This is a genomic window from Enterobacter sp. RHBSTW-00318 (assembly GCF_014101375.1).
GTDB lineage: Bacteria > Pseudomonadota > Gammaproteobacteria > Enterobacterales > Enterobacteriaceae > Enterobacter > Enterobacter ludwigii.
Genome location: NZ_JABXQH010000001.1, coordinates 339,505 through 396,801 on the forward strand (window position 1 = coordinate 339,505; position 57,297 = coordinate 396,801).

At 55.4% G+C, this 57,297-nt stretch carries 54 protein-coding genes and 1 pseudogene (2 of these 55 cut by a window edge); 29 read left to right on the top strand and 26 right to left on the bottom strand.

What is annotated here, in order from left to right; all coding sequences use genetic code 11:
- The 19 genes from HV157_RS01750 to HV157_RS01840 all read left to right on the top strand — a co-directional run.
- On the top strand, positions 1 to 767 hold the 3' portion of the coding sequence (locus HV157_RS01750; protein ID WP_001325019.1) for an ABC transporter ATP-binding protein. It extends 25 nt beyond the left edge of the window; the window shows 767 of its 792 coding nt (coding positions 26-792); its start codon lies off the left edge, out of view; it ends in the stop codon at positions 765 to 767.
- Between the two features lies 1 nt (position 768).
- Positions 769 to 1,707, top strand: a complete 939-nt coding sequence (locus HV157_RS01755; protein ID WP_000449980.1) for an MlaD family protein — start codon at positions 769 to 771, stop codon at positions 1,705 to 1,707.
- Entirely contained in the window at positions 1,707 to 2,348 is a 642-nt protein-coding gene (locus HV157_RS01760; protein WP_000948259.1) for an ABC-type transport auxiliary lipoprotein family protein, read from the top strand. The genes HV157_RS01755 and HV157_RS01760 overlap by 1 nt, the downstream gene beginning before the upstream one ends.
- A 206-nt stretch (positions 2,349 to 2,554) precedes the next feature.
- Positions 2,555 to 3,252, top strand: a protein-coding gene (locus HV157_RS01765; RefSeq protein WP_223335778.1) for an IS1 family transposase whose coding sequence is annotated in 2 segments (ribosomal slippage) — positions 2,555 to 2,804 and positions 2,804 to 3,252 — 699 coding nt in all. Because the reading frame shifts where the segments join, the coding sequence is not laid out codon by codon here.
- A 297-nt stretch (positions 3,253 to 3,549) separates the two neighbouring features.
- Positions 3,550 to 3,831, top strand: a complete 282-nt coding sequence (locus HV157_RS01770; RefSeq protein ID WP_000127020.1) for a helix-turn-helix domain-containing protein — start codon at positions 3,550 to 3,552, stop codon at positions 3,829 to 3,831.
- A 35-nt stretch (positions 3,832 to 3,866) separates the two neighbouring features.
- Positions 3,867 to 4,436 (top strand): Hsp20/alpha crystallin family protein, encoded by a 570-nt coding sequence (locus tag HV157_RS01775; protein WP_000350432.1) that lies wholly within the window; start codon positions 3,867 to 3,869, stop codon positions 4,434 to 4,436.
- A gap of 97 nt (positions 4,437 to 4,533) precedes the next feature.
- Complete coding sequence (clpK, locus tag HV157_RS01780; protein WP_000101609.1) at positions 4,534 to 7,383, top strand: heat shock survival AAA family ATPase ClpK; 2,850 nt, start codon at positions 4,534 to 4,536, stop codon at positions 7,381 to 7,383.
- Between the two features lie 16 nt (positions 7,384 to 7,399).
- The gene (gene cls, locus HV157_RS01785) at positions 7,400 to 8,830 is read left to right on the top strand and encodes a cardiolipin synthase (RefSeq protein WP_023205563.1); all 1,431 of its coding nucleotides are present in this window, start codon (positions 7,400 to 7,402) and stop codon (positions 8,828 to 8,830) included.
- A 27-nt stretch (positions 8,831 to 8,857) separates the two neighbouring features.
- A complete protein-coding gene (gene ftsH, locus HV157_RS01790) occupies positions 8,858 to 10,687 on the top strand; it encodes an ATP-dependent zinc metalloprotease FtsH (protein WP_021567664.1) in 1,830 nt (609 codons plus the stop codon).
- Between the two features lie 78 nt (positions 10,688 to 10,765).
- Positions 10,766 to 11,224, top strand: a complete 459-nt coding sequence (hsp20-GI, locus tag HV157_RS01795; protein WP_023205562.1) for a small heat shock protein sHSP20-GI — start codon at positions 10,766 to 10,768, stop codon at positions 11,222 to 11,224.
- Positions 11,225 to 11,245: 21 nt separating this feature from the next.
- Positions 11,246 to 12,154, top strand: coding sequence for a heat resistance protein YfdX1 (yfdX1, locus tag HV157_RS01800; protein WP_021567662.1), 909 nt, complete (start codon positions 11,246 to 11,248; stop codon positions 12,152 to 12,154).
- A 102-nt stretch (positions 12,155 to 12,256) separates the two neighbouring features.
- A complete protein-coding gene (yfdX2, locus tag HV157_RS01805) occupies positions 12,257 to 13,144 on the top strand; it encodes a heat resistance protein YfdX2 (protein ID WP_016239829.1) in 888 nt (295 codons plus the stop codon).
- 96 nt (positions 13,145 to 13,240) lie between these two features.
- Entirely contained in the window at positions 13,241 to 13,852 is a 612-nt protein-coding gene (gene hdeD-GI, locus HV157_RS01810; RefSeq protein ID WP_001090783.1) for a heat resistance membrane protein HdeD-GI, read from the top strand.
- Between the two features lie 79 nt (positions 13,853 to 13,931).
- A complete protein-coding gene (locus tag HV157_RS01815; protein ID WP_001723515.1) occupies positions 13,932 to 15,077 on the top strand; it encodes a hypothetical protein in 1,146 nt (381 codons plus the stop codon).
- A complete protein-coding gene (trx-GI, locus tag HV157_RS01820; protein WP_000786816.1) occupies positions 15,067 to 15,507 on the top strand; it encodes a heat resistance system thioredoxin Trx-GI in 441 nt (146 codons plus the stop codon). Before HV157_RS01815 ends, trx-GI begins: the two co-directional genes overlap by 11 nt.
- A 3-nt stretch (positions 15,508 to 15,510) precedes the next feature.
- A complete protein-coding gene (kefB-GI, locus tag HV157_RS01825; protein WP_016156527.1) occupies positions 15,511 to 17,226 on the top strand; it encodes a heat resistance system K+/H+ antiporter KefB-GI in 1,716 nt (571 codons plus the stop codon).
- On the top strand, positions 17,223 to 17,720 hold the full coding sequence (psiE-GI, locus tag HV157_RS01830) for a heat resistance protein PsiE-GI (protein WP_016239752.1): 498 nt from the start codon (positions 17,223 to 17,225) through the stop codon (positions 17,718 to 17,720). Before kefB-GI ends, psiE-GI begins: the two co-directional genes overlap by 4 nt.
- A complete protein-coding gene (locus HV157_RS01835; RefSeq protein WP_001721693.1) occupies positions 17,698 to 18,663 on the top strand; it encodes a zinc metalloprotease HtpX in 966 nt (321 codons plus the stop codon). The genes psiE-GI and HV157_RS01835 overlap by 23 nt, the downstream gene beginning before the upstream one ends.
- A gap of 24 nt (positions 18,664 to 18,687) precedes the next feature.
- Positions 18,688 to 19,839, top strand: a complete 1,152-nt coding sequence (locus HV157_RS01840) for a trypsin-like peptidase domain-containing protein (protein ID WP_016156528.1) — start codon at positions 18,688 to 18,690, stop codon at positions 19,837 to 19,839.
- 224 nt (positions 19,840 to 20,063) lie between these two features.
- Here the strand turns inward: HV157_RS01840 and HV157_RS01845 are convergent.
- Positions 20,064 to 20,453 (bottom strand): annotated as a pseudogene (locus tag HV157_RS01845) (transposase); the annotation flags it as partial.
- 230 nt (positions 20,454 to 20,683) lie between these two features.
- Here HV157_RS01845 and HV157_RS01850 point away from each other — a divergent pair.
- Both HV157_RS01850 and HV157_RS01855 read left to right on the top strand, forming a co-directional pair.
- Entirely contained in the window at positions 20,684 to 21,679 is a 996-nt protein-coding gene (locus HV157_RS01850; protein ID WP_001515743.1) for an IS110 family transposase, read from the top strand.
- 298 nt (positions 21,680 to 21,977) lie between these two features.
- Positions 21,978 to 23,216, top strand: coding sequence for an IS110-like element ISEsa2 family transposase (locus HV157_RS01855; RefSeq protein ID WP_000219087.1), 1,239 nt, complete (start codon positions 21,978 to 21,980; stop codon positions 23,214 to 23,216).
- Positions 23,217 to 23,319: 103 nt separating this feature from the next.
- On the opposite strand, the gene HV157_RS01860 is transcribed toward HV157_RS01855, so the two are convergent.
- From HV157_RS01860 to HV157_RS01880, 5 genes are all read right to left on the bottom strand, one after another.
- A complete protein-coding gene (locus HV157_RS01860; RefSeq protein WP_015386429.1) occupies positions 23,320 to 24,528 on the bottom strand; it encodes an IS256 family transposase in 1,209 nt (402 codons plus the stop codon).
- A gap of 58 nt (positions 24,529 to 24,586) precedes the next feature.
- Positions 24,587 to 25,774 (bottom strand): hypothetical protein, encoded by a 1,188-nt coding sequence (locus tag HV157_RS01865; protein ID WP_249420783.1) that lies wholly within the window; start codon positions 25,772 to 25,774, stop codon positions 24,587 to 24,589.
- A gap of 3 nt (positions 25,775 to 25,777) precedes the next feature.
- Positions 25,778 to 27,442: a site-specific integrase gene (locus HV157_RS01870; RefSeq protein WP_115258508.1), complete on the bottom strand. Its 1,665-nt coding sequence runs from the start codon at positions 27,440 to 27,442 to the stop codon at positions 25,778 to 25,780.
- Complete coding sequence (locus tag HV157_RS01875; RefSeq protein WP_233100389.1) at positions 27,405 to 28,484, bottom strand: site-specific integrase; 1,080 nt, start codon at positions 28,482 to 28,484, stop codon at positions 27,405 to 27,407. The genes HV157_RS01870 and HV157_RS01875 overlap by 38 nt, the downstream gene beginning before the upstream one ends.
- A 716-nt stretch (positions 28,485 to 29,200) precedes the next feature.
- Positions 29,201 to 30,820: a mechanosensitive ion channel domain-containing protein gene (locus tag HV157_RS01880; RefSeq protein ID WP_182268584.1), complete on the bottom strand. Its 1,620-nt coding sequence runs from the start codon at positions 30,818 to 30,820 to the stop codon at positions 29,201 to 29,203.
- A 226-nt stretch (positions 30,821 to 31,046) separates the two neighbouring features.
- Between HV157_RS01880 and HV157_RS01885 the strand changes: the two genes are divergently transcribed.
- Positions 31,047 to 31,409, top strand: a complete 363-nt coding sequence (locus HV157_RS01885; RefSeq protein WP_182268583.1) for a DUF4406 domain-containing protein — start codon at positions 31,047 to 31,049, stop codon at positions 31,407 to 31,409.
- Between the two features lie 60 nt (positions 31,410 to 31,469).
- On the opposite strand, the gene HV157_RS01890 is transcribed toward HV157_RS01885, so the two are convergent.
- The gene (locus tag HV157_RS01890) at positions 31,470 to 32,243 is read right to left on the bottom strand and encodes a DeoR/GlpR family DNA-binding transcription regulator (RefSeq protein WP_182268582.1); all 774 of its coding nucleotides are present in this window, start codon (positions 32,241 to 32,243) and stop codon (positions 31,470 to 31,472) included.
- An 86-nt stretch (positions 32,244 to 32,329) separates the two neighbouring features.
- Between HV157_RS01890 and HV157_RS01895 the strand changes: the two genes are divergently transcribed.
- Positions 32,330 to 32,914, top strand: a complete 585-nt coding sequence (locus HV157_RS01895) for an NUDIX domain-containing protein (protein ID WP_182268581.1) — start codon at positions 32,330 to 32,332, stop codon at positions 32,912 to 32,914.
- A gap of 82 nt (positions 32,915 to 32,996) precedes the next feature.
- Complete coding sequence (tam, locus tag HV157_RS01900) at positions 32,997 to 33,755, top strand: trans-aconitate 2-methyltransferase (protein ID WP_020884139.1); 759 nt, start codon at positions 32,997 to 32,999, stop codon at positions 33,753 to 33,755.
- A 6-nt stretch (positions 33,756 to 33,761) separates the two neighbouring features.
- Here tam and HV157_RS01905 read toward each other — a convergent pair whose 3' ends face one another.
- The 5 genes from HV157_RS01905 to HV157_RS01925 all read right to left on the bottom strand — a co-directional run bounded on the left by HV157_RS01905 (position 33,762) and on the right by HV157_RS01925 (position 38,751).
- Positions 33,762 to 34,952, bottom strand: a complete 1,191-nt coding sequence (locus HV157_RS01905) for a cytochrome c biogenesis protein/redoxin (RefSeq protein ID WP_182268580.1) — start codon at positions 34,950 to 34,952, stop codon at positions 33,762 to 33,764.
- 137 nt (positions 34,953 to 35,089) lie between these two features.
- Positions 35,090 to 36,388, bottom strand: coding sequence for an ATP-binding protein (locus HV157_RS01910; protein WP_025204192.1), 1,299 nt, complete (start codon positions 36,386 to 36,388; stop codon positions 35,090 to 35,092).
- Positions 36,385 to 37,125 (bottom strand): response regulator, encoded by a 741-nt coding sequence (locus tag HV157_RS01915; protein WP_025204193.1) that lies wholly within the window; start codon positions 37,123 to 37,125, stop codon positions 36,385 to 36,387. Before HV157_RS01915 ends, HV157_RS01910 begins: the two co-directional genes overlap by 4 nt.
- A gap of 44 nt (positions 37,126 to 37,169) precedes the next feature.
- Positions 37,170 to 38,165: an alpha/beta hydrolase gene (locus HV157_RS01920; protein ID WP_040017481.1), complete on the bottom strand. Its 996-nt coding sequence runs from the start codon at positions 38,163 to 38,165 to the stop codon at positions 37,170 to 37,172.
- A gap of 145 nt (positions 38,166 to 38,310) precedes the next feature.
- Positions 38,311 to 38,751 (bottom strand): GNAT family N-acetyltransferase, encoded by a 441-nt coding sequence (locus HV157_RS01925; RefSeq protein WP_047356495.1) that lies wholly within the window; start codon positions 38,749 to 38,751, stop codon positions 38,311 to 38,313.
- Positions 38,752 to 38,894: 143 nt separating this feature from the next.
- Between HV157_RS01925 and HV157_RS01930 the strand changes: the two genes are divergently transcribed.
- Positions 38,895 to 39,443 (top strand): GNAT family N-acetyltransferase, encoded by a 549-nt coding sequence (locus tag HV157_RS01930; protein WP_182268579.1) that lies wholly within the window; start codon positions 38,895 to 38,897, stop codon positions 39,441 to 39,443.
- Here HV157_RS01930 and HV157_RS01935 read toward each other — a convergent pair.
- From HV157_RS01935 to sad, 9 genes are all read right to left on the bottom strand, one after another.
- Positions 39,431 to 40,345, bottom strand: a complete 915-nt coding sequence (locus tag HV157_RS01935; protein ID WP_032681009.1) for a bestrophin family protein — start codon at positions 40,343 to 40,345, stop codon at positions 39,431 to 39,433. The genes HV157_RS01930 and HV157_RS01935 overlap by 13 nt on opposite strands.
- Positions 40,346 to 40,547: 202 nt before the next feature.
- On the bottom strand, positions 40,548 to 41,999 hold the full coding sequence (locus HV157_RS01940; protein ID WP_160890618.1) for a tagaturonate reductase: 1,452 nt from the start codon (positions 41,997 to 41,999) through the stop codon (positions 40,548 to 40,550).
- 117 nt (positions 42,000 to 42,116) lie between these two features.
- On the bottom strand, positions 42,117 to 42,644 hold the full coding sequence (locus HV157_RS01945) for a GNAT family N-acetyltransferase (RefSeq protein ID WP_047744651.1): 528 nt from the start codon (positions 42,642 to 42,644) through the stop codon (positions 42,117 to 42,119).
- 82 nt (positions 42,645 to 42,726) lie between these two features.
- Entirely contained in the window at positions 42,727 to 43,692 is a 966-nt protein-coding gene (locus tag HV157_RS01950; RefSeq protein ID WP_063156410.1) for a sensor domain-containing diguanylate cyclase, read from the bottom strand.
- Positions 43,693 to 43,801: 109 nt separating this feature from the next.
- Positions 43,802 to 45,247 carry a GGDEF domain-containing protein gene (locus tag HV157_RS01955; RefSeq protein ID WP_182268578.1) on the bottom strand — a complete coding sequence of 482 codons (1,446 nt, stop codon included), beginning with the start codon at positions 45,245 to 45,247 and terminating at the stop codon, positions 43,802 to 43,804.
- Positions 45,248 to 45,360: 113 nt separating this feature from the next.
- On the bottom strand, positions 45,361 to 45,717 hold the full coding sequence (locus tag HV157_RS01960) for a DUF4186 domain-containing protein (protein ID WP_014170055.1): 357 nt from the start codon (positions 45,715 to 45,717) through the stop codon (positions 45,361 to 45,363).
- Positions 45,717 to 46,643 (bottom strand): glutaminase B, encoded by a 927-nt coding sequence (gene glsB, locus HV157_RS01965; protein WP_025204200.1) that lies wholly within the window; start codon positions 46,641 to 46,643, stop codon positions 45,717 to 45,719. The genes HV157_RS01960 and glsB overlap by 1 nt, the downstream gene beginning before the upstream one ends.
- Before the next feature lie 62 nt (positions 46,644 to 46,705).
- Positions 46,706 to 48,295 carry a methyl-accepting chemotaxis protein gene (locus HV157_RS01970; protein ID WP_182268577.1) on the bottom strand — a complete coding sequence of 530 codons (1,590 nt, stop codon included), beginning with the start codon at positions 48,293 to 48,295 and terminating at the stop codon, positions 46,706 to 46,708.
- Between the two features lie 116 nt (positions 48,296 to 48,411).
- Positions 48,412 to 49,800, bottom strand: a complete 1,389-nt coding sequence (sad, locus tag HV157_RS01975; RefSeq protein ID WP_182268576.1) for a succinate-semialdehyde dehydrogenase — start codon at positions 49,798 to 49,800, stop codon at positions 48,412 to 48,414.
- Between the two features lie 99 nt (positions 49,801 to 49,899).
- Between sad and HV157_RS01980 the strand changes: the two genes are divergently transcribed.
- Positions 49,900 to 50,778, top strand: coding sequence for a LysR family transcriptional regulator (locus HV157_RS01980; RefSeq protein ID WP_044868275.1), 879 nt, complete (start codon positions 49,900 to 49,902; stop codon positions 50,776 to 50,778).
- On the opposite strand, the gene HV157_RS01985 is transcribed toward HV157_RS01980, so the two are convergent.
- Both HV157_RS01985 and HV157_RS01990 read right to left on the bottom strand, forming a co-directional pair.
- A complete protein-coding gene (locus HV157_RS01985; protein WP_014170050.1) occupies positions 50,732 to 51,214 on the bottom strand; it encodes a GNAT family N-acetyltransferase in 483 nt (160 codons plus the stop codon). The two genes, HV157_RS01980 and HV157_RS01985, sit on opposite strands and share 47 nt — an antisense overlap.
- Before the next feature lie 61 nt (positions 51,215 to 51,275).
- Positions 51,276 to 52,187, bottom strand: coding sequence for a LysR family transcriptional regulator (locus HV157_RS01990; RefSeq protein WP_232937356.1), 912 nt, complete (start codon positions 52,185 to 52,187; stop codon positions 51,276 to 51,278).
- Positions 52,188 to 52,279: 92 nt separating this feature from the next.
- On the opposite strand from HV157_RS01990, the gene HV157_RS01995 reads away from it, so the two are divergent.
- Positions 52,280 to 53,242 carry an NmrA/HSCARG family protein gene (locus HV157_RS01995; RefSeq protein WP_182268575.1) on the top strand — a complete coding sequence of 321 codons (963 nt, stop codon included), beginning with the start codon at positions 52,280 to 52,282 and terminating at the stop codon, positions 53,240 to 53,242.
- A 51-nt stretch (positions 53,243 to 53,293) separates the two neighbouring features.
- Here HV157_RS01995 and HV157_RS02000 read toward each other — a convergent pair whose 3' ends face one another.
- On the bottom strand, positions 53,294 to 54,094 hold the full coding sequence (locus HV157_RS02000; RefSeq protein ID WP_078774039.1) for a PhzF family phenazine biosynthesis protein: 801 nt from the start codon (positions 54,092 to 54,094) through the stop codon (positions 53,294 to 53,296).
- 27 nt (positions 54,095 to 54,121) lie between these two features.
- Entirely contained in the window at positions 54,122 to 54,910 is a 789-nt protein-coding gene (locus HV157_RS02005; RefSeq protein WP_020884156.1) for a PhzF family phenazine biosynthesis protein, read from the bottom strand.
- A 177-nt stretch (positions 54,911 to 55,087) separates the two neighbouring features.
- On the opposite strand from HV157_RS02005, the gene HV157_RS02010 reads away from it, so the two are divergent.
- Positions 55,088 to 56,284, top strand: a complete 1,197-nt coding sequence (locus tag HV157_RS02010; RefSeq protein ID WP_020884157.1) for a sugar transporter — start codon at positions 55,088 to 55,090, stop codon at positions 56,282 to 56,284.
- A gap of 58 nt (positions 56,285 to 56,342) precedes the next feature.
- Here HV157_RS02010 and HV157_RS02015 read toward each other — a convergent pair whose 3' ends face one another.
- A complete protein-coding gene (locus HV157_RS02015) occupies positions 56,343 to 57,008 on the bottom strand; it encodes a MarC family NAAT transporter (RefSeq protein ID WP_182378385.1) in 666 nt (221 codons plus the stop codon).
- A 256-nt stretch (positions 57,009 to 57,264) separates the two neighbouring features.
- Here HV157_RS02015 and marR point away from each other — a divergent pair, with 256 nt between their 5' ends.
- Positions 57,265 to 57,297, top strand: partial view of a multiple antibiotic resistance transcriptional regulator MarR gene (gene marR, locus HV157_RS02020; protein ID WP_020884159.1) — the beginning only. Its footprint extends 402 nt past the window's final position; only the first 33 of its 435 coding nucleotides appear in the window; its start codon is at positions 57,265 to 57,267; its stop codon lies off the right edge, out of view.

Below are 57,297 nucleotides of genomic sequence, written 5' to 3' on the forward strand. Positions count from 1 at the left end.
TTCGCGATCTGGTTAACTGCTTTGGCGTACAGTGCGTGCATCAAGGGTTGAATCTTGATGTTAAGCGCGGCGAAGTTCTTGGCGTGGTTGGTGGCTCGGGTACCGGTAAATCTGTTCTGTTACGCAGTATTGTTGGGTTACGTCGTCCGACTGACGGGAAAATTCATGTTTTTGGCAAGGATTTAATGGCACTGTCAGGTCAATCCCGCGCCATGGTCGAGCGCCGATTCGGCGTATTATTTCAACGAGGCGCACTGTTCAGTTCTCTAACCGTGACCGAGAACGTGGCATTACCATTAATAGAAAACGCCGGATTACCCCGGTCTGAGGCTGAGCGATTGGCTCAGGTTAAACTGGCACTGGCTGGGCTACCGCCGGGCACTGGCAGTAAGTATCCAGCATCTCTGTCGGGTGGTATGGTCAAGCGTGTTGCGCTAGCCCGTGCCTTAGCACTGGACCCGGATATTCTGTTTCTTGATGAACCGACTGCGGGTCTTGATCCCATTGGTGCGGCGGCGTTTGACAGTTTGATCCGCACCCTGCGGGATGCCCTCAATCTAACGGTATTCTTGGTGACCCACGATCTGGATACGCTGTATACACTGTGTGATCGTGTGGCGGTGCTTTCGCAGAAAAAAGTGCTGGTGGTTGATACTCTGGATAAAGTTGCAGCGACTGATGATGGCTGGATTCAGGCGTATTTTCATGGCCCACGTGGCCGGGCTGCTTATCAGGCAGCGGCAATTAACAGTGGAGAGAGGTTGTAATATGGAAACCCGTGCTCATCATGTCGTTATTGGTTTGTTCACTCTTATTGTGGTGAGTGCCGCGCTGCTGTTTTGCCTATGGCTGACAAATTCCGGTTCTGATCGCCAGTTCAGATTGTACGATATCGTTTTCAATGAGCCTGTGAGTGGCCTGTCACAGGGTAGCACCGTTCAGTACAGCGGGATTCGAGTCGGTGAGGTGACGCAATTACGCCTGGACCGAGACAATCCGAATAAGGTTTGGGCACGTATTCGCGTTTCTGCATCTACTCCGATACGCGAAGATACCCAAGCTCGTCTCACCGTCGCGGGTATTACCGGCACCTCAAATATTCAATTCAGCAGTGGCAGCCAGACCAGCCCGTTGCTGGAGGGCAAAGATGACGAGGTTCCTATCATTATTGCTACCCCTTCGCCGATGAGCCAGTTACTGGCTAACGGTGAGAATTTCATGACCAATGCGAATGAAGTGTTGGTGCGTTTGAACCAGTTGCTGGCACCGGATAACCAGCAGCGCCTAGTAACGACACTGGATAATCTCGCGCTGGTCACCCAAACTGTGGCTGATCAACGTGGTGATCTCCGTACCCTGTTGCAGCAGTTGGCGCAGGCCAGTAAACAGGCTAATGAGACACTGACTCAAACCAATCGCCTGCTGCGTAATGCTAACGGCTTAATGGATGGGCAGGGGAAACAACTGGTCAGTGATGCCGCCAAAACCATGGCATCGTTGCAAAATACCAGTACCATCCTCAATAAATTGGTGAGTGAAAATAAAACCTCACTCAATAACGGGATGCAAGGGATGAATGAGCTGGGGCCGGCAGTAGATGAGCTGCGCAGAACATTAGCGACATTACGTGCCGCCGTTTCTCGTTTGGAAGAAAACCCAGCGGCCTTGTTGCGCGGCCGTGAAAGAACACAGGAGTTTACGCCTTAATGCTCTCTTTTAATGTGATGCGCTATGCAGGCCGCCGCGTGTGGCTATTGATGATATCCGGGGGGGCGATACTGCTCTCTGCCTGCACCATTTTACCTTCGGCCCCTGTATCACAAGTTTATCTTCTGCCGGTGCCACCTGCAGTCAGTGTGCCACACGCGCAGACAGTAAACTGGTCATTACGGGTTTCACAACCGGCGACGAACCAGTTTCTTAATAGCTCACGCATAGCGGTGCAGCCTCAGGGCCAGGAGATTGCGGTTTATAAAAACTCCCGTTGGAGTGATTCGGCGCCGATTTTGGTGCGCAATCGTCTTATTCAGGCGTTCCGTAGCGATGGGCGAATCCGTGCAGTCAGTAGCGACGATGATAGCTTGCAGGCTGATGTGGAGTTGAGTGGTGATCTGTCCGCGTTCCAAGGGGTATACCATGTTGGTAGCAGCGAAGTGCTGATCCGTTTTGATGCTCGGCTGGTAAGAATTTCAGATCGTAGGATTATTGCGACTCGCCAGTTTGACATTCGCCAACCGATAAAAGGTAACGAGATGAACGAGGTGGTTCAGGCCTTTGGCCTGGCCAGTGACCAGTTAGCCACTCAAGTGCTCAACTGGACGATGCAGCAATCCCCTGCGCAGGGTTGATATCTAAACCAGCACCGGTTGGTTTTATCTGAGGCGAGTTGGCAGTAGCTAACTCGCCTTTTTTATCGTCTAGTTTAATGATTCAAGGCGAATAATTGCGTCTAAGGGGAAAATATTCTCTTTATTGTTTTGTGATTAGTATCTCATTGAGGGTGATGCTGCCAACTTACTGATTTAGTGTATGATGGTGTTTTTGAGGTGCTCCAGTGGCTTCTGTTTCTATCAGCTGTCCCTCCTGTTCAGCTACTGACGGGGTGGTGCGTAACGGCAAAAGCACCGCCGGACATCAGCGCTATCTCTGCTCTCACTGCCGTAAAACATGGCAACTGCAGTTCACTTACACCGCTTCTCAACCCGGTACGCACCAGAAAATCATTGATATGGCCATGAATGGCGTTGGATGCCGGGCAACCGCCCGCATTATGGGCGTTGGCCTCAACACGATTTTCCGCCATTTAAAAAACTCAGGCCGCAGTCGGTAACCTCGCGCATACAGCCGGGCAGTGACGTCATCGTCTGCGCGGAAATGGACGAACAGTGGGGATACGTCGGGGCTAAATCGCGCCAGCGCTGGCTGTTTTACGCGTATGACAGGCTCCGGAAGACGGTTGTGGCGCACGTATTCGGTGAACGCACTCTGGCCACACTGGAGCGTCTTCTGAGCCTGCTGTCGGCCTTTGAGGTCGTGGTATGGATGACGGATGGCTGGCCGCTGTATGAATCCCGCCTGAAGGGAAAGCTGCACGTTATCAGCAAGCGTTACACTCAGCGCATTGAGCGACATAACCTGAATCTGAGACAACATCTGGCAAGGCTGGGACGGAAGTCACTGTCGTTCTCAAAATCGGTGGAGCTGCATGACAAGGTCATCGGGCATTATCTGAACATAAAACACTATCATTAAGTTGGAGTCATTACCGCGCACGAGCAAGGGGCTGCGGGCGCTCGGTTACAACGTGAGGATCGGTGTTTGATCTGCGGCCGTGGGCGGCGCCCGCAAGGTCCCGATCAACCCACCGTCCCCTGCGCCGGACCGGCCCGCCCTGGCATACCGTCCTTGAAGATTTGAGTCACATCAATCGGCCAGCAGATCGCTGGATGTTGACTCTTGACTTTTGGCATATTAGGCGCAATATCTTGCAAAGTCTTGCAAGAACTTCCTCAGGCGAGGCCGCGTGACGACGGAACTTGTGGGGGTGGTATGACAGCGCGCCAGCAGGCGATCTTCACACTCGACGAGTTGGCTACCTACTTAAAGGTCGGCAAGCGGACGCTCTACCGGCTCGCCGCGCACGGGGAGATTCCGGCCTTCAAGGTCGGCGGGACGTGGCGGTTTCGTCAAAGTGAAATCGATCGATGGATCAATGATCAGATCCAAGCAGGCAGAAAGAAGGAGGTGATACGTACAGATGAGCAGCCGAAGTCAGCGAAACATCCCGTGTTGCCTGGGCGCGCTATCCATAGCCGCAGGCAAACGGAGTGAGCGAGAGTCTTCAATTTTTGTTCTGGAGGTGTGACATGGACATTGATTTCAAGAAGTTGGCTCCCTGGAACTGGTTCAAGAAGGAGCAGGAAGAACAACAGAGCACTGCCTCGCTGCCGGTGCAGCGCAATGACCTGCCGGTAGCGGGTGGGCCCGTCAGTCCCATCCTGCAATTGCACCGCGAGATCGACCGCCTCTTCGACGACACGTTTCGAGGCTTCGGCTTTCCGGCGCTGGCCATGCCACGCTGGCCGTCGGACTGGCCGGGCCTGCTGAAGCCGGCGCTGGACATCCAGGAGACCGACAAGCAGTACAAGATTTCTTTGGAGGTTCCCGGCGTCGAGGAAAAAGACATCCATATCACGCTCGACAACGACGTGCTGCTGGTTCGCGGTGAAAAGCGTCAGGAGCAGGAAAGCAAAGACGGCGGTTTCCACCGGGTGGAGCGCTCCTACGGCAGCTTTCAGCGCGCTCTGAACCTGCCGACCGATGCCAACCAGGACACGATCAAGGCCGCTTTCAAGAACGGCGTACTCACGATCACAATGGAAAAGCGCGAGGCCAGTGCGCCCAAGCAGGGCCGCTCGATCCCGATCAACGGCTGACGCCGATCGGCTTGTTCTCTACAGAAAAACCAAGTGAATGGCGAGGCGCCGTGACCTTCGGCGCCTCGTCAAATCAGTCCTCTCAAGGAGCATGAGCATGGCCAGAAAACAATGCCAGGTCTGCGGCCAGCCCGCCACGGTGCGGGTGGAAGCCAATCTCAATGGTCGCCACAGCACCATGCTGTTGTGTGACGATCACTATCGCCAACTGGCGCGCCAGCAAAAGCGCACCGTCTCGCCGCTGGAAGCCTTGTTTGGCTCGCGCAGCGGCTTGTTCGAAGACTTCCTCGGCAGCGACTTCTTCCGCATCGGTGACGATTCGCCGTCCATGGCGGCCGATACCGACGAGGTGGTCGATGCCTCGTTCGGCGAACCCGCCCCGGCCGGTACGGGCACTGCGCGCCGTCGCGGCAGTGGGCTCGCCAGCCGTATCAGCGAACAGTCCGAGGCCCTATTGCAGGAGGCCGCCCGACACGCTGCAGAGTTCGGGCGCGCCGAAGTCGATACCGAACACCTGCTGCTGGCGCTATCCGACAGCGACGTGGTGAAGACCATCCTGGGACAGTTCAAGATCAAGGTCGATGACCTCAAGCGACAGATCGAATCCGAAGCCAAGCGCGGCGAGAAGCCGTTCGAGGGCGAAGTCGGCGTGTCGCCCCGGGTCAAGGACGCGCTCAGCCGCGCTTTCGTGGCCTCCAACGAACTCGGCCACTCTTATGTCGGGCCGGAGCATTTCCTGATCGGGCTCGCTGAGGAAGGCGAAGGTTTGGCGGCCAACCTGCTGCGCCGTTACGGCCTCACGCCGCAAGCGCTGCGCCAGCAGGTAAGCAAGGTGGTCGGCAAAGGGGCCGAGGATGGCCGCGCCGAGACGCCGACCAACACGCCCGAGCTGGATAAATACTCGCGCGACCTCACCAAGATGGCGCGCGAGGGCAAACTCGATCCAGTCATCGGCCGTGCGCAGGAGATCGAGACCACCATCGAGGTGCTGGCCCGGCGCAAGAAAAACAACCCGGTGTTGATCGGTGAGCCCGGCGTCGGCAAGACCGCCATTGTCGAAGGGCTGGCGCAGCGCATGGTCGCCGGTGAAGTGCCCGAGACGCTGCGCGACAAGCGTCTGGTCGAGCTCAACATCAACGCCATGGTGGCAGGCGCCAAGTATCGCGGCGAGTTCGAGGAGCGCGTGCAGAAGGTGCTCAAGGAAGTGACCGAGCACCAGGGCGAGATGATTCTCTTCATCGATGAAGTGCACACCATCGTCGGTGCAGGCCAGGGTGGCGGCGAAGGCGGGCTGGACGTGGCCAACGTGTTCAAGCCGATGATGGCGCGCGGCGAACTGAACCTGATCGGCGCCACCACGCTCAACGAGTATCAGAAGTACATCGAGAAGGACGCCGCGCTGGAGCGTCGTTTCCAGCCGGTGATGGTGCCCGAGCCGACGGTAGCGCAGACCATGATGATCCTGCGCGGCCTGCGCGACACCTTCGAGGCGCACCACAAGGTCAGCATCACCGAGGATGCGATCATCGCCGCCGCCGAGTTGTCGGACCGCTACATCACCGCGCGCTTTTTGCCTGACAAGGCCATCGACCTGCTTGACCAGGCGGCCGCACGCGTGAAGCTGTCGGCCACGGCTCGCCCGGTGGCGGTGCAGGAGCTGGAGTCCGAACTGCACCAGTTGCGGCGTGAGCAGGACTACATGGCCTCGCGCAAGCAGTACGACAAGGCCGCCGAGCTGGGCAAGCGCATCGAGGCCAAGGAGACTGAACTCAAGCAGCTCGTCGAGGAATGGGAACGCGAGCGCGCCTCGGGCAGCGCCGAAGTCAAGGCCGAGCATGTCGCGCAGATCGTCTCGCGCCTGACCGGCATTCCGGTCAACGAGCTGACGGTGGAAGAACGCGAGAAGCTGCTGCATCTGGAGCAGCGGCTGCATGAGCGCCTGGTGGGCCAGGACGAAGCGGTGCGCGCGGTGGCCGATGCCGTGCGGTTGTCGCGCGCGGGCCTGCGCGAAGGCGACAAGCCGGTGGCGACTTTCCTGTTCCTTGGGCCGACCGGCGTGGGCAAGACCGAGCTCGCCAAGGCGCTGGCCGAGTCCATCTATGGCGATGAAGGTGCGCTGCTGCGCATCGACATGTCCGAGTACGGGGAACGCCATGCCGTGGCACGCCTGGTGGGCGCGCCTCCGGGTTATGTGGGCTATGACGAGGGCGGCCAGCTCACCGAGAAGGTGCGTCGCAAGCCCTACAGCGTGTTGCTGCTCGATGAGATCGAAAAAGCGCACCCCGACGTCTACAACATCCTGCTGCAGGTGTTCGACGACGGGCGGCTCACCGACGGCAAGGGCCGGGTGGTGGATTTCACCAATACCATCATCATCGCCACCTCGAACCTGGGCTCGGACATCATCCAGCGTCGGCTGAAGGCCGGTGGCGCCGCCGGCGAGGAATACGAGAAGACCAAGTCCGAGGTGATGGACGTGCTGCGCGGACACTTCCGCCCCGAGTTCATCAACCGCATCGACGAGATCATCGTCTTCCATGCGCTGGGCAAGGAGGAGATCCGCCATATCGTCGGCCTGCAGCTTGATCGTGTGGCCCGCAACGCCGCCAGCCAGGGCGTGACGCTGACCTTCGATCAGACCTTGATCGACCACTTCGCGGAGGAAGGCTACAAGCCCGAGTTCGGCGCGCGTGAGCTCAAGCGGCTGATCCGCAGCGAGCTGGAAACCGCGCTGGCGCGCGAGATGCTGGGTGGCGGTATCGGCAAGGGTGATCACGCCAACGCCCGCTGGGACGACAAGGCCGAACGGGTGGTCTTCGAGCGCCAGGAGCCACCCGCGAAGTCGGCTGAGCCTGAAAAGCCCGATGCCGCGGACGTGGCCGAGGCACCGCCTGGCGACGCGAGCAAGCCTGCGCGCAAGAAGAAGTCAGCGGATGGCGAATCTTGAGCGATGGGAGGCTGTCGTGTCCGACCCCAATGGGCTGACATGGGCAGCCACCCTCGTGTCGCTGGCGGTCGCTATCCCCACAGCGGGGCATGCGGTCATCTACAAGCGTGACCCTCGATCGGCCACGCTGTGGGTACTGCTGATCGCCTTGCTGCCGCTGGGCGGTTCGCTGCTGTATGGGCTGTTCGGCATCAACCGTTACCAGCGGCGGGCGCGGCGGCTCTTCCCGGGGGCAGATCCTGCTGTTCGGCAGGATCTCTCGCCCACGATACCCGAGGCTGTATCGCCGCCACTTGCCGGTCTGGCCCACCTGGTGGGACGCGCCACCGGCCAGTCGCTGACCGGCGGCAACCGCATCGAGCCGCTTGTCGATGGCGAGCAGGCCTACCCGGCCATGCTCGCCGCCATCGAATCGGCGCGGTACAGCGTCGCCTTGACCTCGTACATCTTCGACAGCCAAGGTATCGGGGCGCAGTTCGTCGATGCGCTGCGCCGGGCTCATGAGCGCGGCGTGCAAGTGCGGGTGCTGATCGACGACGTGTATGCCCGCTGGACGCCCCGCAGCGCCTACCGCGCCTTGCAGCGCGCCGGCGTTCCGGCGGCGACGTTCAACCCGACATTGATTCCCGCGCGCCTGCATGCCGCGCATCTGCGCAATCACCGCAAGCTGCTGGTGATCGATGGCGAGACGGGTTTCACCGGCGGATTGAACATCTTCAGCCCGTACTGGCGGCCCGATGCGCCGGACCAGGCCTGTCACGATTTGCACTTTCGTCTGCGCGGGCCGGTGATTGCGCATCTGATGCGGTGCTTCACCGATGATTGGTGCGATACCACGGGCGAGCGGCTCAGCAAGGGTTACTGGGGCGAACCGCCCGTAACGGCTGATGAGCAAGGAACCTCTTGGGCGCGCGGCATCGAGGCCGGTCCCGATGAGGCCCTGGACCGGATGCGCTGGACCTTCATGGGCGCTTTGAGCGCCGCGAAGCATTCGGTGCGCATCTGGACACCTTACTTCGTCCCCGATCAGCCGATGATCGCGGCGCTAAGCACGGCCGCGTTGCGCGGCGTGCGTATCGACGTGCTGACGCCCGCAAACGGCGACCATCCCACGGTGCAATGGGCCGCGCGCGCCCACTACTGGCAGGTGCTGGAGCACGGTGTGCGCATCTTCGAACGGCCTGGCCCGTTCGACCACAGCAAGCTGATGCTGGTAGACGGAGCGTGGTGCTGCCTGGGTTCGGCCAATTGGGATGCACGCAGTTTGCGCCTCAACTTCGAGTTCAATGTGGAGGTGTACGACACCGCGTTGTCTACGCGGCTGTCATCCCTTTTTGATGCCGCTCGTGATGCGTCGGGCGAGATATCGGCGAAGGCGTTGCGCGCCCGCCCGCTGGCCATCCGCTTGCGCGACGGGGTGGCCCGTCTGTTCACCCCCATTCTCTAGCGACACGACTTGCGAGGAACATTGCCCATGGAAAAGAAAGATCAATGGAACATAGGCTACTGGATCGTCGCCGGCCTGTTGCTGCTGACGCTGCAGAACTACTGGCAGGCGGCCAAGACCGTCGAGCCCGTGCCCTACAGCGAATTCGAGAAGGCGCTGGCCGAGGGGCGCGTCGCCGAAGTGCTGGTGTCGGACCGCACGGTCACCGGGCACCTGAAATCGCCGGACAGCCGGGGCAAGACCACCATCGTGGCCACCCGTGTCGAACCCGACCTGGCCGAGCGGCTGTCCAAGTACGACGTGCCCTATGCGCGGGTGGTGGAAAGCACCTGGCTGCGTGATGTGCTCTCCTGGATTCTGCCGGCGGTGGCCTTCTTCGGCGTCTGGTTCTTCCTGTTCCGCCGCTTCGCCGAGAAGCAGGGCATGGGTGGCTTCCTGAGCATCGGCAAGAGCCGTGCCAAGGTATTCATGGAGAAGAACACTGGCGTGACCTTTGCCGATGTCGCTGGCGTCGATGAAGCCAAGGCGGAGTTGGTTGAGATCGTCGATTTCCTCAAGAATCCGCAGGAGTATGGACGGCTCGGGGCGCGCATTCCCAAGGGCGTGTTGCTGGTCGGCCCACCGGGCACCGGCAAGACATTGCTGGCCAAGGCTGTTGCCGGCGAGGCGGCGGTGCCCTTCTTCTCCATCTCCGGATCAGAGTTTGTCGAGATGTTCGTCGGCGTGGGTGCAGCGCGCGTGCGCGACCTGTTCGAGCAGGCCCGCGGGCAGGCGCCGGCCATCATCTTCATCGACGAGCTCGATGCGCTGGGCCGCGCGCGCGGCGTCGGCGGCCCCATCGGCGGCCACGACGAGCGCGAGCAGACCCTCAACCAGCTGCTCACGGAGATGGACGGCTTCGACAGCTCGGTCGGGCTGATCATCCTCGCCGCCACCAACCGCCCCGAAATCCTCGACCAGGCGCTGCTGCGCGCCGGTCGCTTCGACCGTCAGGTGCTGGTGGACCGGCCCGACAAGAAGGGACGGCTGGACATCCTGAAAGTCCACGTCAAGAAGGTGACGCTGGCTCAGGATATCGATCTCGAACAGGTGGCTGCGCTGACCACGGGCTTTTCGGGTGCAGACCTCGCGAACCTGGTCAACGAGGCCGCGCTGGCCGCGACCCGGCGCAAAGCGTCCGCCGTGGAGTTGCAGGATTTCACCGCCGCCATCGAGCGCATCGTGGCGGGCCTGGAGAAGAAGAACCGCGTGCTCAATCCCAAGGAGCGGGAAACCGTGGCCTATCACGAGATGGGCCATGCGCTGGTGGCGCTGGCGCTGCCCGGCACCGACCCCGTGCACAAGATCTCGATCATCCCGCGCGGCATCGGCGCGCTGGGCTACACGCTGCAACGCCCCACCGAAGACCGCTTCCTGATGACGCGCGCCGATCTGGAACACAAGATCGCCGTGCTGCTGGGCGGTCGTGCGGCCGAGAAGCTCGTGTTCGGCGAGCTGTCCACCGGGGCTGCCGATGACCTCGCACGGGCCACCGACATTGCCCGCGACATGATCACCCGCTTTGGCATGGACGAAGGACTGGGCTACATCGCCTTCGAGGCGCAGCGGCCACGCTTTCTCGATACACCGGAACTGGCCCACGGCGGCTGCCGGGTGGCCGAATCGACCCAGGCGCGCATCGATCAGGCCATCCGCGACATCGTGATGGGCGTGTTCGAGCGCGCCTACCGGATCCTCGACACCAACCGCGCGGTGCTGGAGCGTTGTGCGCGCGAACTGCTGGCGCGGGAAACGCTCGACGAGAACGACATCCTTCAATTGACCCAAGGACTTGTTCTAGATAGAAACGAAAAGTAGTAGGCGCTATTCAGAGTGAGCCGGCGGCTCTGTTCGGTGCGTCATCCAATTCGCCGGCATTGTTCAAGGAGAACCGATATGTCTGCATTGACTCCGTGGGACCCCTTCCGGGAACTGGATGAATTGCAAAACCGCCTGGCGACGATGTTGGGACGGACACCCCAGCGACAGGGCGCCCGTACCGGCAACGAAGCCCTGACCACGGCGGACTGGGCACCAATGGTGGACATCAGCGAGGATGAGAACGCATTCCTCCTCAAGCTGGATCTGCCGGAGGTCCCCAAGGATGCCGTGCGCGTCAGCGCGGAAAACGGCGTGCTCACCATCAGCGGCGAGCGCAAACTGGAAAAAGAGGAGCAGGGCAAGAAATTCCACCGCATCGAACGTGCGTATGGCCGCTTTGTGCGCAGCTTTGTCTTACCTGACAACGTTGATCCGACCAAGGTGACGGCTTCGATGAAAGACGGCGTGCTGGAAGTGCGGCTTGTCAAGGCCGAGCAAGCCAAGCCGAAGCAGATTGAAATTTCAGTCAATTAACTTCAATTGGAGTCCAACATCATGAATATCAAACAGCCCCAATACATCCGTTCCGCACTTGCCCTGGCGGTCTGCATCGGACTGAGTGGACCGGTTTTGGCCCAATCGGCGGCAAGTCCAAGCGCTGCAGCGCCCTCTGTCGCACCCAAGGCGGCGCAGCCACAAGTAGACGACAAGGCCGCCCAGGAAGCCGAAAAAAAGCGTTCCGAGCTCACTCAGGACGCCATCACGGCGCTCACCAAGACCCAGGAGGCTTTGACCCTCCTTGATGCAAATAAGACCAAGGAGGCGCTCGCTGCGCTGGAACTGGCCACCGGAAAGCTGGAACTGGTATTGGCACGCGACGCCAAACTTGCTTTGGCGCCGGTCGATGTACGCGTCATCACCCATGATATCCACGCCAACGTGGAATCGGTAAAGAAAGCGGTCAAGTTGTCTCGGGAGTTGTTGGGTGATGGCGAGGTGCAAAAGGCCCGGCCCATCGTTGCCAATCTGGCCAGCGAAATCGTGATCGAAACCGACAACCTGCCCATGGCAACGTACCCGGCAGCGATCAAGTCGGCTGCACGGCTCGTCGACAGCGGCAAGATCGACGAAGCCAAAGCAGAGCTCGCCCGAGCACTGAACACGCTGGTGGTCACCCAAGTTGTACTCCCTCTGCCCGTGCTACGGGCCGAAGCCGCGATAGCAAAAGCTGAAAAGCTGGCCGAGACTGACAAGCGCGATGCCAAGCAGAACGAGGAGCTCAGCACCTTGCTGTCGTCCGTGCGCACGGAGATCGAGCTGGCGCAAATCCTGGGTTATGGCAAGAAGGAGGACTTCAAACCCATCTTCGATCAGGTGAAGTCCATTGAGCAAAAGTCGGCTGGTGGCAAAAGCGGCAATGGATGGTTCGACGAGTTGAAGACGCGCATCCAAAAGCTGTTTTGAGGTGATGAAGGGGCCGACTGCTCCATCGGTCAGTCTCGCGATATTCGCAGTCGGCCCCAATAGATTCCCCTATTTTCACTATCTCATACGAGGCATATCACCATGAATGAGCAAACATCGAATCCCAACGCGATCAACGAAGGCACGAACGAACAAGCCGCGGTAAGCAGCCTTCCTGCCAGACCAGAGCCCAAGCCTGAAGTCGTCACGGAGGTACAGCCTGAGGTTCAGAAGGAAACGGACTCGCAGGCGGCAGACAAACGTAAACAAGTCCTCGATGAGGCCGTCTCGGCCTTGGCGCTGACCAAATCAGCGCTGGCGGCCCTGGACGAAAAAGAATCCGCGCGAGCACTGGCAACGCTGGCCGAAGTGACGGGAAAGCTGGAGCTGATCGTTGCACGCGAACCCACGCTCGCCCTGGCCCCCGTTGATGTGCGCACCATCGTGCACGACTTGTTCGCCAACACGGAAACCGTTGAGGCGATGACTGACGAGGCGCTGGATGCCCTCAAACATGGCGAGGTGCAACGCGCTCGTCGCGTGTTGGCTTTGCTGGCCAGTGAAATCGTGATCACGGTCACCAACATCCCTTTGGCGTCCTATCCCGCAGCCGTGAAGGCAGTCGTGCCGCTGATCGATCAGGGCAAGATCGAAGAAGCCAAAGCCGCGCTGCAGTCAGCGCTCAGCACGCTGGTCGAGGAGCGCAGCGTGCTTCCGCTGCCCGTCCTGCGTGCGAAGCTGCTCCTGAAGCGCGCCGAGCCTCTGGTAGAAGATGGTCAGCGCAGCGAAGCATCCAATGAGCGCCTGGAGACATTGTTGAACGAAGCCCGGCAGCAGTTGGAAATGGCAGAACTGCTGGGCTATGGAAAAAGGAAGGACTTTGAGCCCCTGTACGCTGAACTCAAGAAAATCAAGGAAAAGACGGGAGGGGGAGGCGGCGGAAAAGGCTGGCTCGATGAAATCAAGGCAAAGCTGTCCAGGTTGTTCTGAAACCGCTGGATAGGGCGTAAGAGGGGCGCGTCGCGCCCCTCTCTTGGCTCAGGAGTGTTTGCTTTTTCACCCCATTAGATCTTTAGGAGATATAGCATGAATACAGACACCATCACCGATTCCAGTGCGGATGACCCCACCAAAGCACTGTGTTCGCTTAGCCAAAATTGGTGGCTTTTTGTGCTGCGCGGTGTCTTGGCATTGATTTTTGCAGCCCTCGCGTTCTGGATGCCACAATCGGCTCTGTTGGCCATGACCATCATGTTCGGCGCATTTTCCTTGGTCAATGGCGCGTTCAACTTGTTTGCAGCGGTGCGCCATATCCAGAAAAAAGAGCGCTGGGGCTGGTTGTTGTTCAGCGGCATTGTCGGCATACTTACGGGCGTCGTCGTCCTGGTTGCTCCTTGGGTCGCCACGATAGTCTTGGCTTCTTTTTTATGGGCTAGCGTGGGCTTCTGGGCGATTTTCACCGGAGTGCTGGAGATATCCGCCGCCGTTCGGCTGCGTCGGGAAATCAAGGGTGAAATCTGGCTTGCCCTCAGTGGACTGCTCTCGATTATCCTTGGTGCTATCGTCTTGTGGATATTTTTTACCCGTCCGGTCGAGTCATTCGTGGCCGCAGGCTGGCTGTTGGGTTTCCATGCGGCAGTCTATGGCGTCACGCTTTTGTTCTTGAGTTGGCGTCTTCGCAAAACGCGCCTGGGGTAAGAGCGTGCCAAACCAAAATCTATGGATATGAGCATCCTCGATTCATGCCTCCATAGAAATGACATCGAAGGAGTCATACATGCAGATACAATATAGCTATCGAGCTATCGACAAAGAGTTTCATGAACCTTGGCAGAGAGCTTTGGGAAATGTGATCGAGCACGCCCTCAAGCCATTGCTCGACAAACACACTAAAGATTCAGCGCGACTTCAAATCGTCCTTGATCGCGACAAGATCAAGCGGCAATTTCTGGCCAGTGGCTATATGCACCTGCCCGGCAAAAAGATTGTCAGTGTTACTGCATCACATGACGAGCTGACGCCCCTCGCGCAGATGCTCGCAAAGTCGTTGTTCCGTCAGGCCAAGAAGCATTTTGACCGACTGCATGCTCAGGATCAAATCAAGCGCAAAGCACGACGCGAGCGCTTGCGCGAGCTCAAGGTGCGGATTGCCGCAAAACCCGCATCAGCCGCCCATGAGGCCGAGGTGATCCGAATGCCTCTACTGTCGAAACTTGAGGCTGTCGCAAGGCGTGAGCTGGCTTATCTGCGGGCCGTCGGCGATTTACCGCGCGATTATCCGACGCTGCGCGACGTGGTGGATGAAGCGATTGTCCGAGCTAAGGTGGAATGGCAATCCGTGCCGGGGGAAAAAGAGGCTTACACCGGTCTTTTGAAGCATCTGTTCGCCGTCCTGGATAACGAAGTGGCAAGCAGCCGGCAATTTGGCGAATTCGTTTCTCTGGACGCGCCGGTCGAACCGGATGCCCAAGACGTGGCCGAGGCCATGGTGGAAGAGGAAATCTTCGAATTTTATCAGCACGATGACACACTCAAGCTGGCCGATATTTTCGCTGGCAGTCAGCATCCCGATGTCGCAACGATCGCGGAACAGGAGGAGCTGATTGATCGGACGAGCGAGTTCGCTTTTGCATTTGACCTGCTGAAGGACATGCCGCGTTTGTGGCGGCGCATTTTTCTGCTTATCCGTGTGGACGGGCTGAATGCCAGCTGCGTCTCTGAAATCCTGCTGATTCCTAGTAAGGAAGATGCTGTCCGAAGGTGGCTCATGCAGGCCGAAGCATTCATCGCTGCTCATCTGGAAGAGGCCGGAGTAAGCAAAAACGGGAACGATTGGCTCCAAGGCGTTGATTGGTTGGCATTGTCTGTGACCCGAAGCGAGGCAGCCTCACTGTGGTCCAAGGAGGCGAACCATGAAGAATGATCTTCACCTCGTCTGCCCGCACTGCCAGTCCATCAACCGCGTACCGACTGCGAAGCTATCGGAACATCCCAACTGTGGCCGCTGCCAGCAGCCCTTGTTCACGGGCGAGCCCATCGAGTTGACCACGGCGACGTTCTCGCGCCACGTGGAGCGCAGCGATCTGCCGCTGCTGGTCGATTTCTGGGCGCCATGGTGCGGGCCGTGCAAGATGATGGCGCCACAGTTCCAGCAAGCGGCGCACCAGCTCGAACCGAGGATCCGGCTGGCGAAGGTGAATACCGAGGCTGAGCCCCACCTGGCCACGCAGTTCGGTATCCGCAGCATCCCGACGCTCGCCCTGTTCCAGGGTGGGCGGGAGATCGCCCGTCAGGCCGGCGTGATGGGCGCGCAGGACATCGTGCGCTGGACGTCGACGCAAGTGGGACGCTGACCGATGCAGGGCTTGCTCGGCACTACACTAATCCTGCTGGCGGCTTGCAGCCTGGCGGCGATGGCGACGGCGGCGTTCAGAGTGCCCGCCTTGCTGGGGTATCTCTCTGTCGGCGTTGTACTGGGCCCCTCAGTCATCGGCGTGATCGCGCCGGGGGAGACGCTGAGCTTTCTGTCCGAGCTGGGCGTGGCGCTGCTGTTGTTCATGGTCGGACTGGAATTCTCCCTCGGAGACTTCTGGCTCGCCCGCAGGACGGTGCTGATGGCGGGCGCTCTGCAGATGATCGCCGTGGCCCCGCCGCTGATCCTGCTATTGATGTGGCTGGGGCAGCCCGGCCAGAGCGCCGCGCTGCTCGGCACTGCGGCGGCCATGTCGTCCACGGCGCTGGTCAGCCGACAACTGGCCGACCAAGGTGAGCTCACCACCCGCCACGGACGCAGTGCCATCGCCGTGCTGGTCTTTCAGGACCTGGCCAGCGTGCCCCTGCTGGCCTTGCTGGCGATCTGGGCGCGCGGCGAGTCGCCGAAGATCGAGCATGTGCTGCTCGAAGTATTCGGTGTGCTGCTGCTGTTCGCGGCAGCGGCCCTCGCCTCGCGCCGTCTGTTGCATGGCCTGCTGGGCTGGGTGGCACGGCGGGGCCACGAGGAATCGTTCGTGCTCGTCTCCTTGTGCGTGGTGGTGGCTGCCGCCGCCGCTGCGCACGCGGTCGGCGTATCCGCCGCCCTGGGGGCCTTCCTCGCCGGGATGGTGCTGGGCGAGAGCGACTTCCGGCACCACATGGAAAGCCACCTCAGGCCGTTTCGCGATGTGTTGTCGGGCGTGTTCTTCGTGACCATCGGCCTGCAACTGGACGCAGCACAGATTCTTTCGGCACCGCTGGCGGTGCTGGCGTGGCTGGTGGTGCTGGTACCGGTCAAGATCCTGCTCAATACGCTGGCCTTGCGGGCGACGCGCCTGTCCGCCCTCGATGCCTGGCGCACGGGCATAGCGTTGGGGCACGGCGGCGAGTTCGCCCTGCTGTTGTTGGGCACGGTCTTGCAGCAGCATCTGATCCCCGCGACCGTCGTCCAACCCATGCTGGTCGCGCTGGTGCTCAGCATGGCCCTGGCACCGCTACTGATCCGCCATCACGATGTACTTGCCCGGTTCTTGAGCCGCACAGGCGGCGTCATTCAGCCACCCCAGGCTGAAGAAGTCGAGATCGCCGCGCAGACGACGCGATATCGAGACCATGTCATCATTTGCGGCGCGGGCGAGCTTGGCCTGACAGTCAGCGAGATTCTTCGCCACGCCGGCGTGGCGCATCTGCTGCTGGAGGCGGACGCGCAGAAGGTCGAGGCCGCGCGTGCCGCCGGCGCGCCGGTGTTCCATGCCGATGCCAGTCGGCCCGATACCTTGCTGGCTGCCGGCTTGACGCATGCACACTTGGTGGTGCTGACGTTCGCCCATGCCCAGCAAGCGTTGCGCATCGCCCAGGCGATTGCCGAGCACCGTCCGGCGCTGACATTGTGGGTGTCATGCAGAAGTACGACCGCGGCCGATGCATTTCGCGCCATGCCCAACGTGCGCGTGTATCAGCAATCCTTTGCCGCAGCTATTGGGCTGGCGGAACAGGTGATGTCGACGCTTGGCATGTCGACCGAGCTGATTGAAGGACACATCAGCGCAATGCGCCGCCGTCTCGACAGCAGCCGTTTACCAGGGAGTTCATCGTCATGAAATCAACACGCCTTAACCCATTTCAGGTCTTACGTGACCAATTGGCCATCATGAGTTTTTACGAGCGCTTCGAGCAGGTCGTCGCGCTCGTGCTGTCGGCGGTGATCGCCGTCATCATCGTGGTGTCGCTGTTCCAGCTCATCTCCATCGTCTTCACGCTGCTGGTTCTAGATGCCTTCAATCCCCTGGACCACGAGGTATTCCAGAGCGTGTTCGGCATGATCATGACGCTCTTGATCGCGATGGAGTTCAAGCATTCCATCGTGCGCGTGGCGCAGCGTCGGGACAGCATCATCCAGGTCAAGACGGTGGTCCTGATCGCGCTGATCGCACTCTCCCGCAAGTTCGTGATCCTCGACTCCAACGCGAGCCCCGCAAAGATAGCCGCGCTGGCTAGCGCCACGCTGGCTCTGGGTGCGACCTACTGGCTGCTGCGCAAGCGCGGCGACCGCGCCGCCGAGACCTCTGAGCATGACCCGTCATCATCCCAGTGATCCGCGCACGGCGCTCTTGCAACACCGCTGGCTCAACCGCCTGCAGACCGGGCTGTTGGTCCTGACCCTGGTCGGGATCGCAGCCGCAGCAGGGAGACTGCCGTTTGGGGAAGGCTGCCTGTGGCTCGCGCTGTTTGCCATTGCAGGTGCGTTGCTGCTGGAACCGGTAGCCGCGTCGGCGCTGAGCTTGCGCCTGTACCGCGTACGGGCCTTGCACCCGCAAGAAGCCCACAAGATGTGGGCCCTGTTGCGCGAGCTGCCCGCCCGTGCCGGTTTGCCCGCCACGCCGGTGCCGCACTATGTGCCCAGTGCCGTCGTCAACGCCTTCGCTACCGGATCGAAGCAGGAGGCATCGATCGCCCTCACCGATGGCCTGCTGCGCAGCCTGAGCCCACGCGAGCTGGCGGGTGTGCTCGTGCACGAGGTCGCGCACATCGCTAATGAGGATCTGCGTGTCATGGGGCTGGCGGATTCCGACAGTCGCCTCACGAGCCTACTGGCCCTTATGGGACAGATCGCGATCCTGCTCAGCCTGCCCGCGCAGCTGGTTGGCGCGGCGGAGGTCTATTGGCCTGGTCTATTGTTATTGGCCGTATCGCCCCAGCTGGCCCTGCTCGCACAGCTCGGCTTGTCTCGCGTGCGTGAGTTCGACGCTGACCGCCTTGCGGCGGAACTGACTGGCGACCCGCAGGGGCTGGCGTCCGTGCTGGCAAAAATCGAGCGGGTCAGCCGCTCCTGGCGTGCCTGGCTATGGCCGGGATGGGGCAATCCCGAGCCCTCCTGCTTGCGCACGCGTCCGGCAACGCAAGAGCGCATCGCACGCCTGCTGACGTTGGCGCCTGGGCCAGCATCAGCGTTGCCACTCCGCGCGCCCCATTTTTTGCCGGAATCCGCTTTGGCGACGCGCCCACCGCGCTGGCGCCCGAGCGGGCTGTGGCGCTGATTGCCCATCAACAGGAGACGTCTCATGGCCTATCTCGACCCGTACCAACGCCCCGCGTCGGACCGCTTCGTCCGGCGCGGGCTCTTCATCACCGCCTGCATTGCCGCGCTCATGCTGCTGTGGCAGTTTCTGCCCGCCATCGAGGCATGGTTCAGTCCGCGCGAGGCAGCAGAACGCACCGTGATGGCGCGTGGCGATCTGGCGGCGGACGAGAAAACCACCATCGAACTGTTCGAAAAATCGCGCGCCTCGGTGGTCTACATCACCACCGCGCAATTAGTACGCGATGTCTGGACGCGCAACGTGTTCTCCGTGCCGCGCGGCACTGGCTCGGGCTTCATCTGGGACGACGCCGGCCACGTCGTCACCAACTTCCACGTCATCCAGGGCGCGTCCGAAGCCACCGTCAAACTGGCCGACGGCCGCGACTACCAGGCCGTGCTGGTGGGGACGAGCCCCGCGCACGACATCGCCGTGCTCAAGATCGGCGTCGGTTTCAAGCGCCCGCCGGCCGTGCCGGTCGGCACCAGTGCCGACCTCAAGGTGGGTCAGAAGGTGTTTGCTATCGGCAACCCCTTCGGCCTGGACTGGACGCTCACCACTGGTATCGTCTCCGCGCTCGACCGCTCGTTGCCGGGAGAAGCGGGCGGCCCGGCCATCGATCACCTGATCCAGACCGACGCCGCCATCAACCCCGGCAATTCCGGTGGCCCGCTGCTCGATTCGGCTGGGCGGCTGATCGGCATCAATACCGCCATCTACAGTCCGTCTGGCGCCTCGGCCGGCATAGGCTTTGCGGTGCCGGTCGATACCGTCATGCGCGTGGTGCCGCAACTCATAAAGACCGGCAAGTACATCCGTCCGGCGCTGGGCATCGAGGTGGATGAGCAGCTCAACACGCGTCTGCAGGCGCTGACCGGCAGTAAGGGCGTATTCGTATTGCGCGTGACGCCGGGCTCGGCGGCGCACAGGGCCGGGCTCGTCGGCGTCGAGGTCACCGCAGGCGGCATCGTGCCCGGCGATCGCGTTATCAGCATCGACGGTATCGCCGTTGACGACGTCACCACATTACAGGCCCGGCTAGACGACAAGAACGTTGGAGATGTTGTGGTCTTGTTAGTGGAGCGGGCCGGCAAGACTCGCGAGATGCTTGTGGAACTACGACCGGGAGTTTGATGGAAAGTGGGTCATGGATCTGCACAGCGAAGCAGCCAAGCGACTTCAGCCTTGCGCCGAACTACGAGCCCTAGCTAGGGATGGTCTGAAGTAGCCCTGTATTTCCGGCTGACTTCAGCCACTGCTGATTTTGAAAGCGGTGAACCGATCAAAAACGATCGGATCACCCGCTCATTTCGGTGCTTTCAGCCGTCGCGAGCACCTTGCGACGGCCATTTTCCGAATTACAGGCGCACCTCTCCTGCGCTTGCCAGCAAATGTCGGCGGGCCATCCATAGGTTCGACAGGGCAAACAGCGTCACCAGTTGTGCAGTGTTCCTCACCAGCCCTCGGAAATGTACCTTGGTGTAGCCGAACTGCCGCTTGATCACGCGAAACGGGGGCTCTACCTTCGCTCGCACTTGCGCCTTGGCCTTCTCGATCTTGCGCTTGGCTTTGTACAGGGCGCTGCGTTTATCGAGCATCTTGTAGGTGCTGCGGCGTGCTGCGACCTGCCAGATCACTTCTCGGTCGGCATGCTCGGAGCGCTTTTCGACGCCTGTGTAACCGTCATCGGCGCAGACGACGTTCTCGTCGCCGTGCAGCAGTTTGTCGACCTGGGTGACATCCGCCACGGTGGCTTGTATCTAACAGTTTGTGGTGATTAGCTACCACCACTGAAGCAGAGTGAGCTGCCCCCTTCCCTTAAGGTCAGAAAAGTCGGCACCGCTGAACCTTGATTTGCAGCACATGGCCCTCCGCTTCACCTTTCACGCCAGCACATCAGGTTGAACGGTTACCGGGAGCTCGACTCCGTATGTACAAGGCGAACAGGCGTGACGGTTTATGTGAGAGGAGTTTGACCATGTTTCCAGTCGGCATTGACGTAAGTAAAAAAAACCTGGATCTTTGCATGCTTTATGACGGTATCAAAGGACGCATAAAAACCCGTAACATCCAGAATAACAGACATTCAGTTGAAAATATTCTTCGCTGGCTCAGGCTTCAACATTGCAGTCCGGAAGATGTTCATGTGGTAATGGAAGCTACCGGTGTTTATCACGAACGGCTGGCCACTGAATTACATGATGCCGGTTTCCGGGTTTCTCTGGCCAACCCTCACCGTAGTCGGGAGTTTGCGCGTGGCATGGGAATCATGACAAAAACAGATAAGGTGGATGCGTATATGCTGGCCTGTTACGCATTCCTTAAGAAGCCACACCGCTGGGAGCCGCCGGCACCCGAAATCAGATATCTCGGTGCACTCCTGCGACGGCGGGATGTTCTGCTGGGTGATGCCCTGCGTGAGGAGAACAGGCTGGAAAAATACCTGTCGACAGACACACCTGCAGATATTATCAGTTCCTGCAGGCGTATGGCGCAGCTTCTGCGCGAGGAGGTAAGTAATATCGAGCGGCAGATAAAAGCACATATCAAAGCCAGCCCTGCACTGAGGCGTGATTATACACTGCTGACCTCAATTAAATCGGTTGGTCCCCAGCTGGGGATGCATATGCTGGTCGTGCTTCGCAGCCATAACTTTGTATCGGCTGAGCAGGCTGCCGCCTTTCTGGGCGTGGTGCCGATCGAGAAACGCTCAGGCACATCGGTCCGGCGCCGGCCGCGGATGTCGAAAATCGGCCCCCCTCAGTTGAGAGCGAAGCTTTACATGTCCGCCCTGTGCGGAAAAATCTACAATAAGCGAATGCGTAATATTTACGATGAGATGTGCCTGCGGGGTAAACCTAAAATGGTGGCCATTGGCGCGCTGATGCGGAAACTGGTGCACTGGTGTTATGGCGTCCTGAAGACCGGAACCGTTTTTAATGACGAAGACCTGAAACCGGTACTGTCAACCTGACTATACCAGGCTGGCATTAAACACAAGGTAACGCTCACTGCAATAAGTGAGCGCAGTCCGTTATGAGCGATCTATAGTCATTCGTACCCTGAGAATTACACTTTGAAGTGATTCAGGGTATGCGCTTACTGGTTACGAATATTGAGCGAGAATCATGTGATGATCGCCGCTTTTCTTTCGAGCCAGTAGGTGCTCCACGTTCGCTAACGAATACTCAGGGCATGCAGATAAACTGCTGGCTATATTTCTTTCGAAGAGCGTGGAATGCATACCAATCCCCGATAAAAAGGAGTTGGTGATGACTGTGACTAATCAATTTGCTGCGCACGTTGGTCTGGACTGGGCTGATAAAAAACACGATGTCTGTGTTCAGTTTAAAAACGGTGAACGCGTATTCGATGTGATTGAACATACAGCAGAAGCGCTTGATGCCTGGCTTACTGAGTTACACCAGAAAGTAAAAGGTAGAATCGCAATAGCTCTCGAACTGAAGAAGGGCCCCGTGGTATATGCTCTTCAAAAATACCCCTTTATCACCGTTTTCCCCGTCCACGCATTGTCCCTGGCTCGTTATCGGCAAGCCTTCTCGCCCAGCGGCGCTAAAGATGATCCGCAGGATGCCGAGCTGGCATTAGAGTTAATGCTGCGTTACCCCCAGAAGATAAAAGCTATTGAACCCGACAATGCGGATATTCGCTTACTTCAGCAACTGGTTGAGCAACGTCGTCAGTTGGTTGAAGATAAACGACGCTTTGTGAACCGGATAATCAATACGCTTAAACAGTATTATCCTCAGCCACTGGAGTGGTTCTCACATCGGGGTAGCTTACTGTTGTGTGAGCTGATTATCCGGTGGCCCAGTCTGCAACAACTGAAACGAGCCAGACGCGACACGATCCGCAACTTTCTGAATGCCAAAGGTGGTCGCGCTATGGCCCTTACCGAGCAACGTGTTGCGAGTATTGATAATGCGATCCCATTGACTACAGACCCGAGTGTTATAGAGGCTAATGCTTTGATGGCAGCAGCACTGGCGACACAAATTAAAGTCGTGAGTGAAATCATCAAAACCTATGACGAACGAATCGAAACGCTGTTTGACACATTGCCAGATGCGGGGCTGTTCAAATCACTTCCGGGCATGGGACCGTGCATGGGCCCACGGATGCTTGCTGCACTTGGTGATAACCGTGACCGGTTTAACAGCGCTGAAGAAATTCAAAACTACGCAGGTATAGCACCGGTGACCGAACGAAGCGGCCAAAAATCCTGGGTTCACTGGCGATGGCAATGTGCCAAGTTCGTCAGGCAGACCTTTGTTGAATGGGCTGCCAAGACGGTTAATTCATCATACTGGGCCAAACTGTATTATCAGGGCCTTAGAGAAAAGGGCAAATCTCATCAGTCTGCGATCCGGGCACTGGCGTTCAAATGGATAAGGATCATTTACCGCTGCTGGAAGGCCAGAACCTGTTATGACGAAGCGAAATATTTGCTGGCTCTCGAAGCGAGACACTCGCCCTTACTGAAGCCATAAAAAGCTTGTCGAATGTCTCAGGGCGTGAAGCAGACATATTCACTGAAATTTTTAGGAAGCATTTTCTTGGACCCTGTACACGATTCTGTGTAAATGCCTTTTCTCAGAAGTGACCGTCCAGGCGGTCACCGAACTCGATAATAAAGCGGCTCATTGCCATACGCCAGTCCCTCAGCGGCATCGTCCATTTCTGTGAGGCCGCCTGGATTGCCAGCCACACCACCTTTTTCACCGCGTCGTCCGTCGGGAACACCTTACGCTTTTTGATAGCATGCCGGATCACGCTGTTCAGTGATTCTATGGCGTTGGTGGTGTAGATGACTTTGCGGATGTCTGCCGGGTAAGCGAAGAACGTCGCCAGGTTGGCCCAGTTTGCCTGCCAGCTTCGGCTTATCTGCGGATAGCGGCTGTCCCAGGCTGCGGCGAACGCTTCCAGCGCCTGCTGGCCTGCTTCTTCCGTCGGTGCCTGGTAAATCGCTTTCAGGTCGCGGGTGACGGCTTTGTAGTCCTTCCAGGAGACGAACCGCAGGCTGTTGCGCACCATATGCACGATGCACAGCTGGATGCGGGCCTCCGGATACACCGCGTTGATGGCGTCCGGGAAACCTTTCAGGCCGTCAACGCAGGCAATGAGGATATCGTTCAGGCCACGATTCTTCAATTCTGTCAGCACATTCAGCCAGAACTTCGCCCCTTCATTTTCGGCCAGCCACATCCCCAGCAACTCTTTCTGGCCTTCGATATTAATGCCCAGCGCCAGGAACACTGATTTATTGATGACACGACTATCCTGTCGGACTTTCAGGACGATACAGTCAAGATAAACAATGGGATAGACTGCATCCAGCGGACGATTTTGCCATTCGACAACCTGCTCCATGACCGCATCGGTGACCTTTGAGACCAGCGCGGGTGAGACATCCGCGTCATACAACTCTTTGAACGCGGCGGCGATCTCGCGTGTGGTCATCCCTTTGGCATACAACGATAAAATCTGGTTATCCATGCCGGTAATGCGGGTCTGGTTTTTCTTCACCAGTTGGGGTTCGAAGGAGCCATCACGATCGCGTGGGGTACGTAGTTCCAGAGGGCCATCGCCGGTGGTAACGGTCTTTGTGGAATAGCCGTTACGGGAATTAGCCCCCAGTTTGGGCTGATTTTTATCGTAGCCCAGATGGTGGGACATTTCGGCGTTGAGAGCCGCCTCAACGCTGATTTTCTTCAGCAGGCGATCGAACTGGTTGAGATCGTCAGGGGTTTTGAGATTTTTGGCCAGTTCGTTAGCCAGAGCCTGCAACTGTTTTTCGTCCATAAATTAACCTGCTTTTGATGTTGGATTGAACATATCAAAATCAGGCAATTACACAAATTTATGTACAGACTCTAGGTTTATGTCCACTAAAGTTCGCAATGGAATTCCGAATACTCTTTCCAAGATCATTCCTAGAGCCACCAGAACCACTAAACATGATGTCTTCAAGATAATTTTGCTCAATCCATTCATCAGGATAATCAGCGATCTTATCTGGGAGCAGGTTAGTGAAATTAGAATCTCTGAAGCCCTGAATCGTTTTACGAAACCCCAAGGTCAATTCTTGAACAGATTTATAAATCATCTCAACGACAGAATAAGTGCTTGGCGCCAGCCAATGGATCCGCCATCCAGCCTTTTTCGCACCAAGATACTCAATACCCAACCTGTAAGTAGGCCAGTCTTGATCTATTGCGTGCTGACGTTTTTCTTTATCCGTGATTTCTCGCTTAACCAAAGAAGTCATTTTCAGCAACATTATTTCTTGGAAACGGAAACCGCAAATAATTGTGAGTAATAACATATTGTAAAAGATACGCTGATAACTATTCTCAGCTAAAGCGATCAACTCAATAACACACATAAATGCACGGATTGATATGAGTCTTTCATCATCAGTTTGCTCAGGGGTGGCTTCTTGCGCTTTCTTCCTTTCTTTAGTGCTGTTAGAACCATTTCGACAAGGATACTTATTTTTGACTTCAATATTAACTAAGAAAAGATCATATTGACGTAGTAAAGCAATGGCCCTTACTGCAATATCGCAATAGTCACTGACATTATCAGGACTGTCAGAATTCTCATGATGCCGCTCCATCGCTGCATGAATAATATCGGAAGTCAGATACATTGGGTGCGTTTGACTTGTTTTATTTACCATTTCCCAATACCAGCGCTTCATCACCTGTAATGGTTTGTCTAGTGTAGAACCTGATGGTAATCCGCCAGTGATACACACCAGATGCATGTGATAAGCTCGCATAAAATCCTGAAACTCCGAAGAAATATTCATTTGTGAGAGCCCCTTAACACGACTAGAAACTTCGTCCCACTTAAAGCCGCGATCTTTTGTTTCTTTAAGCCATGCAACACCTTTCTCACCAAAATGCCAGGAACCGGCATTCCACTCCAATTGCCCAACGGCATTGTAGGCAACAAGACGCTCTTCAAATTTTGCTTTATATTTCTCTATATAAATAAGAAGATTATCCGCCTGTTTATTAAGTATTGTTATTTGCGTAGTCATTGTCTAAATAGCCCTCCGAACGTTTGCCATTTCAATGCGAGCCATAACCTGATTTACATGCTGTTTCAGCCGCACTAATTCCTTGAGAAGTGGATGATTTAAAACGCCAGCATCATCGGCAACATCACGGACATTTTGGATTTCATCATTCAGAGAAAGAAATACTTTTTTGTGGTTTCCATCTATAAATGGTTTGAAATACAGGCAGCCGTAACATCCACGACCCTGTGCAAAGGGGCACATGTCTTCTTCATAATTACATCCACCGAGATGGTAATGAAGTTGCCCACCAATTGACCCTGCAACATTGCGGCCTTCCCATTCGCTGCTGTGAACCAAATTCCCAGTCAACATGAGTGCCATCATGTTCTTAAACACAGGGTTGCGACCCAAAGCTGCCTCACGAATATCAGCCATCTCAGGGGTGGCTGCAATGTATCGATCTGCAACAACATAAGAGGATTGACCCAATATATAAGCTATCTCAGGAGCACTGGCACCACTCATTGCCATTGAGTGACCAACGTTGTGACGAAAGAGGCTTGCGGTATATACAGGTAGTTGATAATCATCGTTTTTTACTGCCTCCTGAATCTCCTGTGGTGAAAATCTGAAAAGCATTTTCTTTAATGACGCTTCCACCATCTTCATTGAAGATACTATGATGGAAAACATTGGGTCGGTATCACCAATTCCAACTAGGTACTTATACAGTAAGATTAACTTTCCAAGTTCTTCCGGAATTGCAACTCGAACTCGATCGATAGTTAGTTTTGACTTTTTGGCATATGGCACAAGTACTGAATAACGCATCCCGTACTTATTCTCGGTATCAACGATAAAATCGCCTCCGGAAAGTTTACCGATCTGTACAGGTCTGGCCCCAATGTAATATACTATGCCAATAATAATGCAGTCCCGTAATGTATCAATTTTAATGGTTTTCTTTACAGTTTCCAGATGAATGTTTTTATTTTCTTCAACATCAATTTTTGGACATAGTTTAGATGCCCAACGTTGAATGCCATTTTCTATCATTAGGCATACTTCTTCTGGTATAACGAGGTCTAGGTTTTGGTAGCGAGCCCAGTTATTGTTCCTAGGGCGTGGCACTTCCAGCAATAGATCTTCCAGCTCATTACTGTCATCCTTACTTTCGAAGAATCCACTACGATCAAGTTTTCGTAACGCATAGAGGGTGTAATAGAACTGACTGCTGTCTGAGTGATTTCGCTCAGTCTTCGCAACCAGCATTTGCATTTTTTCAATAAGGCTTTCGCGAGTGATAACCTCAATTTGTTTGAAAGTTGTTGCGACAAACTGAGCAAATTTATCAGCAACACTTGCCGAGTTCTCATTAATGTACGCGATCGTTAAGTATTTCAAGAGCTTGAGTGAAACTGGTGATAAATCACAAAAGTATTTACCAGTAGAGAATAATATAGCCACATTATTACCTGAGAATCTGTATCGCCAATCATCATGTAGATATAAATATCGGTCATCAAATTCTGTTGCATTTATTAAAAACAATCGTGTAGGGAGCTGAATATTTTCAATCCATTCAAGCTGTTCTTTTTTAAAGTGAAGGGGAGAGATTTTAAATAAATCGCCCCCGGTGATATCGCTCTCAGTTGAATAGATCTTTGAATGTGAAGTCTTCGTCATAAACATTATCTTCTAGCAAGTTGTAGGTTTTTGTTTGCGAAATGTTTGTTCCTGGGGAAGCTAAATGCATATCTGAATGTTTCGTACGCTTATAGTTGCTCTGGTTACTCACCACTTCAATAAACCGCTTGGCATATCTTAATGGAACTTTACTGGTCAGTGACCAGCCGCCTAAAGCACGAAGTTGTTCAATAGCTGGTTCAAGTACTCCATTCATTCTTGCTCGAATACCATAGTCTTGCGCCAGTATTAGTGATTCACTCAGGAGACTATTGTAAATAAACTCAAGAGTGATGTTAGCCCAAGTATGTCGCCCAACGTGTGGTGTTATATTAACCATATTATTAATAATCTTATTACTTTTCGCACGATAATGAGGGAATAGGGCAATGAATGCCGGATCAATTTTTTCCTTATAAAATGTTCTAATTGCATCGTAAGTTAATGGAGTTAACCTACCTGAGCCTTTAATAAAAACAAATTCATGGTCATCAATTTTTTTCTCTTCAAATAATGGGGACCGATATTGCTCCATATAAATGGTAAACATAATGAAGTCATCTTCGGTCAGTTCGATTTGTCGCTGTGAATGCTCAGTCTTGAGTGAAGGTTGTTGTTTCCTTGGATCAACTACATCATCTGGTAGATTTTGTACAATCAGGATGAAACGAATGTTACCTCGTGAGTCTGGAAGGGTTGGCCCCACGCAATCCTTCAACAACAATTGAACTTCACCAACACGTAAGCCATAGTTAAACATTAACCGGTGGATAAGGTAGTTACGGTATTGTTGAAATCCTGAATCGAATGGGTTTTGGGGATTAACCACGGCCGTGAATAATTCGCCGGTCTCGATATCTGAAAATTCAGGAGTGGAGGGGATTAACATGTTCGTTAGTTCGACACTTTGCTGACTGGTGATACTTTTGTATCGGTGTGCGGGTTCGTTCCTAGATACTTCAACTCTGTTGAAGACCTTAATTCTGTCAGCGAGATCTCTGTGGTTCGCCTGGTTAATCTGGTGAGCTTCAACAGGTGACATATCCTGGTATGCCAGATTCATATATCTATAGTTGAGATACTTAAGGAATCGGCCAACGTTTCTGACGTGGTTACCATAGGTGGACTTGTTGGTTCTGGAGAGTGCAGAATGTAAAAAACCGGTAGAGATTATGTCGGTCTCGTCACTCAGGTGCTGCTTCCCGAGCAGGTAAGTAAAGAAGCCATCAAGCTCCCTGATAAAACAGGAGATATTGTAGCCAGACCGATAGAAATCGTAGTCAAATGTTCGTTTGTGCTTCTTAAAGTAATAGACGTAAAAAAAACGCAGCGAACACAGAATGTTTTCTTGAGTCCCCAGATGTTTCTTGCTCAGTTCATTCATTCCATAAATTGTGGCGAACATGACCGGTAGGGTAGTCACATCATCAACTATGAGATGAGTTCTCTGGTTGTTCCTCGATAAATGTAAGATGGAATATGCCATGAACTTAGCGGATGCCCCGTAATTTTTGCGTTATGAAGCCATCGTAAGTCCACAACTAAACTTTGGCAACTGACTGATTCATCTGTAAGTTCCTGAAAGAGAGGAACTCATGAACTTAAGAACAAACCCACCATATTTAACATAATATACATTATGCGCACTTACATGGATTAAGGCAGAATCTGGCTTTTTGTGGTCATCCTTGTTCTGGTGTTTGACAGCCTCTAATGCACCTTATCTGCTCCGAATCCTCTAAACCTGCATAGCCATCTTCACTCACGCTGTTTATTCTCTGGCTTCTCTGCCGGCGCTGCATACCAGTTATCTTCCGTCACGACGACCGCGCCTTCTGGTTGCATCACAAAGTTTGGCGACATGATTTGTACATTAAACTCGTTAAAGACATCCTGAATATTGCTGTGCAGTTCATTGCGGGCCTCCGCCAGTGATTGCCCGGCACGCAGCTTCACCTGAAGTTCATAAGCAATATACCAGTCCATCAAACTCAATTGTCTTACCAGCGGCTGTTGTGACTGATCGATACATTTCGCCCGTCTGGCGGCAATCTCCAGCATGGCATGAACTTGCCGCCATGGCGTGTCGTATCCGATAGTGACACCTGTCGTCAGGTTCACGCCACCATCTGGATTTTGCGCGCTGAGATTAGTGATTTTGCCGCTAACTACGACAGCATTCGGTACGGTTACAACGTAATTCTCCCGCGTAATGATTTTCGTCGCGAGCATACCTATCTCGGTAACTAACCCTTCGTTATCCGCGACCCGAATGATGTCGCCTTTTCTCAAGGCTCTCGAGTAAATCAGTACCAGGCCACTCATGGCATGGTTCATCACCCCGGCAGATCCCAGGGTCAACATTAGCCCAAAGAACACACTGATACCTTTAAAGGCCAGTGAATTGGCCCCGGGTAAAAACGGGTATGCCGCGGACAGAGCAAATAACCACACCACTACAGAAATTAACTTCCGCGTCGCGCCGACGGTTTCAGGATGGATCCCGGGAAGGTGTAAACGCCCTGCTTCTACCTGATTTAACAAGACTTTAAGGAGTTTTAGAATGAAGGCTGTGATAAGAAAAATAATCAGGACGATCAAAATGCCCGGCATAGCCGAGACAATGGACAGTGCGATATCCCGCAGAACACGCATGGTCCAGTCACCCAGCGATGACCCCCAAACGCGCGTCCAGGGAAACAGACTGAATGACCAACTTAGCCAGATATAAAGCCCGAGAATACCCAGAATAATCATCAGCAAAGCATACAAACGAGTCTCAATCGCGCCGACAAACCTGCGCCAGCTTTGTGGAATGATACTGCGGTTCTCAAGAATGCGGCCTCGGTAAAAACGCCTTACTCCACGCCATGACCGCCAGGCACCGTACCAGAAAACAAACAGTGCCAGCAGCCCTGCGGCCGTTTTGCCTGCCGATAATGCCAGCCACCCGGCGTCATATTGATCGCGAAGCGCCGTACGTTGTGCCTCCATTCGGGTCAGCACACGTTGAGCTGCCTCATCAAGCGTCAGGTCGTCGCCCTCATCGAGATCGGCTTGTGCCAGTAACATCACCGGCTTGCCGTTCATCACAATCATTCTTCCCGGTTGGTTGTAACGGGTAACCGGAATAATTTTCAGGGGCTCCCGAACATCCTGTTGAGAGAAATTGCGCAGCGTATTACGAATGCGCAAAACTCGCTCTTCAGGCGTGGTCAGACCGAATTTTGCCTGCAGCATAACAATCGGCTGATGGAAAATATAAACCGTTCTGGCGCGCTCCCGATCTGTCGGCTCCTGGCGCGGCTCTGCGGCTACGCTGAGCAAGGAGATTACCGAGAGCAAGCATGACACTGTAACGAGCAGGATCCTCTTCATTTCCACCCCCTGAAACGCAAGATTATTGTTATTTTTCAATACGCCCAGAGAATGGTTGATCTCTGCTTTTTGAGCATAGACCAGCTCTACTCTTCTGCAACTGTCTTAAAAAAACCATAATGCACAATATTGCTTGAAATTGCACGAAACTGGCGATTAATATGAAGCCAGAAACAAAAGACGCACAAACGTGCAAACTCATGCATTTTTACTTACTGAGGTTGATATGACACAACAGTTGATTTTAATCGCCGGCCCCTATCGTAGCGGCACCGATGGCGTGCAGGCGTGTATTGATGAAAACCTTGCTCGTCTTGAAAATGCGGCGTTAGCCGTCTATCAACGTGGCCACGTTCCGGTTATTGGCGAATGGCTGGCCTTACCGTTGGCAAAAGCGGCTGGCTCGAAATCGATGGGTGATGAAATCAGTGAAGCAATGTTGTATCCCGTCGCGCACCGGCTCATTGCAAAATGTGATGCTCTCTACCGGATTGCCGGCGCGTCCAAAGGGGCCGATATGGACATAGAGGTGGCGCAAACGCTGGGGCTTAAGATTTACACTGCGCTTGAGGATATCCCTCAGGTTTGATGTTGCCTGCCAGCCTGTCGGCTTACCGACAGGCCGGATCATAAAGGCTTTTCGCGTGGGTTATGCCTTTTCCGGTTCAGAGGTCATCACCACGGAAACCCCCTTTTCTTTTACCGCGTTAATCCAGGCGCTATCGGTATCGTCTTCAACGACAATCGTGTTCACCAGCGACAGATCGCCAATCACAAAAGATGACGCGGTATTGATTTTTTCGGGGGAAGCCAGCACAACCGTTTCGGCGGCTCTGCCGGAAAATGCACGTTTGATACTCGCCTCTTCAAAATCACCGGTCGTCAGGCCCGCATCAGGATGGATGCCGGTCACTCCCATAAAGAACAGGTCCGCATGGATTTTTTCGATGCCTTCGATAGCAGCCGCGCCGACCGCAACAATAGAGTGTTTATACAGACGGCCACCGATCAGGATAACCTCAATGGAGGGATGTTCGACAAGTCCCAGCGCAATGCCTGGGCTGTGCGTGACCACGGTTATCTTCAAATCAGGAGGCAGAAACGTAATCAGCTCTGACGTGGTCGTGCCGCCGTCAATGATCACCACCTGGCCCTCAGAAATCAGCTGCGCACCTTTACGGGCGACATTTTTCTTGGCATCCATCTTTACCGATTTACGCTCAGCAAACGGGGCAATGGCCGAGGATGACGGCAGCGCCCCGCCGTGAACACGCTGTAAACGCCCTTCTGCCGCCAGCTCGCGTAAATCGCGCCGAATGGTGTCTTCAGACACCGCGAAAAGCGTGCTGAGCGCTTTCGACTGGACCTGACCTTCAGTCTCGAGCTTTTCAAGGATCAATTGTTTTCGCTGCGTTGTGAGCATAAGGAATTCCTGATATTGCACGTTTAATCTTGAAACTGCACGACAATGCTGTTTATGATAATTACTCTACGTAAGGAGGAACAAACGTGCAATCAAAACGTGCAGATGTACGCATCATAGAAAGTGAAACACTGTCTGATAACTGGTACATCCTGAAAAAATTTACCTTTGATCTGCAGCGACGCGATGGCGAATGGCAGCGGCAAAATCGCGAAGTTTACGACCGGGGAAACGGAGCCACCATCCTGCTTTATAACCGGGATAAAAAGACGGTGATCCTGACCCGGCAGTTCCGCTTCCCTGTCTTTATTAACGGGCACGAAGATGACCTTATTGAAGCTGCTGCGGGCTTGCTCGATAACATGGATCCGGAAAGCCGGATTAAAGCAGAAGCGGAAGAAGAGACCGGCTATAGCGTTTCCCGCGTTGAGAAAATTTTTGAAGCTTACATGAGCCCGGGCTCCGTCACTGAAAAACTCTATTTTTATCTCGCCGAATACCAGCCGAAAGACAGAACCAGTGAAGGGGGTGGACTCAAAGCGGAGGGTGAGGATATTGACGTACTGGAAATGACGCTGGAAGAGACACTGCGCGGCATTGAAACGGGCAGGATTGTCGACGGGAAAACCATCATGCTGCTTTATCATGTTGCCCTGAAAGGCATTCTGTAATTGCCGCAGGACAGACACCTGCCGCAGTGCAGGTGTCTGCGTGTGCTATTCTTGCTGAAGCATGCACAACGGAGATGCAAAGATGGCCGACTGGAACCCTTCCCTGTACCTGCGATACGGAGCCGAACGTACGCGCCCCGCCGCTGAATTGCTCGCCAGAATTCCCCTGGATGACGTGTCATCCATCGTCGATCTGGGCTGCGGGCCTGGAAACAGTACGGCGCTGTTAAAACATCGCTGGCCTTCAGCGCACGTCACAGGGGTCGATAACTCACCTGCGATGCTCGACGAAGCCCGCAGCGCCTTACCGGATTGCCACTTTGTTGAGGCCGATATCCGCCAGTTTAAGCCCGGCCAGCCGCTGAGCCTGATTTACGCCAATGCCTCGTTGCAGTGGGTGCCCGACCACTACGATCTCCTGCCGCACCTGGTCTCTCTGCTCACGTTAAATGGCGTATTGGCCATTCAGATGCCTGACAACTGGCTTGAGCCCACTCATGTGGCGATGCGTGAAGTTGCCTGGGAACAAGGCTATCCCGACCGGGGGCGTGAAGCCTTACCCGGCGTGCATGCCTATTACGACATTCTGACAGACGCCGGTTGTGATGTGGATATCTGGCGGACAACCTATTTCCATAAAATGAGCTCACACCAGGCCATTATTGACTGGGTAAGCGCAACCGGTTTACGTCCGTGGCTGCAGGAGCTTAATGAGAGCGAGCAGAAACGTTTTCTCAAACGCTACCATGAAATGCTGGAAGAGCAGTATCCGCTCCAGGAAAACGGGCAGATACTGCTGGCTTTTCCACGGTTGTTTATCATTGCTCAACGTCAGCCCTGAGCAACGTTATGAGCGGGCCTCTTTAAGCAGCTGCTGGATAACTTTTTCCTGTTCTTCATAGTTACCTTCGCCAAAAGAGGTATAACGTAACTGCCCTTTGGCATCGAAATAGTAATGTGCCGGCCAGTACTGGTTCCCGAAGGCGTTCCAGATCTGGTAGTTATTATCCGTCACGACCCGATACGGCAGTTGCCATTTGTTCACCGCGTTTTTCACCGACGAGAGCGGTTTTTCCCACGGATATTCAGGCGTATGCACGCCGATGACCACCAGACCCTGGGACTGATATCGTGTGGCCCAGTCGCGGACATGCGGGAGCGTATGCTGGCAGTTGATGCAGTCCCAGGTCCAGAAATCAATCAGGACGACTTTACCTCGCAATGATTCAGACGTGACAGGGTCACCATTAATCCACCCGGTTCCGCCACTTAACGAAGGCAACTGACTGCTGGGTTCGGTCATGACGACCGGCTGCAGTTTTACTGGCGCAGTGGCGGGCTTCGCCAGGGTTAACAGCGTCGTTTCAAGACGGTCTGCCACCCCATTTGCACCTTTCAGCACCGAGTTCATCCCCGTGGCGTTGAACGCCACAGCCGCTAACATCACCACGCCCGCCCCCTTGCGCATCCTTTCCATCAGCGCTGATTTGGCTCGCAGCGGTGCCATCAGTTTCCGACCGCCGGCCATAAGCAGGCCCAGCATAAGCGCACATCCGCTGCCATACGCCGCCAACAGCGCGCCGGTGGTGATGGCCGAATGACCCGCAATATTGATACTGAAAATAGCCCCGAGGATCGGTCCGGCACAGGGAGACCAGAGCAGACCGACGGCAAGTCCGGCCAGGAAAGCGGAAAACATTCCGCGCGTTTGTCCGCTGCGGGTATTGAGGATATTGCCCGCGCTGACCGCAGGCCCGGCTATGCGCTGGGCGAAGGACGGGAAAATTAAGGCCAGCGCGGCTGTAGCCAGAATAATGAGTGCCAGCCAGCGCCCTATTATCGTGGCATCCGTGATCCATTCACTGGCAACCGTGACAACCATCGCCACCACGGTAAACATCACGATCATCCCTGCCAGCAGAGCCAGGATATGTCTTCGCTGCCCCTGAAAACCGGCAAACAGAAGAGGTATCACCGGGAGCGTACATGGACTGAACAGGCTTATCATCCCGCCCAGAAACGCGATTATCAAAAACATAAAAACCTCACATTACAGATGGCCTGCGACGCTGCAGTGAGGGTATTTCATCGGACGGATGTGTTTGGGATGTGTGCAAAACGGGACGATTTGTCTGCTCTCGTATCGGTCACGCAACCGGATACAAAACCGTACAATTAGCGACGCGGCAGCGTTACCGTGACCTTCAGCCCGCCTTCAGGAAGATTTGCCAGCCGCAGTTTCCCGTCAAGCTGCGCGGTCAGCTGCGCGGCAATCGCCAGCCCCAGGCCGGTTCCGCCGGTATCACGGTTACGCGATGTTTCTACCCGATAAAAAGGCTGTAATACCGCGTCGAGTTCAGCCTCGGGTATCCCCGGCCCGCCGTCCAGAATATGGATAGCAATGTGTCCGGCAGAAGAATCATCAATCTCAATAACGGCATAGCCACCAAACTTAAGCGCGTTATCCAGGAGGTTGGTCATCACCCGGCGAAGCGCCTGCGGCCGAGTCACTATCGGCAGGCGGGCGTCGTTTGCCTGAAACTGCACGTTTTTACCAATGTCCTGATAATCACAGGCAATACTGTTTACCCAGGCATTGAGCTCCAGCTTTAGCGAGGTCTCTTCCAGGGATTCTGATGACCGGGCATAGGCAATCCCCTCCCGCACCAGACGGGTCATGTTATCGAGGTCGTTCAATAACTTGTCGCGTAACTCGGGTTGATCGGCCATCTCGACGCGCAATTTCATGCGCGTGATGGGCGTCTGCAGGTCGTGAGAAATGGATGCCAGGATCTGCGCGCGTTCGCGAAGATAGGATTGAATGCGCGCCTGCATCGCGTTAAAGGCATGCGCGGCTCTTTGCACTTCTACCGGCCCCTTCTCCGTCATTGGTGTGTTTGCCGCCGGGTCCAGCGCGTCAACTGCACGGGTAAACTGAGAAAAAGGCCGAATCACCTGACGCACGGCGATCCAGGCACAGGCCGCAAGCAGCAGCAGCTGCAATACCAGCACGACAGGTAACCAGCTGGCGACCGGCGGCATGCGTGGTGTCAGATCGATGGTCAACGGTGCGCCATCCCGTAAGGTGAGATGCGCCTGAATATGGGAAATGGGACCGGGAACGGCGGTAAACGTGAGCGGGTAGTCAGCCGTAAGGGTCTCTTTTAGCGTTCGAATGGCATCGCGTGAACGCTTATCCTCAGGCGGTGCGCCCGGTTCTCCAGGCCCAAGAATATAGCGATAGTTACCGCGCTCCAGCCGCGGCAGCCAGGCCGCCCGCTCCTGGGCGGGAAGCCGGTCAAGAATGGCCACGCTAGTGGCTACATCGTTTTCCAGATTACCCAGCATTACGGTGCGGGCGCTGTGCATGCGTTCAACCATCACCAGCGTCAGGCTGAGAGTATTGGCCAGTAAGAGTCCAGCCAGCACGATGACCAACAGCCGGGACAGCAACGAGCGTGGCCAAAGCGTCATTCATTGGCCTCTTTTATGGTCACCGGCATTGTAAAGACATAACCTTCACTGCGCACAGTCTTGATATAGGCCGGCGTGCGGGCGTCTTCATTCAGACGCTGACGCACCCGGCTCACCAGCAGATCAATCGATCGTTCAAAAAGCTCGGCATCGCGCCCCTGGGTCAAATTTAGCAGTTGATCCCGGGTCAGGACGCGCTGAGGGTGATCGAGGAACACGCGCAGCAGACGATATTCCGCCCCGCTGAGCGCCACCACCATCCCTTCACTGTCGATTAAATGACGGGCCACGGTGTCCAGTTGCCATTCTCCGAACGTGACCAGTCGTCCGGCTTCCGTCACCTGTAAATTAGGGGGCATTGTGCGGAAACGACGTAAAATGGCTTTGATCCGCGCGAGTAACTCGCGTGCAACAAAAGGCTTCACGACATAATCGTCTGCCCCCATCTCCAGCCCCAGGATCCGGTCTGTTTCCTCGTTACGCGCCGTGAGCATCAGAATGGGCAAGTCTTTATGTTTACCGCTTCGGAGCTGACGACACAGCGTTAATCCGTCATCGCCGGGCATCATGACATCCAGCACCACAAGATCGATATGCTGTTTATCAAGCACAACTCGCATCTCTTTGCCATTTGCCGCGCCAGAGGCGCGATATCCGGACTTAACGAGGTAATCGACAATCAGCTCACGAATATCCCTGTCGTCATCGACGACAAGGATATGATCAATATGCTCCACAGAAATCTCCAGACTGAAGGGTAACGTATTGAAAATAGCACATTTCAGAGTTTATCTGCGTCCACAACTGCGTTGACGAAATCCTGCGGATCTTCCTGTGGTGGGTTGTGACCTACGGTTTTGCCAAAGGTACGGTGTTCATACTTGCCGGTGAACTTCCCGGCGTAGGCCTGTGGAGCAGGATGCGGCGCCCCGTTGTTTCCGCCTTCAATGGTGATCGTCGGGACGGTAATATTCGGAAGCGTTGCCAGTTTTTGCTCATAACTGTCGTATTTGCGCTCCCCTTTTTCCAGCCCTAAACGCCAGCGATAGTTACTGAGCGTCACCGCGACATGGTCCGGGTTATCAAGGGATTTGGCACTGGCGTTAAACGTTGCATCGCTAAATTTCCAGTCAGGTGATGCCTGCGACCAGATCAAACGGGCGAAGTCATGGGTGTTTTTGGCGTAGCCTTCAGCGCCACGTTCGGTGGCGAAATAGAACTGATACCACCACTGAACTTCTGCTTTCGGCGGTAAGGGTTGTTTGCCAATCTGCTGGCTGCTGATCAGGTATCCACTGACGGAGACCAGCGATTTAACGCGTTCTGGCCACAGCGCCGCGACGATGTCCGCCGTACGGGCACCCCAGTCGTATCCTGCAAAAACGGCCTGCTTGATGTTCAGGGCATCCATCAGGTTCACAACGTCTTTCGCCATGGCCGAAGGCTGGCCGTTACGCGGCGTTTTGTCTGAGAGGAAACGGGTAGTTCCGTAGCCACGCAGAGAAGGCACAATCACCCGATATCCTTTGGCAGCCAGTGCGGGAGCAACTTGCGCATAACTATGAATATCGTAGGGCCAGCCGTGTAATAAAATGATCGGTTGACCATTTTTCGGGCCGATGTCGACATAACCGACGTTAAGGTCGCCGGCGTTAATCTGCTGAGGATGATCAAACGCCGTCGTGAAATCAGTACCGGTTGCTTCGGCCTGACAGGACATGACGGTACCAAGAGAAACGGTTAACGCCAGAGTTGAGTATGCGAGTTTGCTGAACATGTTGTTATCTCCGATTGAGTACGATTCACGGGGATATAACAACATCGGTTTGTATAGCGGATATGTGCGAATGGGCCTTTATTGCAAGCCTGTGTATGTATCAGAGGCGTTGGTACAATGTGATACAAACACAGGTCATTGCGTCTTAAAGCGAGACGCGATAACGAACGTAATCGTCGGCTTCGCCATATTGGTCGTAGAGTTTACGTGCTGGGTTGTTCTGCCGCGTGACCCAGTAAAGTTTCGACCACCCTTCGCGCTTGCCTTCGTCCATCAGGGCGTCAATGAGCGCTTTTCCGGTCCCTGCTCCCCGTTGGCTGGCTGCAACAAACAGGTCTTCCAGATAACAAACGGGCGCTGTCGACCAGGTTCCTTCGTGCAAAATACACATGGCGAAGCCGATGACGCTGCCGTCGCTTTCCGCAACCCGGCAAAACATCGATGATCGCTCGTCGAGCGCCCTTTGCCATGTCGCGGCGGTCACGGACTCATCGAGGACACAGTCATAAAAATGGGTGTAGCCGTCCCACAGCGGACGCCACTGGGAATAATCTTCTGCGCGTAAAGCTCTTACCGTAACAGCCATATATTCCTCATATTACAAATCGAAAGCCTTTTAAAAGCAGTTATTGGTAGTAAAGAATTCCAGCACACCGAAAAAGAATGTGATAGAGATGAAAATATCAGAAGGTGAACAAAAACATAACGCTTAAACAGGGAGAACCACGGATGACAATACCGACGCTAACGACAGACCGCCTGTTACTCATTCCCCTGGTCGCGGAAGATGCCGTCCAGATACAGCGGCTTTATCCACGCTGGGAAATCGTTCGCTATATGGTCTCCTCAGTGCCCTGGCCCTACCCGGATAACGGCGCGGAGTATTATGTTAATAACGTTGCGCTGCCGGATATGGAAAAAGGCATTGCCTGGTTCTGGAGTATTCGACGTCGCGAGGTGCCGGATGAGCTGATGGGGATTATCTGCCTGTACGATATTGAAGATAATAACCGTGGGTTCTGGCTGGCGCCGGAGTTTCAGGGTAAGGGATACATGCGTGAGGCCAGTATTGCGGCGACGGATTATTGGTTTAACACCCTGAACAAGCCGGTGTTGCGTGCGCCAAAAGCGGCTGCTAACAGCCGCTCCCGTCGTATTTCAGACAGTAGCGGCATGCGGCTTATCAGGACAGAAAAGAAAGCGTACGTCAGCGGCATACTGGACTCCGAACTGTGGGAAATCACCCGTGACGAATGGAATGCCCGTCAGGTCAGTTGATAATATTTATCCGGTAACAGTCTTTCGGGGATCTCTTCTTCATCGTTCATCTGCAACAGGTCACGTTCCATCATGTTGCAGATGGCGTCCAGCGGCAGGTCGTTATCTTCGGTACCAAACGGGTCTTCCAGCTCTTCCGCCAGCGTATCCAGCGAGATAAAGGTGTAAGAAATCAGCGCCGACACGAAAGGCGTCATGTAGTGCAGATCGACGACCAGCGCGAACGGCAGCATGATGCAGAACAGATACACCGTACGATGAAGGATCAGCGTGTAAGCAAACGGTACGGGTGTCGTCAAAATACGCTCGCAACCCGACAGGACGATGGACATGTCGTTCAGCCGGTTGTTGAGACTGTGGAACAGGATATCTGAGAGCTCGCCATTGCGACGCCTGACGGCAAGCCACTCCCCCATGATCAGTAAAATACGGTTCGCCGGCGAGTTGGCGTTCATCACCTTGCGTAAATCATCTTCCGTAAGATAACGGGAAAGTTGTTCGGCGTTCGTTTCCCGGCGCAGGGTCATGCGCAAACAGTTGGCAAAGGCAATCTGCAGGCGGACAAACTCGCCAAGATGTTTATCGTCCGGCAAGGTGTTTTTTACCTCGCGAAACAGAGAGCGTGCCGCTATCATCAGTTGCCCCCAAAGCTGGCGCGCCTCAACGTAGCGGGAATAGCAGGCGTTGTTTCGGAAACCGAGAAAGATAGCGATCGCCACACCGAGAATGCTAAATGGCGCAACGGTAAATTTGATGCCAAGGGACGTGTACCACGGCAGCATTAGGATCACGGCGATAGAAAGCAAAAAGTTGAGTAGCAAGCGGGTATAGATTTTAGGCAGTACCGAGCCATGCCAGACAAAGATGAGTTGTAACCAGTGCTGTTTAGGACGAACAATCATAGTGAGTTTCAGGAAAGAAAAAGAGCGTGGCTATTAAACGTGATCCCCCTCACGGTTGCAAGCATGTTAATAAAACATTGAATTTTCTGACCTGGCTAGCCTAAACCGCACGGTGCCAGAGGTGTTTTTTAAAAACAGAGCAAATAGTATGTTGTAACTAATAAGATCCCCATTAAAACCCGGCCGAAGCCGGGCAACGGTGTTAACAGAGCGGTTTAACGGCCGCACGCATTCCTTGAAGCAGAATAGCATCCAGATCCCGTGTAACCTGCTCGACCAGGCCGTTAACCTGCGTAAGATCTTGCTCCCAGTGTTCGCTCACGCTCAGTACCGATTTTACCAGTTGGCGGGTAGTGATCTGGCGATCGTGATGCTGTGTCCACAGCTGCTGGAAACGCGCCAGCCAGTTCGCGTCGTCCTGAACCGGGTAACTTTCCCCGTTACGCTCCCCGCGATAAAACGCAATCAGTGCCGCTAAAGCAAACGTCAGTCGCGCAGGCAATGACCCGGTTGCTTTCTGCCCTGCCAGCAGCTGCGGCAGAATGCGGGTGCGGAACTTGGTCATCCCGTTGAGGGCAATCGACAGCAGCTGATGCCGGATGTAAGGGTTACGGAAACGACCCGTTACCGCACTGGCGAACGATTCCAGCTCATCACGCGGCAAATCCAGTACCGGAATAATTTCCTCATAGATAGCTTTTTCGACAAAAGCGCACACGTCAGCATCGTTCATCGCCTCGCCTACCGTGTCCAGCCCGGCCTGGAAAGCTACCGGTACCAGCGCCGTGTGCGCACCGTTCAGAATGGCGACTTTACGCTCTTTGTAGGGCCGGATGTCATCCACGATCAATACGTTGAGCGGGAACTTATCAAGACGCAGTTCGCTGGCAAGGGAGTCAGGGCCCTGAATCACAAACAGATAGAAGTGTTCGGCGGTATCCAGGAACCCGTCCTGATAACCCAGTTCAGCCTGCAGGGCGGCCACTTCGTCACGCGGGTAACCCGTTACAATGCGGTCAACCAGGGTCGAGCAGAAGCAGTTGGCATCGTTCAACCATTCAGTAAAGGCCGTCGGCAGCGCCCACTCCTGCGCGTAGCGCAGCACCAGTTCCCGCAGCGCATCCCCGTTGTAGTCAATCAGTTCACACGGAATGATGACCCAGCCTTTGTCTGGCGCACCGTTAAAATGACTGAAACGCTCGAAGAGCAATCGCGTCAGCTTCGCCGGGTAGCTGACGGCAGGCGCATCTTCAAAGGTGTCGCCCGCGTGATAACCGATCCCGGCTTCCGTGGTATTCGAGAACACAAAGCGCATCTCCGGGTTATGAGCCAGCCTGAGGAACGCATCGTATTCGTTATAAACGTTGATTTCGCGGTTAACGGAACGGATAAGACGTGCATCGCTCACCGCGTCGCCCTTTTCGTTCAGGCCGCGAATGATCGTGGTATACAGACCATCCTGCGTATTCAGCGACGGCGGAAAATCACTTTGAATGGGACGAACGACCACCACACCGGCGTTGAGATCGGTATGTTCGTTTAACAGGTCGATTTGCCAGTCGATAAACGCCCGCAGGAAATTACCTTCACCAAACTGAATGATACGTTCCGGATAGTGTGGACCGGGAAAATCATGACGGTTAAGTGTGTTCACAATGGGTTCCTTTTATAATTAGTCATACAGCCTGATAAGATTGGTACGATAACTTATCAAAACTTTACGACCGGGAACCCTGTTTTGATCAATTCATGATGGAGTTGTGAAAAATAATTATAAGAACTTATAGAACACGGAGGTGGCGGTCATCGCGCCATCCGGCATCAATGCATAGCGCGGGATCTCCCCCACTTTTTGCCAGCCAGCACGCTGGTAGAACGTCTCGGCACCGCTGCCGGTGGACGTATCCAGTACCAGGACCGAAATGCCTCTGGCTCTGGCCTGAACTTCAAGTTCTTCCATCAGGGCCATTGCCGCCCCTTTACGGCGCGCTTTTTCATGGACCAGCAGTTTTGCCACATCCGCGCGATGCGGCTGATTCTCCGGCTGATCGGTGATCAACTGTACCGTGCCGATAACGCCGTCCTGCGGATCGATACTGGCCAGCACAAGACGTTCATTGCGTCCCACGCTCTCAGCAATACCGCGCCAGAAAGCACGCGCTTTCTCCAGGCTAAAGGGCAACATAAAACTGACGGATGCGCCGCCGTTAACGCAGTTTTCGAGGATCGCGGACAACGCATCGAGGTGGGTGAGGATCTCTTCCCGGGTGAGGTTTTTGATGTGCAGTGAGGTATTCATTGTTTTTCCTTACGTTGAATACCGTCACTGTGCAATTAACATCTTATTAACGCAAACGGATCGATCATAGGCTTTTGTTATGTCATCTTTCACGGTGGCGTTGCTGCTTCATGGCATACATCTTTTCATCGGCCTCTTTTAGCCACTGTTGCAGGTCATGGCCATTGTGGTCAAATTCACTGAGGCCCCACGAGAACAGAAGCGACCACGGATGCAGTTTGCGGGCATTATAATTTTCGACCTGCTCGGCCAGATACTGCATCGCAATCCAGGCCCCCTGCTCATCCGTATCGGCGAACAGCACGGCAAACTCATCCCCACCAAAGCGAACCAGCAGATCCGCCTCACGGAAGGAGGAACGCATCAGTTGCGCCATCACCTTCAGCGCCTTATCCCCTTCCTCGTGACCGTAGCGATCGTTTATCTCCTTAAAACGATCCAGATCCAGCCAGCCGAGGGTTAACGGCTCTGCACGGCGTCGGGCGACGGACAGGGTAAACCGGACGAGCTGATTAAAGCCCCGACGGTTGAATAAGCCGGTGAGTTCATCGGTAGTCGCCGCACTGACGGCGGCAAATTCATCTTCTGCCAGCGCGCCCAGGTCTCCCAGCACGGCAAGATCGGCCGCCGTAAACTCGCGCGGAGAATAATCAATCAGGCAAAGCGATCCGACGCTCGCGCCGTCGCGCAGACGCAGCGGGAAACCAGCGTAGAAACGAACGCCTGGCTCACCGGCCACCAGCGGATTATCGGCAAAGCGGTCATCCTGACGCATGTCCCCCACCACCAGCGGCGCTTCGCTGAGGATCGTATGGCCACAAAATGAGATATTGCGCGGGACAGAGTCCGGTGCCTGGCCATCCGCTGACTTCACGATCAGCGAATGCTCATCGATAAGATTGACCATCGCCAGCGGCACCTGGAAAAAGCGTTTTGCCAGACGCGTCAGGCGGTCAAAGGCCGGCGAACTGTCGATTTCAAGCAGGCCTGATTCGCGCAGCGAGTTCAGACGTTCCGTTTCGTTTTCAGGGGTTGCAGGTGTTTTCATAACGTCTCCTGACGCAAGCTTTACTAAAAGCGTAGCTTAAACAGAGACATTGTCAGTGTACGAATATCCTGTTCAGACGCTATTTGTTAACGTCACTGGCTCATGACGACTAATGCAGTGATGTTTCGCTGCCGGACGTTGCAGTAACCTGCTCATCCGACAGCCGGGCGCTGGTCCGATTTCGCCCCGCTTTCTTTGAACGATAGAGATGATCGTCCGCTTCAGCCATCAGCTTATTAAAGACCTCCGTCAACTGCCATGACTCAGATTTACCGCTGCCCAGGCCAATGCTGACGGTCAGATACAGCGTCTGCTGGCGCCAGGTAAACGGATGATGTGCGACGGTGGTTCGGATGCGTTCAGCCAGTTCAAAACCGTGCTGCGCATCCCCGGAGTTCACGACCACCGCGAACTCTTCTCCGCCCATTCGCGCCACCATACCGTCCTCACCGACAACCTGCTGAACCTGCCGGGCAAAGGCCGCCAGTATGCGGTCACCGCACTCGTGACCGTAGTTATCATTGATGCTTTTGAAATAATCGATATCCAGCAGCATGACGGTTAAAAAACGCGAATGCCGGTGCGCCTCTTCTTGCTTTAACGCTTCATAAAGCCCGGAGCGGGAATAGACATGCGTCAGAAAATCATAATCTGCCCGCAGTGACACCTGACGAATCAGTGAATTAATGGCCGCCACGCTGACGGAGACCATCACCGGACAAATAGCCATGGTGGCAATGCCCAGCCGGGCTGAGAACATCATCGGGGTCGAAAGCGGTGTCGCGACGGCAATATTGATAATGGAGTTGGCAACCAGAATGATCTCAACGGCGCCCGTGAGAAACGTCAGTAAACAGGTGACGGGCAGCGGGTAGCGTACCGCACACCAGATAAGCGCCGGCAGCGGGAAACAGAGGCTCCCCGCGCCGCCAATCACCACCGACGCGACCACCGAGACTATCAACGCCATAACCGGGAACAGCTGCTCCAGGCGTAGCTGAATATCACGCACGGGCAGGCTAATCGTCAGCATACACGGCACAATCAGCACCCCCGTTGAAAACTGCTCGCTAAACCAGTCGGCAAACAGAGGCCAGAAGGTATGACTGTCGATACCGACCGATCCCACCGCGCCAAGCAAGGCACACAGCAGCGCGGCAATCAGGCAGTAGTTAAACAGACGCAGCGCATTAAGCGGATCGGGGGTTTTCATCAGCCGTTTATCACGCAGAACCAGTATGGCGACCACGACGATAAAAATCATATTCGACAGGTTAATCACCAGCGAGGCCATTCCCCAGCTGGTGGTGACCGCGTCGTACATCAGCATGGCAACATACGCGACCGCGTAGTTATGCAGACGATTCAGATAAGCATAACGGGCGAATACTCCCGCCATAACGCCATTCAGTGGCCAGAACAGCGACAACGCTTCAACCAGACGCAATTCAGCACCCAGAAAATAGAATAAGGTGGTGAGAATAAAGATCCACGACGCATTACGCAGCGGAGTATCGGGTTGAAAAAACCTGAAGGCAGAGAGAGCAGAACGCATTAAATATCATTCCGTATAATAACTTATGGCGATTATGTCGATCGTCAGCAGGATCTGAACTAACTTAACCTGCATCTATAACACAAATACAACAGGATCATAACTCGTCAAATTTAGGCGTTCATCTGCAGCACCAGCCAGTGGTGGATCACGCTGACGATATAATGCTGTTGCTGCGCGCTGAGCTGAACACCCTGCGGAATGTTATGCCACTTTGCCAGACAGCCACGACAACAGGTGGCGGTGGCATGCTGAGCGATAAACACCGGATGACCGCGCATGGGCGTCTGTTTCCCGTCATTGGTGGGATGGGCCGGTGCAAGACGCCGGGCAATAAAATCGGCGGCGTGCTGGTCAATGGTTTCGGCACCTTTGTCCCAGCAGTACTGCCGTTCCTTCGTGCCCAGACGAAAGCGCGAACGAAAAGGCGATCGCGCCAGGCGGGCAAAAAGCGGATCCAGGGTCGACATCAGTATACGGAACGTCCCAGACGTTGGGTCAGTTTCTCCAGAACTGCCACACCGGCAAGTGAATTTCCCGTTTCATCCAGCTCCGGGCTCCAGACGGCAATCGCCATTTCGTGAGGCACGATTGCCACCACCCCGCCCCCGACACCCGATTTAGCCGGAAGACCGACGCGCCAGGCAAACTCTCCGGCGTTCTGATACATCCCGCTGGTCGCCATCAGGGCATTCACCTGACGCGCCTGCATGGGCGAGACAACATCTTGCGCGAGGTGCGGCGCATGCCCCTGATGGGCGAGGAACAAGAATGTCTGTGCCAGTTCAACACAGCTCATTTCCAGCGCGCAGTAATGGAAATAGTTTTGCAGCACGGTGGCGACATCGTTATGGAAGTTACCAAACGATTTCATGAGCCAGGCGATAGCCGCGTTACGGGCGGAGTGTTCAAACTCCGAGCGCGCCACCACCGCATTGTAAGCAATATCGGCGACGCCCGAGAGCTGGCGGACAATTTCAAGCATACGCTGGCGAGGGGCGCTGAGACGGCTTTGCAGCATATCGCAAACCACCAGCGCACCGGCATTGATAAACGGGTTACGCGGCTTACCCTGTTCAATTTCGAGCTGAAGCAGTGAGTTGAAAGGCTGCCCGGACGGATCTTTCCCCACGCGGTGCCAGATTTCGTCTTCCTCATACTGGCGCATGGCCGCAACCAGACTGAGTACTTTTGAAATGGACTGAATTGAAAAACGCTCGGTGGCGTCACCGGCCTGGTAACGCTGCCCGTCTACCGTACAAATGGCAATACCCAGCTTGTTCCCGCTGACCGAGGCAAGGGCCGGAATATAGTCGGCAACCTTCCCTTTTCCAATTAACGGACGAACCTGCGACAAAATCTCGTCCAACATCTCATTATGGATGACCGCAGCCACACTTTGCTCCTTGCCCTCAGGCTAAAACGGGCTGCGAGTATAACAGAGGCTTATATGTTGCGTCAGGCGCTAAGACGAAAACGCGAAACCGCCTGCAATAAAAGATCGGATTGCTTATGCAGCCGTTCAGAGGCATCCGACGCGTCAGACACCAGCATGTCGGTCTGACGGGAAACCTGATTCAGCGCCTGAAGCTGCCGCGTCATCTGATGAATGCTCTCCCCCTGGCTCAGGGTCGCGACCGAGATCTCATTCAGCAGACTGCTTAAATTAGCCACCAGCCCGATCACCTGCTGCAGATTATCTTCCAGCAGGTTAACGGCCCGGGAACCGTCTTCGATGCCCTGCAAAGAGTGATTGATCAGCGCCTGAATAGTCTGCGTCGAGTGGCTGCTCTTTCTGGCCAGCAGCCCCACTTCCCGGGCGACAACGGCGAACCCGCGCCCGTGGTTCCCCGCATGGGCGGCCTCGATGGCCGCATTCAGTGCCAGAATGTTGGTCTGAAACGCCACGCTGTCGATCATCGCCACGATCCCGCACATCTCTGACGATCGGTCAACGATCGCCTGCATGGAGGCATTGACGGTTGTCATCATCCGATCGCCACCCGCGGCTACCTGGCGCGCCTCGTCCGCCCGTGAGCTGGCGAGTTTTGCATAACCTGTATTCCCTTCCACGTGGTTTTCCAGCGCGGCAATGTGTGTCGTCACATCCTCAAGCTCTTTCGCCTGACGAGCCGACTGCAGATACAGCTTCTGGTTGCCCTGCGCCAGCGAGCCTATATTTTCGACCATTGCGTGGGTGGCATTGCTGACCTGGGTCACCAGTTCCTGCAGTCCGTGCTGCAGGGTGGAAACACTGTCGCTCAACTGTCCGATCTCCTTGTTAAAGCGCAGTACGCCCGTCGGTGTACCGGACAGGTCTCCTGCCGCCAGCTGGTTAATGTGAGCAATCAACCGACGCAGCGGCGTAATGACCCAGCGGGACATGCCGAACCACACCAGAATGGCGATGGCAAGTAGCAGAACCGGCGCTATCAGAAAAAGCGTTTGCAGGCCAGAGAGTTGCGCCATCAGGCTCTGGCGGCCCTGCATCGCCTGCTTCTCACTGGCCTGCTGATAGCGGGCATAGTTTTCGTTGAAGTCAGTCTGGAAAGCCTGGGCAGGTACGGCAAAAAAGGCGTCGATCGTGTTGGTCTTGATGAGCCCTTCCGCCTGCTCCTTGATGGCACCGTAGAAAAGCTGGTAGCTGGTGATCAGGGCATCATCTTTTGGCGGATTGAGCGCCAGCCAGGCGTTCCAGGCCTGCTGAGAAACCGTCAGCGACGCCTGAGCTTCGTCCATCAGGCTGTGCCAGCTTCCTTCAGAGCCGGTCTCTTTATCCTGCATAAACCAGACGCCGGAGCGGTTAAGCAGATCGCTTGCTGCCAGCAGAGACACGCGGGCCAGATCCAGTTTGCTCTGTTGCTGGTACGCCAGCAGATTTTGCTGCTCGTTGCGCTGAGCGTCTTTCAGGGAAGCATTAAGCAAAAATGAAGAGGAGAGTTGCAGTGCGGAGAAAAGACCAATAATACAGAAAATACCGGTCAGCAGGCCAAACTGACGAGGGATGAGGCGCTGCGCAATACGGCGAAAAATTTGCGTTAGGTTCATAATTTTCTTCAGTAACAAGACGTTAGACGCGTGCGAGTCTACGAAACGAAAATGACAGAACCATTGCAGGAAAATGACAACGGCCTTCGTGCTGAAGGCCGTTATCGGAGAGCGAACTAGACTCTGTTCTTCCATACCGTCTGCACGTTACAGAACTCGTGCAGACCGAAGTGGGAAAGCTCACGACCAAAACCGCTCTTCTTCACGCCGCCAAAGGCCACGCGCGCATCGCTGGCGCTGAAACCATTGATGAACACCCCACCGCACTCCAGCTCACGGGAGAATTTCTCCGCCAGCGTATCGTTCGCGGTAAAGACGGTTGCGGACAGACCAAAGTCGCTGTCGTTAGCCAGCTGCAGCGCGTGCTCCGCGTCTTTCGCAACGCTAACCGCCGCAACCGGACCAAACAGCTCCTGACGAAATGCCGTCATGCTGGCAGTGACATTCCCCAGCACGGTCGGTGCATAGTAGTTACCTTCACCGGCGACTTTCTCCCCGCCAAGCAGCAGCGTGGCGCCTTCGGCCAGCGTGGCCTGCACCTGCTGATGCAGTTCATCACGCAGGTCAAATCGCGCCATCGGGCCAATAAAGTTTTCTTCGCTATCCGGCGTCCCCATCTTCAGGGCTGCCGTCGCCTCGACAAAACGCTGGGTGAAAGCATCAGCGATGCCCTCTTCCACAATAAAGCGCTTAGCGGCGGCGCAAACCTGTCCGGTATTCTGATAACGTCCGGCCACGGCTGCTTTCACCGCCAGATCCAAATCAGCATCATTGAGCACAATAAACGGATCTGAACCGCCCAGCTCCAGAACGCATTTCTTCAGTGCTGCCCCTGCCTGCGCACCAATCGCCGCCCCCGCGCGCACGCTGCCGGTTACGGTTACGGCGGCAATACGACGGTCGTTGATCGCCTGGCTCACGCCCTCATTCGTGGCATTCACCCAGCCAAAGACACCCTGCGAAAAACCGGCGTCAGCAAATACCTGCGCAATAAGGTCAGCCGAGCCGAGTACGTTTGGCGCATGCTTGAGCAGATAGCTGTTCCCGGCCAGCAGGATGGGTACCGCGCCACGCAGTACCTGCCAGAGCGGGAAGTTCCACGGCATGACGGCAAGAACAGGTCCCAGCGGCCGGTATTCAATCACCGCGTTCTGGTTTTCTACCAGGGTCGGTTCAGGCTGCAGCATTGCCGGGCCGTGTTCCGCATACCAGTCACAGAGGCTGGCGGATTTTGCCACTTCAGCACGCGCCTGCAAAATGGGTTTGCCCATCTCACGGGAGATCATTCGGGCCATCTCGTCTGCACGGTTGCGCAGCGCGCTGGCGAGATCGCGCAGCTTCTGCGCCCGGTCTGAAACGCTTACGCGTCTCCACTGACAAAAACCGGCATCAGCCTGTGCAATTGCGCGTTCAACGTCGTCGGTGCTCGCCCACGGATACGCCGCGAGCGTCTCACCGGTGGCTGGGTTAACAGAGAGGGCATGTGTAGCAGAGGAATAAGTCATGATGGTCTCCACGTAATAACGGTTGATTCATTGTGGCGCACTCTGCTATTTCTTAAAAATGAATAATACTAACCACCTTGTTCACGAATCGAGAATGGTATGGACTTAACTCAGCTTGAAATGTTTAACGCCGTGGCGCTCACCGGCAGCATCACCCAGGCGGCGCAAAAGGTGCATCGCGTTCCGTCGAACCTGACCACCCGCATCCGCCAGCTGGAGGCCGATCTTGGCGTTGAGCTGTTTATTCGTGAGAACCAGCGTTTACGTTTATCCCCTGCCGGGCATAACTTCCTGCGCTACAGCAAGCAGATCCTGGCGCTGGTCGATGAGGCACGTATGGTCGTCGCCGGTGATGAACCGCAGGGGTTATTTGCGCTTGGTGCGCTGGAGAGTACCGCCGCCGTGCGTATTCCGGAAAGCCTGGCGCAGTTTAACCAGCGCTACCCACGTATCCAGTTTGCCCTCTCTACCGGGCCGTCCGGCACAATGATTGACGGCGTACTGGAGGGAACCTTAAGCGCCGCGTTTGTCGACGGCCCCCTTTCGCATCCGGAACTGGAAGGCATGCCGGTTTACCGGGAAGAGATGATGCTGGTCACGCCCGCCGGGCATGCAGAAGTGGCACGCGCCACGCAGGTAAGCGGCAGTGACGTCTACGCCTTTCGCGCAAACTGTTCGTATCGCCGACATCTGGAAAGCTGGTTTCACGCCGACAGAGCCACGCCCGGGCGTATTCATGAGATGGAGTCTTATCACGGCATGCTCGCCTGCGTCATCGCGGGCGCCGGTATCGCGCTGATGCCTCGTTCGATGCTGGAAAGTATGCCAGGCCACCATCAGGTGGAAGCCTGGCCGCTGGAAGAAAACTGGCGCTGGCTCACCACCTGGCTGGTCTGGCGCCGCGGGGCTATGACCCGCCCGCTGGAGGCTTTTATAGCGCTGCTAAACGAACGTCAACCACCAGTGCCTTCTCCATAAACAGGCTCAGCGGGTCATCAACATACGGCGGAAACGCCGGACGTTGCTCATAGCCGCACTGCTCATACAGACGGACGGCGGCATGTTGCCGGATGCCCGTCTCCAGGCGAAGCGTGTGGCAGTGACGGCTCAGGGCTTCATCTTCCAGCGCCGCCAGCAGCATCTCGCCGAGATGTTGCCCGCGATGAGCCGGATCGATATACACCCGTTTCATTTCACCGGTCCCGTCGCCGTTGAGCACCACGGCACCACACCCGACGGCATGAAGCTGCCGGTCCCGAATAATCATCAGGATCAGCGAGGCTGTCGGCAGTTCGGTCAGATCGAGCAGGTGGTTACTTTCAGCGGGATAGAGTTCGCTCTGATAGCGGTCAAGCGCGGCAATCAGATGCAAAATATCAGGGTGATGTGCAGATTCAGCGGTAATGGAATACATGGCGGGCTCCTTGTTGTTTTTATTTCAACATAGCGCAGCCCTGCACACGTGCTTCATACCGTTAACTTATATCAGCATTGCCGTTCAGGCTGACGAGGGTATCCCTTAACCAGCGATGTCCGGCGTGGTTATGGCTGCGTTCATGCCAGATAAGACTGACGTCAAACGTCTCTTTCAGCCAGGGCAGTTCCACCACGGTGAGCAGGTTAATGGTTCCCATAATTAATCGTCGGGGCACAAGTGCTACCAGATGACTCATCTGCACCATGCCGGGAACAAACAGAAATGATGCTGCAGACACCGCAACCTTACGTTGCAACCCTGACTCCGCCAGCATGACATCCATCGGCGTGGTAAAACCGCCCCCCGAGGGGGACACGATAATATGCTCAAGTTTTGCGAACGCTTCCATTGTCAGTTGATCGTTCAGTTCGGGATGCTGAGGGCGTCCGATAAGCACGTACGATTCGTCATAAAGATGTTGCGTTCTGAGCTGCGCCTGCGCAGGGTCTGGCGTGGCTATGGCAGCATCAACATCGCCTGAGCTCAGTTGATGGGCCAGCTGATGTGGATCGTAATTCCTGACAGCAATACGCACGCCGGGGGCAATCTCTTGCAGGGTCACAATCAGCGGCATAATGACCGCGGCCTGCACGTAATCAGTACAGGCCAGAGAGACCGTTAGCGAATCGTGCAGCGGATCAAAGTCCTCATGTGATTGCAGCGTATCCCGTATTTTTGCCAGCGCCCCGCCAAGCGTCGCCATCAGCTCTAGAGCTTTGGGGGTTGGCGTCATCCCCCTGCGCCCCGGGATCAATAACGGATCGTTAAACATCCCCCTCAGCCGGTTAAGCTGCGCGCTGACGGCAGGCTGGCTAAGACAAAGCCGGCTGGCGGCCCTGGTGACATTTTGCTCCGCGACCAGCGCTTCCAGAGTCAGCAGCAGGTTTACGTCAGGCTTTTTGGTATTCATAGGATGGATATCATGTAAGAAATAAATCGATTTCACGCTCGCCGCCCGCATTCCGATAATGCACTACCGCAACAACACAGAGCGAGAATGAAATGTCGTCTGATAAAAAACCACTCATAACAGTTTTTGGTGCCACCAGTAAACAAGGACGTAGCGTAACCAGAACCCTGCTGCAAAGTGGGCGCTATCGGGTGCGCGCCTTAACGCAAAACACGGACTCTCCTGCGGCGAAACAGCTGGCGGAACGGGGCGCTGAACTGAGGCAAATCACCCTTCAGACGGGCAATGATGCGCATCTGATCGGGGCGTTTGCCGAGTCAGACGGGGCGTTCCTGATGACACCAGGTTTCATCCCCGTATCGACACAGATGCCAACGGGTGAAACGGCGCTGGGCTACAGGCTTGCAGATGCCGCCGTCAATGCCGGCGTAAAACACCTTGTCTTCAGCAGTCTGGAAAACGTCGAGAGAATAACGGCCGGAACTCTATGGGCTCCTCATTTCAGCGATAAGGGCCGAATTGAGGAGTACATCCGCACACTCCCCGTCAGCGCGTCGTTTATTCAACTGGCGTTCTTTTACACCAATCTGGCCGAATATTATCCGCCGCGTAAAGAAGGCGACGAGCTGATCTTTCCCCTCTATCTCCCGGAAGACGTTCGGGCGCCCTTTGTCGATCCGCTCACGGCAACCGGCCCTGCGGTGCTTGAGATGTTCGATAACCCCGAACACTACAACGGCATGACGTTACCCGTTGTCGGTGAGTGTCTTTCGCCGCGTGAGATGGTGGAAACCTTCACGGAGGTCACCGGCATAAAAGCCCGGTATCGCTCAGCCTACACGCGAGAAGCACTCCTTCACCACTTCCCCGATTTCGCAGACAACGCGGCACTGGTCAGTGAAATTACCGGCATGACGGAATATGCCGTAAACTACGGCTATTACGGAAAAGACCGGGATCTTAACTGGAGCAGAACCATAAACCCTGCCACCTTAACGTGGCGTGAATTTCTGATTGCGTCTGGCTGGCAGGGGGAAAAACGAACGTTTGATTAACGCAAGCCACCGTCATTCCCGATGATGAAATGACGGTGGCCCATTCCTGGCTTACATCGCCTGGCGTAAATAGATATGCCCTTTCAGATACAGGGTGGCCTGACCGCCGATTAACACCCGGTCCCCCGCCAGTTCACAGCGTAAATCCCCGCCCCGTCGCGAGACCTGGCGCGCGTTCAGCACGGTTTTGCCCAGCTTATCGCTCCAGTAGGGAATCAACATGCTGTGAGTGGACCCCGTGACCGGATCTTCCGGCACCCCTTCTCCCGGACAGAAGAAGCGGCTGACGAAGTCATATTCATCGCCCGGTGCCGTGACGCAGACCATCTTATCCAGCGGAATCATTGCTGAGATATCCGGCGTAAGGGCCTCTACCTGCTGCTGGTTCTCCAGCACCACCATGTAATCGCGCCCGACACGCACCTCTTTTGCCCGCTCAATGCCCAGCGCGCTCAACAGCAGCGCTGGCGGATTGTCGACGACCGCCGTCGGCCAGGCCGGGAAGTTGAGCGTCAACCAGTCACCGCTGCGTTTTACCGTCAGCTCGCCGACGAAACGGGTGGTGAAGGTGATTTCCGTGTGTGGATAATCAAGGTATTCGAAAATGACATGCGATGCCGCCAGTGTGGCATGTCCACACAGGTTAATTTCGTCAAGGGTAGTGAACCAGCGCAGCTCGAATCCGCCGTCAGTGCGTACGAAAAAGGCCGTCTCAGACTGATTGTGCTGTTGCGCCATGTTGAGCAACGTCTCGTCCGGCAGCCACTCTTCCAGGGGGCAAACCGCCGCTGCGTTGCCGCCAAACGCCCTGTCGCTGAAGGCATCGACCAGATAGAAATCAATTTCCTGCATTGTCTCTTCCTCTTTTGTTATGGTTATTTAGCGCAGAAAGACGGTGCCTTTCAGATAAAGCGAGGCCTGCCCGCTCATCAGCACGCGTGAACCTTTCAGTTCGCAGCGCATATCACCGCCACGAGCCGACACCTGGCGGGCAAACATCGCTGTTTTACCCAGTTTTTCACTCCAGTAGGGAATAAGCATTGTATGCGCGGATCCGGTGACCGGATCTTCCCAGACGGCAACTCCCGGTGAGAAAAAGCGGCTCACAAAATCATAATCCCCCTCTCCCCGCGCCGTCACGCTGACCTTATGTTCGCCAGGCGTCATTGCCGAGATATTCGGCGCAAGCGCCTCAACCTGCTGGCGGTTTTCCAGAACCACCACCCAGGCTCGCCCCTTACGTGCTTCTACGTAATGGCCGATCCCCAGCGCTGCAAGCATCGCCGGCGGGGGCGTCTCTTCCTGCGTCGGGCATGCCGGGAAGTCCAGCGTCATCCAGTCCCCTTCCCGGCTAACCGTCAGCTGGCCAGAGGCGGTATCAAAGTGGATACGCGGGTCAGGATAGTTGAGTTCATTAAACAGGACGTACGCGGCTGCCAGTGTGGCATGTCCGCAAAGGTTGACTTCGGTAAGGGTGGTAAACCAGCGTAACTCAATTCCCGCTTTACTGCAGACGAAAAACGCGGTTTCCGACTGATTATGCTGCTGTGCCATTCTGAGCAGTGTCTCATCAGGCAACCATGCGTCTAACGGACACACGGCCGCCGGGTTTCCACCAAAAGAGGCATTGCTGAACGCATCTACCAGATAAAAATCAATCTCCTGCATTGTCTTACCGCCTGTTTTTGTCGTGTTGTTCTTTTATATTCAATGAAAACCATGCCACCGGCTACCGCTTTTACCAGGTGAATTTTGAGATCTGCATCACATAATGGTTGAGTTTTCGCTGGTTGACGTTTTAAGATCGTCTCCTCTTCTTTTCAGCAACGAATCTCCGACATCGCTATGACAACGAACACAGTTACCCGCAGAGTCGCGTGGCTACGCGTGGTCACGCTGGCAATTGCCGCGTTTATTTTTAATACCACAGAATTTGTTCCGGTTGGGCTGTTGTCTGACATCGCTGAAAGTTTCCAGATGGAAACCGCGCAGGTGGGCATTATGTTGACCATCTATGCCTGGGTGGTGGCACTGATGTCACTGCCGTTTATGCTGCTGACCAGCCAGATGGAACGGCGAAAGCTGCTGATCGGGCTGTTTGCTCTGTTTATCGTCAGCCACGTCCTGTCGTTTCTGGCGTGGAACTTTACGGTGCTGGTCATCAGCCGCGTCGGTATCGCCTTTGCCCATGCCGTGTTCTGGTCGATCACCGCGTCACTGGCCATCCGCCTGGCACCTGCGGGAAAACGCGCGCAGGCGCTGAGCCTGATCGCCACCGGCACGGCACTGGCTATGGTCCTGGGCCTGCCGATTGGCCGTATCGTTGGGCAATACTTTGGCTGGCGAACCACGTTCTTCGCTATCGGCATGGGGGCAATGATCACCCTGGTCTGCCTGATTAAACTGCTGCCGAAGCTGCCAAGCGAACACTCCGGCTCGCTGAAAAGCCTGCCGCTGTTAATGCGTCGTCCGGCATTGCTGAGTATCTATCTGCTTACGGTCATTGTGGTCACGGCACATTACACCGCCTACAGCTATATTGAGCCGTTCGTTCAGGTCGTGGCCGGCTTTAGCGCCAACTTTGCCACCGTTCTGCTGTTGATCCTGGGAGGCGCGGGCATTATTGGCAGTATTTTGTTTGGTAAGCTCGGCAATCAGCACGCGTCGGCGCTGGTCAGCAGCGCCATTGGTTTACTGCTGGCGTGCCTGGTGTTACTCATGCCAGCAGCGGGCAGCGAGGGTCATCTGGCCGTCCTGAGCCTGTTCTGGGGAGTGGCGATCATGATTATCGGTCTGGGTATGCAGGTGAAGGTGCTGGCCCTCGCGCCGGACGCAACGGATGTGGCGATGTCACTGTTCTCGGGGATTTTCAATCTCGGTATTGGCGCGGGCGCGCTTCTGGGAAATCAGATTAGCCTTCACGTGTCGATGTCGGCGATTGGCTATCTGGGTGCCATTCCGGCACTGGTGGCGCTCATCTGGTCCCTGCTCATCTTCCGTAAATGGCCGGTCGCACTGGAAGAACAGGCCCATCACGGGTAGACCGCAGTCAACGTAAAACGGCAACCGAGGTTGCCGTTTTGCACTACCGCGCGGGTGATTAATGGTACGTCTTAATAATCTCCAGCACACCGTTGATAATAAACTGCACGCCCATACACACCAGTAAGAAGCCCATCAGGCGGGAAATCGCCTCAATACCGCCCTTACCGACCCAGCGCATGATCGCGCCTGAACTGCGCAAGGATGCCCATACGATGATACCAATCAGTGCAAAAATCAGCGGGGGCGCAACCGTGATGACCCAGTCCGGAAAGGTCGAGCCATCCCGCACCGTTGACGCGGAGCTGATGATCATCGCAATTGTTCCTGGTCCCGCCGTACTTGGCATCGCCAGCGGGACAAAAGCAATATTCGCGCTGGGCTCGGTTTCCAGCTCTTCGGATTTGCTTTTGGCCTCAGGTGACTCATGCGCTTTCTGCGCAGGGAACAGCATACGGAACCCGATGAAGGCGACAATCAGTCCGCCGGCAATACGCAGACCCGGGATAGAGATTCCGAAGGTGTTCATCAGCAGCTGTCCGGCGTAGTAAGCCACCATCATGATGGCAAACACATAGACCGAGGCCATCATCGACTGATGGTTACGCTCGGCGCTGTTCATGTTCCCTGCCAGCCCCAGGAAGAGCGCAACCGTCGTTAGCGGGTTAGCCAACGGCAGCAGTACCACCAGCCCCAGACCAATTGCTTTAATCAAATCCAACATAGTGCGTCGTTGTCCTTATCCATGTTTATCACCGCAATTATAGGGTGAAAGTGTGACGTTCAGCCATTCGCTCAACGTAACGATTATTTACGGTCATTAACGATAACCCTTCGTTATCTATTTGAATTGAAAGCATGCAAAAAAAGTTCATGAAACGTTTTAGCAATTCGTGGCATCCGCTGATCCATTCAGTTGACTTATACTTGCCTGAGCAATAATATCTGCCGTGACTAAACTACTTGCCAGGGCAACCATTGTGAAAAGCACCAGTGATCTCTTTAACGACATT

What these genes read in the sequence shown, in the direction of transcription:
- HV157_RS01850 (WP_001515743.1), top strand. Translation starts at nt 20,684, where the DNA reads ATGTTTCCAGTCGGCATTGACGTAAGTAAAAAAAACCTGGATCTTTGC.
- HV157_RS01935 (WP_032681009.1), bottom strand. Translation starts at nt 40,345, where the DNA reads ATGATTGTTCGTCCTAAACAGCACTGGTTACAACTCATCTTTGTCTGG.
- HV157_RS01760 (WP_000948259.1), top strand. Translation starts at nt 1,707, where the DNA reads ATGCTCTCTTTTAATGTGATGCGCTATGCAGGCCGCCGCGTGTGGCTA.
- HV157_RS01815 (WP_001723515.1), top strand. Translation starts at nt 13,932, where the DNA reads ATGCAGATACAATATAGCTATCGAGCTATCGACAAAGAGTTTCATGAA.
- clpK (WP_000101609.1), top strand. Translation starts at nt 4,534, where the DNA reads ATGGCCAGAAAACAATGCCAGGTCTGCGGCCAGCCCGCCACGGTGCGG.
- HV157_RS02000 (WP_078774039.1), bottom strand. Translation starts at nt 54,094, where the DNA reads ATGCAGGAAATTGATTTCTATCTGGTCGATGCCTTCAGCGACAGGGCG.
- sad (WP_182268576.1), bottom strand. Translation starts at nt 49,800, where the DNA reads ATGACTTATTCCTCTGCTACACATGCCCTCTCTGTTAACCCAGCCACC.
- HV157_RS01910 (WP_025204192.1), bottom strand. Translation starts at nt 36,388, where the DNA reads ATGACGCTTTGGCCACGCTCGTTGCTGTCCCGGCTGTTGGTCATCGTG.
- HV157_RS01960 (WP_014170055.1), bottom strand. Translation starts at nt 45,717, where the DNA reads ATGTCGACCCTGGATCCGCTTTTTGCCCGCCTGGCGCGATCGCCTTTT.
- tam (WP_020884139.1), top strand. Translation starts at nt 32,997, where the DNA reads ATGGCCGACTGGAACCCTTCCCTGTACCTGCGATACGGAGCCGAACGT.
- HV157_RS01870 (WP_115258508.1), bottom strand. Translation starts at nt 27,442, where the DNA reads ATGACGAAGACTTCACATTCAAAGATCTATTCAACTGAGAGCGATATC.
- HV157_RS01840 (WP_016156528.1), top strand. Translation starts at nt 18,688, where the DNA reads ATGGCCTATCTCGACCCGTACCAACGCCCCGCGTCGGACCGCTTCGTC.
- HV157_RS01950 (WP_063156410.1), bottom strand. Translation starts at nt 43,692, where the DNA reads ATGAAAACACCTGCAACCCCTGAAAACGAAACGGAACGTCTGAACTCG.
- HV157_RS01980 (WP_044868275.1), top strand. Translation starts at nt 49,900, where the DNA reads ATGGACTTAACTCAGCTTGAAATGTTTAACGCCGTGGCGCTCACCGGC.
- HV157_RS01970 (WP_182268577.1), bottom strand. Translation starts at nt 48,295, where the DNA reads ATGAACCTAACGCAAATTTTTCGCCGTATTGCGCAGCGCCTCATCCCT.
- psiE-GI (WP_016239752.1), top strand. Translation starts at nt 17,223, where the DNA reads ATGAAATCAACACGCCTTAACCCATTTCAGGTCTTACGTGACCAATTG.
- HV157_RS01770 (WP_000127020.1), top strand. Translation starts at nt 3,550, where the DNA reads ATGACAGCGCGCCAGCAGGCGATCTTCACACTCGACGAGTTGGCTACC.
- HV157_RS02015 (WP_182378385.1), bottom strand. Translation starts at nt 57,008, where the DNA reads ATGTTGGATTTGATTAAAGCAATTGGTCTGGGGCTGGTGGTACTGCTG.
- HV157_RS02010 (WP_020884157.1), top strand. Translation starts at nt 55,088, where the DNA reads ATGACAACGAACACAGTTACCCGCAGAGTCGCGTGGCTACGCGTGGTC.
- yfdX1 (WP_021567662.1), top strand. Translation starts at nt 11,246, where the DNA reads ATGAATATCAAACAGCCCCAATACATCCGTTCCGCACTTGCCCTGGCG.
- HV157_RS01880 (WP_182268584.1), bottom strand. Translation starts at nt 30,820, where the DNA reads ATGAAGAGGATCCTGCTCGTTACAGTGTCATGCTTGCTCTCGGTAATC.
- HV157_RS01905 (WP_182268580.1), bottom strand. Translation starts at nt 34,952, where the DNA reads ATGTTTTTGATAATCGCGTTTCTGGGCGGGATGATAAGCCTGTTCAGT.
- HV157_RS01945 (WP_047744651.1), bottom strand. Translation starts at nt 42,644, where the DNA reads ATGAATACCTCACTGCACATCAAAAACCTCACCCGGGAAGAGATCCTC.
- HV157_RS01955 (WP_182268578.1), bottom strand. Translation starts at nt 45,247, where the DNA reads ATGCGTTCTGCTCTCTCTGCCTTCAGGTTTTTTCAACCCGATACTCCG.
- HV157_RS01990 (WP_232937356.1), bottom strand. Translation starts at nt 52,187, where the DNA reads ATGAATACCAAAAAGCCTGACGTAAACCTGCTGCTGACTCTGGAAGCG.
- HV157_RS01985 (WP_014170050.1), bottom strand. Translation starts at nt 51,214, where the DNA reads ATGTATTCCATTACCGCTGAATCTGCACATCACCCTGATATTTTGCAT.
- ftsH (WP_021567664.1), top strand. Translation starts at nt 8,858, where the DNA reads ATGGAAAAGAAAGATCAATGGAACATAGGCTACTGGATCGTCGCCGGC.
- HV157_RS01755 (WP_000449980.1), top strand. Translation starts at nt 769, where the DNA reads ATGGAAACCCGTGCTCATCATGTCGTTATTGGTTTGTTCACTCTTATT.
- HV157_RS01930 (WP_182268579.1), top strand. Translation starts at nt 38,895, where the DNA reads ATGACAATACCGACGCTAACGACAGACCGCCTGTTACTCATTCCCCTG.
- HV157_RS02005 (WP_020884156.1), bottom strand. Translation starts at nt 54,910, where the DNA reads ATGCAGGAGATTGATTTTTATCTGGTAGATGCGTTCAGCAATGCCTCT.
- hdeD-GI (WP_001090783.1), top strand. Translation starts at nt 13,241, where the DNA reads ATGAATACAGACACCATCACCGATTCCAGTGCGGATGACCCCACCAAA.
- HV157_RS01865 (WP_249420783.1), bottom strand. Translation starts at nt 25,774, where the DNA reads ATGACTACGCAAATAACAATACTTAATAAACAGGCGGATAATCTTCTT.
- kefB-GI (WP_016156527.1), top strand. Translation starts at nt 15,511, where the DNA reads ATGCAGGGCTTGCTCGGCACTACACTAATCCTGCTGGCGGCTTGCAGC.
- HV157_RS01855 (WP_000219087.1), top strand. Translation starts at nt 21,978, where the DNA reads ATGACTGTGACTAATCAATTTGCTGCGCACGTTGGTCTGGACTGGGCT.
- hsp20-GI (WP_023205562.1), top strand. Translation starts at nt 10,766, where the DNA reads ATGTCTGCATTGACTCCGTGGGACCCCTTCCGGGAACTGGATGAATTG.
- HV157_RS01835 (WP_001721693.1), top strand. Translation starts at nt 17,698, where the DNA reads ATGACCCGTCATCATCCCAGTGATCCGCGCACGGCGCTCTTGCAACAC.
- HV157_RS01890 (WP_182268582.1), bottom strand. Translation starts at nt 32,243, where the DNA reads ATGCTCACAACGCAGCGAAAACAATTGATCCTTGAAAAGCTCGAGACT.
- HV157_RS01885 (WP_182268583.1), top strand. Translation starts at nt 31,047, where the DNA reads ATGACACAACAGTTGATTTTAATCGCCGGCCCCTATCGTAGCGGCACC.
- trx-GI (WP_000786816.1), top strand. Translation starts at nt 15,067, where the DNA reads ATGAAGAATGATCTTCACCTCGTCTGCCCGCACTGCCAGTCCATCAAC.
- HV157_RS01875 (WP_233100389.1), bottom strand. Translation starts at nt 28,484, where the DNA reads ATGTCACCTGTTGAAGCTCACCAGATTAACCAGGCGAACCACAGAGAT.
- HV157_RS01920 (WP_040017481.1), bottom strand. Translation starts at nt 38,165, where the DNA reads ATGTTCAGCAAACTCGCATACTCAACTCTGGCGTTAACCGTTTCTCTT.
- HV157_RS01925 (WP_047356495.1), bottom strand. Translation starts at nt 38,751, where the DNA reads ATGGCTGTTACGGTAAGAGCTTTACGCGCAGAAGATTATTCCCAGTGG.
- HV157_RS01995 (WP_182268575.1), top strand. Translation starts at nt 52,280, where the DNA reads ATGTCGTCTGATAAAAAACCACTCATAACAGTTTTTGGTGCCACCAGT.
- HV157_RS01775 (WP_000350432.1), top strand. Translation starts at nt 3,867, where the DNA reads ATGGACATTGATTTCAAGAAGTTGGCTCCCTGGAACTGGTTCAAGAAG.
- yfdX2 (WP_016239829.1), top strand. Translation starts at nt 12,257, where the DNA reads ATGAATGAGCAAACATCGAATCCCAACGCGATCAACGAAGGCACGAAC.
- HV157_RS01860 (WP_015386429.1), bottom strand. Translation starts at nt 24,528, where the DNA reads ATGGACGAAAAACAGTTGCAGGCTCTGGCTAACGAACTGGCCAAAAAT.